This is a genomic window from Microvirga antarctica, assembly GCF_017921815.1.
In the GTDB taxonomy this organism is placed as follows: domain Bacteria; phylum Pseudomonadota; class Alphaproteobacteria; order Rhizobiales; family Beijerinckiaceae; genus Microvirga; species Microvirga antarctica.
This window is the reverse complement of the sequence record NZ_JAGEMM010000005.1, coordinates 224,500-280,422: the sequence shown is the minus strand read 5'-3', so window position 1 is coordinate 280,422 and position 55,923 is coordinate 224,500. Positions and strand designations below refer to the sequence as shown.

At 66.6% G+C, this 55,923-nt stretch carries 55 protein-coding genes and 1 tRNA gene (2 of these 56 cut by a window edge); 22 read left to right on the top strand and 34 right to left on the bottom strand.

What is annotated here, in order from left to right:
- On the bottom strand, positions 1–222 hold the start of the coding sequence (locus J4G32_RS16245; protein WP_343232667.1) for a lipid A biosynthesis lauroyl acyltransferase. Its footprint begins 732 nt before the window's first position; 222 of the gene's 954 nt are visible here — the first part of the coding sequence; the start codon lies at positions 220–222; the stop codon falls past the left edge of the window.
- 88 nt (positions 223–310) lie between these two features.
- The gene (locus tag J4G32_RS16240) at positions 311–1,480 is read right to left on the bottom strand and encodes a glycosyltransferase (protein ID WP_210496508.1); all 1,170 of its coding nucleotides are present in this window, start codon (positions 1,478–1,480) and stop codon (positions 311–313) included.
- A 90-nt stretch (positions 1,481–1,570) separates the two neighbouring features.
- On the opposite strand from J4G32_RS16240, the gene J4G32_RS16235 reads away from it, so the two are divergent.
- Positions 1,571–2,692 carry a glycosyltransferase family 4 protein gene (locus J4G32_RS16235; protein ID WP_210496507.1) on the top strand — a complete coding sequence of 374 codons (1,122 nt, stop codon included), beginning with the start codon at positions 1,571–1,573 and terminating at the stop codon, positions 2,690–2,692.
- A 9-nt stretch (positions 2,693–2,701) separates the two neighbouring features.
- Here J4G32_RS16235 and J4G32_RS16230 read toward each other — a convergent pair whose 3' ends face one another.
- The 7 genes from J4G32_RS16230 to J4G32_RS16200 all read right to left on the bottom strand — a co-directional run bounded on the left by J4G32_RS16230 (position 2,702) and on the right by J4G32_RS16200 (position 8,850).
- Positions 2,702–3,724, bottom strand: a complete 1,023-nt coding sequence (locus J4G32_RS16230; protein ID WP_210496506.1) for a zinc-binding dehydrogenase — start codon at positions 3,722–3,724, stop codon at positions 2,702–2,704.
- A gap of 187 nt (positions 3,725–3,911) precedes the next feature.
- On the bottom strand, positions 3,912–4,718 hold the full coding sequence (locus tag J4G32_RS16225; protein WP_210496505.1) for an MBL fold metallo-hydrolase: 807 nt from the start codon (positions 4,716–4,718) through the stop codon (positions 3,912–3,914).
- 33 nt (positions 4,719–4,751) lie between these two features.
- A complete protein-coding gene (locus J4G32_RS16220; RefSeq protein ID WP_210496504.1) occupies positions 4,752–5,498 on the bottom strand; it encodes an SDR family oxidoreductase in 747 nt (248 codons plus the stop codon).
- A gap of 52 nt (positions 5,499–5,550) precedes the next feature.
- Complete coding sequence (locus tag J4G32_RS16215) at positions 5,551–6,825, bottom strand: beta-ketoacyl-ACP synthase (protein ID WP_210496503.1); 1,275 nt, start codon at positions 6,823–6,825, stop codon at positions 5,551–5,553.
- A gap of 11 nt (positions 6,826–6,836) precedes the next feature.
- On the bottom strand, positions 6,837–7,961 hold the full coding sequence (locus J4G32_RS16210; protein WP_210496501.1) for a beta-ketoacyl-ACP synthase: 1,125 nt from the start codon (positions 7,959–7,961) through the stop codon (positions 6,837–6,839).
- A complete protein-coding gene (locus tag J4G32_RS16205; RefSeq protein WP_210496498.1) occupies positions 7,961–8,425 on the bottom strand; it encodes a 3-hydroxyacyl-ACP dehydratase FabZ family protein in 465 nt (154 codons plus the stop codon). The genes J4G32_RS16210 and J4G32_RS16205 overlap by 1 nt, the downstream gene beginning before the upstream one ends.
- A 143-nt stretch (positions 8,426–8,568) precedes the next feature.
- The gene (locus J4G32_RS16200; protein ID WP_210496496.1) at positions 8,569–8,850 is read right to left on the bottom strand and encodes an acyl carrier protein; all 282 of its coding nucleotides are present in this window, start codon (positions 8,848–8,850) and stop codon (positions 8,569–8,571) included.
- A gap of 262 nt (positions 8,851–9,112) precedes the next feature.
- On the opposite strand from J4G32_RS16200, the gene J4G32_RS16195 reads away from it, so the two are divergent.
- Positions 9,113–9,835 carry a fused DSP-PTPase phosphatase/NAD kinase-like protein gene (locus J4G32_RS16195; protein ID WP_210496494.1) on the top strand — a complete coding sequence of 241 codons (723 nt, stop codon included), beginning with the start codon at positions 9,113–9,115 and terminating at the stop codon, positions 9,833–9,835.
- Here J4G32_RS16195 and J4G32_RS16190 read toward each other — a convergent pair.
- The 5 genes from J4G32_RS16190 to J4G32_RS16170 all read right to left on the bottom strand — a co-directional run bounded on the left by J4G32_RS16190 (position 9,819) and on the right by J4G32_RS16170 (position 14,468).
- Positions 9,819–11,615, bottom strand: coding sequence for an ABC transporter ATP-binding protein (locus tag J4G32_RS16190; RefSeq protein ID WP_210496492.1), 1,797 nt, complete (start codon positions 11,613–11,615; stop codon positions 9,819–9,821). The genes J4G32_RS16195 and J4G32_RS16190 overlap by 17 nt on opposite strands.
- A 68-nt stretch (positions 11,616–11,683) precedes the next feature.
- A complete protein-coding gene (locus J4G32_RS16185) occupies positions 11,684–12,517 on the bottom strand; it encodes a DUF72 domain-containing protein (RefSeq protein ID WP_246505121.1) in 834 nt (277 codons plus the stop codon).
- A 70-nt stretch (positions 12,518–12,587) separates the two neighbouring features.
- Positions 12,588–13,085 carry an isoprenylcysteine carboxyl methyltransferase family protein gene (locus J4G32_RS16180; protein WP_210496490.1) on the bottom strand — a complete coding sequence of 166 codons (498 nt, stop codon included), beginning with the start codon at positions 13,083–13,085 and terminating at the stop codon, positions 12,588–12,590.
- Positions 13,082–14,149, bottom strand: coding sequence for a type III polyketide synthase (locus J4G32_RS16175; protein ID WP_210496487.1), 1,068 nt, complete (start codon positions 14,147–14,149; stop codon positions 13,082–13,084). The genes J4G32_RS16180 and J4G32_RS16175 overlap by 4 nt, the downstream gene beginning before the upstream one ends.
- 244 nt (positions 14,150–14,393) lie before the next feature.
- Positions 14,394–14,468, bottom strand: a tRNA-Gly gene (locus tag J4G32_RS16170).
- A 269-nt stretch (positions 14,469–14,737) separates the two neighbouring features.
- Here J4G32_RS16170 and J4G32_RS16165 point away from each other — a divergent pair.
- The 7 genes from J4G32_RS16165 (at position 14,738) to J4G32_RS22000 (ending at position 25,112) form a co-directional block, all read left to right on the top strand.
- Positions 14,738–15,286 carry a prolyl-tRNA synthetase associated domain-containing protein gene (locus J4G32_RS16165; RefSeq protein WP_210496485.1) on the top strand — a complete coding sequence of 183 codons (549 nt, stop codon included), beginning with the start codon at positions 14,738–14,740 and terminating at the stop codon, positions 15,284–15,286.
- A gap of 37 nt (positions 15,287–15,323) precedes the next feature.
- The gene (trxA, locus tag J4G32_RS16160; protein WP_210496482.1) at positions 15,324–16,229 is read left to right on the top strand and encodes a thioredoxin; all 906 of its coding nucleotides are present in this window, start codon (positions 15,324–15,326) and stop codon (positions 16,227–16,229) included.
- Between the two features lie 36 nt (positions 16,230–16,265).
- Complete coding sequence (locus J4G32_RS16155; protein ID WP_210496479.1) at positions 16,266–16,937, top strand: LON peptidase substrate-binding domain-containing protein; 672 nt, start codon at positions 16,266–16,268, stop codon at positions 16,935–16,937.
- Between the two features lie 26 nt (positions 16,938–16,963).
- Positions 16,964–17,176 carry a Trm112 family protein gene (locus J4G32_RS16150; protein WP_210496476.1) on the top strand — a complete coding sequence of 71 codons (213 nt, stop codon included), beginning with the start codon at positions 16,964–16,966 and terminating at the stop codon, positions 17,174–17,176.
- A gap of 51 nt (positions 17,177–17,227) precedes the next feature.
- Positions 17,228–18,166, top strand: coding sequence for a threonine/serine dehydratase (locus J4G32_RS16145; RefSeq protein ID WP_210496473.1), 939 nt, complete (start codon positions 17,228–17,230; stop codon positions 18,164–18,166).
- Positions 18,163–18,840, top strand: a complete 678-nt coding sequence (locus J4G32_RS16140) for a carbonic anhydrase (RefSeq protein WP_210496471.1) — start codon at positions 18,163–18,165, stop codon at positions 18,838–18,840. Before J4G32_RS16145 ends, J4G32_RS16140 begins: the two co-directional genes overlap by 4 nt.
- A gap of 182 nt (positions 18,841–19,022) precedes the next feature.
- Positions 19,023–25,112, top strand: coding sequence for a Calx-beta domain-containing protein (locus tag J4G32_RS22000; protein WP_210496469.1), 6,090 nt, complete (start codon positions 19,023–19,025; stop codon positions 25,110–25,112).
- A 74-nt stretch (positions 25,113–25,186) separates the two neighbouring features.
- On the opposite strand, the gene J4G32_RS16130 is transcribed toward J4G32_RS22000, so the two are convergent.
- Entirely contained in the window at positions 25,187–26,218 is a 1,032-nt protein-coding gene (locus J4G32_RS16130) for an aspartate-semialdehyde dehydrogenase (protein WP_210496462.1), read from the bottom strand.
- A gap of 396 nt (positions 26,219–26,614) precedes the next feature.
- On the opposite strand from J4G32_RS16130, the gene J4G32_RS16125 reads away from it, so the two are divergent.
- A complete protein-coding gene (locus J4G32_RS16125) occupies positions 26,615–27,415 on the top strand; it encodes a hypothetical protein (RefSeq protein ID WP_210496459.1) in 801 nt (266 codons plus the stop codon).
- Here J4G32_RS16125 and J4G32_RS16120 read toward each other — a convergent pair.
- Positions 27,393–28,517, bottom strand: a complete 1,125-nt coding sequence (locus J4G32_RS16120; RefSeq protein ID WP_210496458.1) for a sulfite oxidase — start codon at positions 28,515–28,517, stop codon at positions 27,393–27,395. The two genes, J4G32_RS16125 and J4G32_RS16120, sit on opposite strands and share 23 nt — an antisense overlap.
- Before the next feature lie 134 nt (positions 28,518–28,651).
- Between J4G32_RS16120 and J4G32_RS16115 the strand changes: the two genes are divergently transcribed.
- A complete protein-coding gene (locus tag J4G32_RS16115; protein WP_210496457.1) occupies positions 28,652–28,975 on the top strand; it encodes a hypothetical protein in 324 nt (107 codons plus the stop codon).
- A 5-nt stretch (positions 28,976–28,980) separates the two neighbouring features.
- Here J4G32_RS16115 and leuB read toward each other — a convergent pair whose 3' ends face one another.
- The 3 genes from leuB to leuD form a co-directional block, all read right to left on the bottom strand.
- Positions 28,981–30,087 (bottom strand): 3-isopropylmalate dehydrogenase, encoded by a 1,107-nt coding sequence (gene leuB, locus J4G32_RS16110; protein WP_210496456.1) that lies wholly within the window; start codon positions 30,085–30,087, stop codon positions 28,981–28,983.
- A 214-nt stretch (positions 30,088–30,301) separates the two neighbouring features.
- The gene (locus J4G32_RS16105; RefSeq protein WP_210496455.1) at positions 30,302–31,492 is read right to left on the bottom strand and encodes a lytic murein transglycosylase; all 1,191 of its coding nucleotides are present in this window, start codon (positions 31,490–31,492) and stop codon (positions 30,302–30,304) included.
- Positions 31,493–31,563: 71 nt separating this feature from the next.
- Positions 31,564–32,166, bottom strand: a complete 603-nt coding sequence (leuD, locus tag J4G32_RS16100; RefSeq protein ID WP_210496454.1) for a 3-isopropylmalate dehydratase small subunit — start codon at positions 32,164–32,166, stop codon at positions 31,564–31,566.
- A gap of 179 nt (positions 32,167–32,345) precedes the next feature.
- Here leuD and J4G32_RS16095 point away from each other — a divergent pair, with 179 nt between their 5' ends.
- The gene (locus tag J4G32_RS16095) at positions 32,346–32,504 is read left to right on the top strand and encodes a DUF5993 family protein (RefSeq protein WP_210496450.1); all 159 of its coding nucleotides are present in this window, start codon (positions 32,346–32,348) and stop codon (positions 32,502–32,504) included.
- Positions 32,505–32,514: 10 nt separating this feature from the next.
- Entirely contained in the window at positions 32,515–33,069 is a 555-nt protein-coding gene (locus J4G32_RS16090) for a disulfide bond formation protein B (protein ID WP_210496448.1), read from the top strand.
- Positions 33,070–33,102: 33 nt separating this feature from the next.
- On the opposite strand, the gene J4G32_RS16085 is transcribed toward J4G32_RS16090, so the two are convergent.
- On the bottom strand, positions 33,103–33,459 hold the full coding sequence (locus J4G32_RS16085) for a metallopeptidase family protein (RefSeq protein WP_210496623.1): 357 nt from the start codon (positions 33,457–33,459) through the stop codon (positions 33,103–33,105).
- A 66-nt stretch (positions 33,460–33,525) separates the two neighbouring features.
- Positions 33,526–33,783: a hypothetical protein gene (locus tag J4G32_RS16080; RefSeq protein ID WP_210496445.1), complete on the bottom strand. Its 258-nt coding sequence runs from the start codon at positions 33,781–33,783 to the stop codon at positions 33,526–33,528.
- Positions 33,784–33,899: 116 nt separating this feature from the next.
- Between J4G32_RS16080 and J4G32_RS16075 the strand changes: the two genes are divergently transcribed.
- Entirely contained in the window at positions 33,900–34,208 is a 309-nt protein-coding gene (locus tag J4G32_RS16075) for a hypothetical protein (protein WP_210496443.1), read from the top strand.
- Positions 34,209–34,266: 58 nt separating this feature from the next.
- Here the strand turns inward: J4G32_RS16075 and leuC are convergent, their stop codons facing one another.
- The 3 genes from leuC to J4G32_RS16060 form a co-directional block, all read right to left on the bottom strand.
- The gene (leuC, locus tag J4G32_RS16070; protein WP_210496442.1) at positions 34,267–35,673 is read right to left on the bottom strand and encodes a 3-isopropylmalate dehydratase large subunit; all 1,407 of its coding nucleotides are present in this window, start codon (positions 35,671–35,673) and stop codon (positions 34,267–34,269) included.
- A gap of 206 nt (positions 35,674–35,879) precedes the next feature.
- Positions 35,880–36,281 (bottom strand): 50S ribosomal protein L19, encoded by a 402-nt coding sequence (rplS, locus tag J4G32_RS16065; protein WP_210496439.1) that lies wholly within the window; start codon positions 36,279–36,281, stop codon positions 35,880–35,882.
- A gap of 117 nt (positions 36,282–36,398) precedes the next feature.
- Positions 36,399–36,860 (bottom strand): Lrp/AsnC family transcriptional regulator, encoded by a 462-nt coding sequence (locus J4G32_RS16060; protein WP_210496622.1) that lies wholly within the window; start codon positions 36,858–36,860, stop codon positions 36,399–36,401.
- A gap of 115 nt (positions 36,861–36,975) precedes the next feature.
- Between J4G32_RS16060 and J4G32_RS16055 the strand changes: the two genes are divergently transcribed.
- The gene (locus J4G32_RS16055; RefSeq protein ID WP_210496437.1) at positions 36,976–37,887 is read left to right on the top strand and encodes a DMT family transporter; all 912 of its coding nucleotides are present in this window, start codon (positions 36,976–36,978) and stop codon (positions 37,885–37,887) included.
- Positions 37,888–37,893: 6 nt separating this feature from the next.
- On the opposite strand, the gene trmD is transcribed toward J4G32_RS16055, so the two are convergent.
- The 5 genes from trmD to J4G32_RS16030 form a co-directional block, all read right to left on the bottom strand.
- The gene (trmD, locus tag J4G32_RS16050; RefSeq protein WP_210496436.1) at positions 37,894–38,583 is read right to left on the bottom strand and encodes a tRNA (guanosine(37)-N1)-methyltransferase TrmD; all 690 of its coding nucleotides are present in this window, start codon (positions 38,581–38,583) and stop codon (positions 37,894–37,896) included.
- Positions 38,580–39,284 carry a ribosome maturation factor RimM gene (gene rimM / locus J4G32_RS16045; RefSeq protein ID WP_210496432.1) on the bottom strand — a complete coding sequence of 235 codons (705 nt, stop codon included), beginning with the start codon at positions 39,282–39,284 and terminating at the stop codon, positions 38,580–38,582. Before rimM ends, trmD begins: the two co-directional genes overlap by 4 nt.
- A 5-nt stretch (positions 39,285–39,289) precedes the next feature.
- Positions 39,290–39,661, bottom strand: a complete 372-nt coding sequence (gene rpsP, locus J4G32_RS16040; protein ID WP_210496431.1) for a 30S ribosomal protein S16 — start codon at positions 39,659–39,661, stop codon at positions 39,290–39,292.
- Between the two features lie 82 nt (positions 39,662–39,743).
- On the bottom strand, positions 39,744–41,306 hold the full coding sequence (ffh, locus tag J4G32_RS16035; protein WP_210496428.1) for a signal recognition particle protein: 1,563 nt from the start codon (positions 41,304–41,306) through the stop codon (positions 39,744–39,746).
- A gap of 2 nt (positions 41,307–41,308) precedes the next feature.
- On the bottom strand, positions 41,309–41,524 hold the full coding sequence (locus J4G32_RS16030; RefSeq protein ID WP_210496426.1) for an eL24 family ribosomal protein: 216 nt from the start codon (positions 41,522–41,524) through the stop codon (positions 41,309–41,311).
- Positions 41,525–41,798: 274 nt separating this feature from the next.
- Between J4G32_RS16030 and J4G32_RS22110 the strand changes: the two genes are divergently transcribed.
- On the top strand, positions 41,799–43,862 hold the full coding sequence (locus J4G32_RS22110; RefSeq protein ID WP_210496424.1) for a M10 family metallopeptidase C-terminal domain-containing protein: 2,064 nt from the start codon (positions 41,799–41,801) through the stop codon (positions 43,860–43,862).
- A gap of 109 nt (positions 43,863–43,971) precedes the next feature.
- Here J4G32_RS22110 and acnA read toward each other — a convergent pair whose 3' ends face one another.
- Positions 43,972–46,677, bottom strand: coding sequence for an aconitate hydratase AcnA (gene acnA, locus J4G32_RS16020; RefSeq protein ID WP_210496423.1), 2,706 nt, complete (start codon positions 46,675–46,677; stop codon positions 43,972–43,974).
- A gap of 221 nt (positions 46,678–46,898) precedes the next feature.
- Between acnA and ccmA the strand changes: the two genes are divergently transcribed.
- Together ccmA and ccmB are read left to right on the top strand one after the other, a co-directional pair.
- On the top strand, positions 46,899–47,513 hold the full coding sequence (gene ccmA / locus J4G32_RS16015; protein WP_210496421.1) for a heme ABC exporter ATP-binding protein CcmA: 615 nt from the start codon (positions 46,899–46,901) through the stop codon (positions 47,511–47,513).
- On the top strand, positions 47,510–48,178 hold the full coding sequence (gene ccmB / locus J4G32_RS16010; protein ID WP_210496418.1) for a heme exporter protein CcmB: 669 nt from the start codon (positions 47,510–47,512) through the stop codon (positions 48,176–48,178). The genes ccmA and ccmB overlap by 4 nt, the downstream gene beginning before the upstream one ends.
- 9 nt (positions 48,179–48,187) lie before the next feature.
- Here ccmB and J4G32_RS16005 read toward each other — a convergent pair whose 3' ends face one another.
- Positions 48,188–49,192, bottom strand: coding sequence for a M23 family metallopeptidase (locus J4G32_RS16005; RefSeq protein ID WP_210496414.1), 1,005 nt, complete (start codon positions 49,190–49,192; stop codon positions 48,188–48,190).
- A 150-nt stretch (positions 49,193–49,342) separates the two neighbouring features.
- Between J4G32_RS16005 and J4G32_RS16000 the strand changes: the two genes are divergently transcribed.
- A complete protein-coding gene (locus J4G32_RS16000; RefSeq protein WP_210496412.1) occupies positions 49,343–50,614 on the top strand; it encodes a ubiquinone biosynthesis hydroxylase in 1,272 nt (423 codons plus the stop codon).
- A 40-nt stretch (positions 50,615–50,654) separates the two neighbouring features.
- On the opposite strand, the gene ppa is transcribed toward J4G32_RS16000, so the two are convergent.
- Positions 50,655–51,191, bottom strand: a complete 537-nt coding sequence (gene ppa / locus J4G32_RS15995; protein ID WP_210496410.1) for an inorganic diphosphatase — start codon at positions 51,189–51,191, stop codon at positions 50,655–50,657.
- Between the two features lie 84 nt (positions 51,192–51,275).
- Positions 51,276–51,782, bottom strand: coding sequence for a GNAT family N-acetyltransferase (locus J4G32_RS15990; RefSeq protein ID WP_210496408.1), 507 nt, complete (start codon positions 51,780–51,782; stop codon positions 51,276–51,278).
- Positions 51,783–52,038: 256 nt separating this feature from the next.
- Between J4G32_RS15990 and J4G32_RS15985 the strand changes: the two genes are divergently transcribed.
- Complete coding sequence (locus tag J4G32_RS15985; RefSeq protein WP_210496406.1) at positions 52,039–53,088, top strand: MBL fold metallo-hydrolase; 1,050 nt, start codon at positions 52,039–52,041, stop codon at positions 53,086–53,088.
- A 9-nt stretch (positions 53,089–53,097) separates the two neighbouring features.
- Here the strand turns inward: J4G32_RS15985 and J4G32_RS15980 are convergent, their stop codons facing one another.
- Positions 53,098–53,799, bottom strand: coding sequence for a GyrI-like domain-containing protein (locus J4G32_RS15980; RefSeq protein ID WP_210496403.1), 702 nt, complete (start codon positions 53,797–53,799; stop codon positions 53,098–53,100).
- Positions 53,800–53,999: 200 nt separating this feature from the next.
- Between J4G32_RS15980 and dapF the strand changes: the two genes are divergently transcribed.
- Together dapF and mtaB are read left to right on the top strand one after the other, a co-directional pair.
- Entirely contained in the window at positions 54,000–54,881 is an 882-nt protein-coding gene (gene dapF / locus J4G32_RS15975) for a diaminopimelate epimerase (protein WP_210496401.1), read from the top strand.
- Positions 54,881–55,923, top strand: the 5' portion of a protein-coding gene (gene mtaB / locus J4G32_RS15970; protein WP_210496398.1) for a tRNA (N(6)-L-threonylcarbamoyladenosine(37)-C(2))-methylthiotransferase MtaB. The gene runs 211 nt beyond the window's last position; 1,043 of the gene's 1,254 nt are visible here — the first part of the coding sequence; the start codon lies at positions 54,881–54,883; its stop codon lies beyond the right edge, outside the window. Before dapF ends, mtaB begins: the two co-directional genes overlap by 1 nt.

The following is a 55,923-nucleotide window of genomic DNA, read 5'->3' as shown; positions in this document are numbered from 1 at the left end:
CTCGGGCTCGGGCTTATCCGGATAGACGGCCTTCAGATTGGCGATCGCCGTCCGATGGGCGGGCAGAAGCGGGCCGATCCGCCTTGCGATGGCGGCGCCCAGGCCGCCTGATCGCTCGGGACCAAGCGCGCGCGCGAAGGCGAAGACGCTGCGCACGATGGCGACCATGACCTGCTCGGTCAGTCGCGAGACAAGGCCGCGTCGTTTGTGCTGGTGAACCACGAATCCGTCCTGGCGTTCTGGCGATGATGCGGAAGCGCGGCGCGTCGCCGGCACTGGTAGCGGTGTTCCCCCACAGAGGAGGGTTTCGTCAAGTGCGGGTCTGCCGCGACAGGCCGTCATAGAGAGAGACCAGCACTTCGCTCTCGGTCTCCCAGCTGAGATCGCGCGCGGCCTTCAGGGACTGGCGTTTCATCGCCTCGATGCGGGTGCGGTCGAGGCCGTTGATGACGCCAGCGATGGCGCTCGGATCGACCGGCGCGAACTGACCGCATGCGTAGCGGCGCACGATCTCGGCCATGTCGGGCAGGGGCGAAGTGATGACGGCCAGGCCCGCGGCCAGATATTCGAACAGCTTGTTGGGCAGCGCGAAGCGATTGTGACGGCTCGAATCAGGCAGGAGGCACAGCCCCACATCCGACCGGGCCGCCGCCAGCACCACATCGCGGGGCGGCACCGCCGGCTCGAACCGCACCCGCCCGCCGATGCCGAGGGCCTCGGTGCGGGCCTTCAGGCTGTCGAGGTAGCCGATGGCGGCCGAGCCGCGCAGGGTGAGGCGAAAGTCGTCGCGCCACAGGGGCACCGAATCGAGGATCGCCTCGAGGCCCCGATTGTCGCGCAGCAACCCGTGAAACAGCACCTCGACGGTCTCGCCCACCGGCCGGAACGCCATCGGGGCGGCATCCGGGACGTTGCGCAGGAGGAGCGGCCGGGGAAGACCCGGATAGGCCTCGACCAGGGCCTCGGCAATGCCGGGGCTGACCGCGATCACCGCATCGGCCTGCCGGATGCCCTTGCCCTCGATCGCCTTCACGTGGGCCAGTGCGGCCAGACGCCATTTGAGGCTGTGCTCGTATTCGGCGATGGCCATTTCGTGGGTGTCGTAGACGACCCGCGCGCCGCATTGCGCCTTGGCGTCCAGTGCGATGGGCAGCGTGTTCCAGTCGTTGGCATGAACCGCGTCCGGCCGGAAGGCCCGCAGGATGTCGCGGGCGCGGCGGCGGCCTTGATGAAGCCAGTAAAGCGCGTGCGCGCTTCCCGGCAGCAGATTGGCCGGCGCCTGGCGCAGGAGGATGCCGGCCCGGATGGCAAAGGGGGACGGCAGATCCGGCAGCAGGGTGACGTCGTAGGCGGCGCCGGCCGGAGCCGGTCCGTAACCCACGAGCAAAACCTCATGGCCCGCCCGCCGCAGGGTCTCGGCGGTGCGCAGGACACGGGAATCACTGGCCAGAAGGTGGAGATCGACGATCGCGACACGCATCAGACGCAACGCGATAGACTGCAAGGGATACATTGTCCAGCACGGCAAGGAAGTCCTCGACCCCGCGCGATGCCATCGCTAGAACGCCCCATGCCGCGCCCTCTCCGCAAAGGTCACAATCCCCTGTCATCGCCCCGCATCCTCTATGTCTGCTGCGAACGCATCATTCCCGGAAGTGCGGCGGCCACGCACGTGCTGGAGATCTGTCGCGGTCTCGAGCGGCGCGGCTACGTCATCGACCTGCAGGCCGAACAGGGGACGGCGCGCTCGGGTCTCGTCGGCCAGCTGAAACGCTATGCGGACATCATCGCCGGTTCCTTGTGGCGGATGCGGCGGGCCGATCTCGTGTATGTCCGCTCGCATTTCGCCGCGTTCCCGATCGCGCTCGCGGCGCGGCTGGCGGGAAAGCCGACCCTTCACGAGATCAACGGCCTCTATGCCGAGGCTTTCGTCACCCATCCGCGCTTTGCACGCCTGAAAGGCATTCTGTCATGGATGCAGAAGGCGCAATACCGCATGGCCTCGGGCCTCATCGCCGTGACGCCGCAACTCGTCGCCTGGGGGCGCGACCAGGCCGGCCACACGCAGGCCTTCCATGTGGGCAACGGCGCCAATACGGACCTGTTCAGGCCCGACGGTCCATCATCGGGACGCACGCAGCCCTATGTGGTGTTTTTCGGCGGCATGACGCGCTGGCACGGGGTCGAGATCATGCTGCGCGCCGCGCGCGATGAATCATGGCCAACGGATGTCGAGCTGGTGCTCGCGGGACCGGTGGTCGATGCCAGCCTCAAACCGCTCCTCAATGAGGCGCCGGCGCGCGTCACCATCCTCGACCGGGTGCCGCAGGCGGAGCTGCCGGGACTGATTCGCGGGGCGCTCGCAGCCCTCGTGCCGAGCCTCGATCCGTCCGGCATCGCCGCCCAGGGGCTGACGCCCCTCAAGCTCTTCGAGATGCTGGCCTGCGGCACGCCCGTGATCGTCAGCGACTTTCCCGGCATGGCCGATCTCGTGCGGGAGGGCGCGTGCGGCGTGGTGATTCCGTCAGGCGATGCGCCAGCGCTCGCCCGCGCGGTCGCAACGCTCGCGGCCGATCCGCAAGCCGCGCGGCAGATGGGTGCCTCCGGCGCCCGGCTCATCGCGGCCTCCCATTCGTGGGACGCCCGCGCGCAGGAGACCGCGCAGGTGATCGAGACGGTGCTGCGGGCCTGAGACCGGCGGCTAGAACGTGACGACCACCTTGCCGAAGGCCTTGCGGGTTTCCAGTCGCTCGAGGCCCTTCTCGAAATCGGACAGCGCGAACACCGAATCGATGACCGGGCTCATGCCGCCCGCCATCTTGTCGAGGGACTGGGCGATGTTCTCGATGCGGCAGCCGAACGACCCGAAGATCCGGTATTGCTGCTGGAAGAGCTGCATCAGGTTCATGGTGGTGGAGACGCCGGACGTGGACCCGCAGGTGACCAGCCGCCCGCCGCGCTTGAGGCAGAGCAGCGAGCCGTTCCAGGTCTCGGCGCCCACATGCTCGAACACCACGTCGACGCCCTTGCGCTTGGTCAGCCGGCGGACCTCGCCCTCGAACCGCTCGGTGCGGTAATTGACCACGAAATCAGCCCCGAGGGCCTTGGCCTTGGCGCCCTTCTCGTCGTCGCCGACGGTGGTGTAGACGGTGCAGCCGATGGCCTTGGCCATCTTGATGGCGGCCGTGCCGATGCCCGACCCGCCCGCATGGACGAGGATCGATTCGCCTGGCTCCAGCTTCGCATTGTCGAACAGCATGTGCTGCACGGTGCCGAAGCCGATGGGCGCGCAGGCCGCCTGCTCGAAGGACACGCCCTTCGGCACCGGAATCACCAGGCGCTCGGGCCGGTTGATGTATTCGCGGGCGAAACCGTCGATGTGGAAGCCCATGATTCCGGCGACGTTCTCGCAGAGGTTGTCGCGTCCCTCGCGGCAGGCCTTGCAATGACCGCAGGTCTCGGCCCCGTACATGGTGACCGGATCGCCCACCGAAAACCGCGCCACGCCCTCGCCCACGGCCGCGATCTCGCCCGAGGCCTCGACGCCCACCGCCTGCGGCATCTTCCGCTTGGCGAAGGCCATGCCGCGAAAACCCCAGACGTCGAGATAATTGAGCGCCAGCGCCCGCACCCGCACCCGCACCTCGCCGGCGGCGGGCGGCGGCGGGGCGTCCATCTCGGAAAGACGCAGGTCGCGGTCGCCGAAAAGCTGAAGAGCGCGCATGAGGTTCGATCCCATCCTGGGGTCATTCCCGAAAAGCCTCGGGAGCCCCGTCTGTCACGGCCCGACAACGCGGGTGGCCGGATTGAGCCGGCCATGACGGACACATAAACTGTGCGGCGGGATTAAAGCCCGCGCGGGAGAATGACAAGCGTCACGGTCCCGCAGGGCTGCCCCGCCGGTCACGGCCCTACGCCCGGATCGCCGCGAGATACCGCGCCACCGAGCGGGCCATGGCGGCCTTGCCGTTCTGGCTGACATTGCGATGCGCGAAGGCGCCGTAGATGCGCTCGAACGGATAATGCGCAAGCGCGTCCGCAATGGCCGACACGGCGGTGGCGTTGAGCGGGATGTAGTTGGGATAGCTGCGCATGAAACTGACATAGCGGCGGTCCTGGCAGACTTGCAGATTGTCGCCCGCATAGAGGACGCCGCGTCCCTCCGCCCCGTGCGCGTCGTGCAGCACGGTGCTGCCTTCGAAATGACCGCCGGTGCGGATCAGGGTGATCCCGGGGGCGATGGATTGCGTCTCGCCCGACCAGAAATGGATCGACTCGTCCGGATGCATCACCCATGGCCGGTCGTCGGCATGGAGATGGATCGGTACGCCCCCGAACGCTTCGCTCCAGGACACCATCGCGGTGTAGTAATGCGGATGCGAGATCGCGATCGCCCGCAGGCCGCCGGCCTGAGCGATCCGGGCCTTTGCCGCATCGTCGATCAGCGCGATGCAATCCCACAGGATCACGCCCGAATCCGTCTGCACCATCAGGGCCCGCTGGCCGATGGCGAAGGATGGCGCCATGCCGATGCCCGTGACGCCGTCCTCCTCGGTAAAATGGACCCGATGGGCCGATTGCAGGGCCGACAGGCTCGTCCAGTCCTGTCCCGACCAGCGCACATATTGCCGCTCGTCCTCGCAGATCGGGCAGGAGAGCGGCGGCGTCTCGGTCTCGGCGAATTGCGTGCCGCATTGAACGCAGATGAAACGGGTCACGACACAGCTCCCTCGGTTTCGACGTCGATCGGCCTAGCGGTGCACACCCATCATGGCCGTGAGGCCACCATCCATCGGCAGCACCGTGCCGGTCATGTAGGCGGCAGGCGGGCTCATGAGGAAGGCCGCGAGGCCTGCAATCTCGTCCGGATGGGCAAAGCGCCCGGCCGGGATCTGCTTTTCCATGCTGTCGCGATAGGCCGCATAGGGAGCCATCATGTCGGTGTCGATGAAGCCCGGCGCGATCACGTTGACGGTGAGCCCCCGCTTGGCGGTCTCGATGGCGAGCGTCCGGCAATAGGACAATAGCGCGCCCTTCGAGGCCGCATAGGCCGCATTGCCGGGATTGCCCTGCAAGGCCGCCACCGAGCCGATGGCGACGATCCGGCCCGCCCGCGCGCGGATCATGCCGCGCATCAGCGATTTGGCGATGCGCGTCAGGGACCAGAAATTGACCTGCATGACGGCCTCGGCCTTGTCCTGCTGCATCATGGCGGCCAGCGCATCGTAGGACTGGCCGGCATTGTGAATGAGACCGAAGAACGGCTCAGTCTCGATGCTGTCGCAAAAGGCTTCCAGTGCGCCCTTGTCGGCGAGATCGACCGCATGGGCCGTGACCGCGCGGTCGGGGTGGTTTTTCATGAGATCGGCCGCCAATGCGGCAGCCGAGTCGCCGGACGATCGGTAGGTGAAGTCCACATCGTGACCGTGCGCGACGAGCGCCCGGACGATCGCAGCGCCGACCCCCTTGCCGCCGCCGGTGACGAGAATGCGCGTCATGGCCTGTTCTCACTCTGGAGGAGGAAGCGGCGTTCGCCGGGTGATCCGACGGTCATTTCGGCTCCGCACCGAAGATCAGGCAGGTGTTCTGCCCGCCGAATCCGAACGAATTGGACAGCACGTAGCGGACATCCGCATCCCGCGCCACATTGGGCACCACGTCGAGCGGGATCGCCGGATCGGGAACCGTGTGGTTGATGGTCGGCGGGATACGGCCGGTGGCGATGGTGAGCAGCGACAGAACCGCCTCGACCGCGCCCGCCGCCGTGAGCGTATGGCCGATCATGGACTTGTTGGACGAGATCGGCACCTCGCGCATGCGCTCGCCGAACACCGCCATGCAGCTCATGGCCTCCATCTTGTCGTTCTCGGGCGTCGAGGTGCCATGGGCGTTCACGTAGTCGATATCGTCCGGCTGCAGGCCGGAATCGTCAAGGGCCGCCCGGATCGCCGCGATTCCCGGCGCGCCATCGGGGCTTGAGCGGGTGCGGTGGAAGCCGTCGCCTTTCTCGCCGCAGCCGAGGACATAGCCGAGGATCTTGGCGCCCCGCGCCATGGCCGCATCCGCGTTCTCGAGCACGAGAGCCGCCCCGCCCTCGCCCATCACGAAGCCGTCGCGGTTTTTCGAGAATGGCTTGGAGGCCGTCTCGGGATTCTCGTTCTGGGTCGACAGGGCCGACAGGAGGGAAAAGCGCACGAGCGATTCCGGATTGACCGATCCGTCCGTGCCGATGCAGAGCGCCGTCTGCGTCTCGCCGCGCTGGATCGCCTCGACGCCGAGCTGGATCGCCGTCGCGCCCGACGAGCAGGCGGTCGACAGCGAGATCGGCGAGCCCTTCGTGCCGAACCGATCCGCCACCCGGTCCGCCACCGTGCCGAAGATGAAGAGATCGTGCCAGGCCTTGAACTTGCCGGTGGAGGCGGCTTTCAGAAGGTCCCGGTAGGTCACGTCGCCGTCCTGCCCCGAGGCCTCCGCCAGCGCCTCGCGCTGCGGCCATTCCATTTCGACCGGCGGCACGGCGATGAACAAGGCGCCGGGAAAATCCGTCGCCGGAAGACCCGATTGACCGACCGCCTCCTCTGCCGCCAGCATCGCCAGCCGCTCGGAGAGCAGCGGCGCGCTCATGGGCGCCACATCGAGGGTGTCGATGGTGCCCGCGATGGTGGTGCGCAGGCCCTCGATGGGAAACCGCGAGATCCGCTTGATGCCGGACCGGCCGGACGTCACGGCGTTCCAGGTCTCGTCCTTGCCGAGCCCGATGGACGTCACCACGCCCATGCCGGTGACGGCCACGAGGGGTCGGCCCTGCTTGTCCCGAAGCGCCATGCCGTTGATCCTCACGATGCCTTCGTTACGCGCACGCAGCCCTCGCCGCGCCAATGGCCGACGGAGGTGACGAGCGCCTCGTTCGATTGTCCCCTGGCGATCAGCGCCGCCGCGATGGCAAGGCCTGCGGGCGCCTGCCCTTCCATCATGTGGCCGGTGGTATCGCCGGTTGCATGGATGGCCGCATTGGGCGCCAGCGCTGCGAGCGCCGCCTGCTCGTCCTCGGTGATGCCCTTGATGCCGGTCGCACCGGAGATCACCACGTCGGGCTTGGCCTCGAGCGCTTCGGCCTGGCGGACCAGACTGCGCGTGACGCTGCCCGGCTCCCGCCTTGTGCGGTCGGAGCTGACGCCCGCGACGGTGGCAAGCGCCGTCGCGCCGCGGGCCTGTGCATGCTCGCGCGATTCCAGCACCAGGAAAGCAGCGCCGCTGCCGAGAATCAGCCCGCCGCCATCGGCCGGCCGGTTCCAGACCGGGCGATGCGCGTCCTGCCAGAGGAAGCCGCCCATTTCGTAGATCAGAAGCACGTCCGGGCGCTCGGCATTATAGGCGCCGCCGATGAGGAAGATGTCGTTCTGACCCGACGCGATGCGGGACTGGGCGATGCGGATCGCATCGATGCCGCTCGATTCCTCGCCCATGAAGGTGCGCGACGCGCCCGTGACGCCATGCACGATGGAGATGTTGCCGGCGAGCAGGTTGGAGAGCTGCGCCAGGAACAGGGTCGGCCGCAGGTCGGCCATCAGATGTTCGTTGAGATAGACGCCCGGATTGTCCGCATGGCGGATGCCGCTGAGGATCTGGCCGTCGACCGCGTAGTCGCGTTCGCCGCCACCCGCCGAAACGATCAGGTGCATGCGGCTCTTGAGCTCCGCATCGTCCTTCACGCCTGCCGAATCGAGCGCCAGTCCGGCCGCATAGCAGCCGAGCTTCTGCCACGGCTCCATCTGGCGCAGGTCGGATTTCTTGGCGATCTGCTTCTCGAAATCGACGGCCGTCACCGGATGGACCGAAAAGGGCGCGAAGGTCTCGCGATCCAGGGGCGGCGAGGCGCGGGTCAGGGCCTCGAGATGCGCCTCCACGCCTTCGCCGGACGCCGACACGATTCCGATCCCCGTAATGACGACGTCGTGCATCAGGCGGCCTCCGAGGATAGCAATCCGATATGGCGCGCCTGGGCGCGCATCAATTCGTCCATGCCGGGCGGGAACGGCATGATGCGGAACCGCAGGTCGGCATCGCAGATCGCCTTGCCCTCGACCAGGATGCGGGCCTTGGTGACCGCGTAGCCCGAGCCCTCGTGTTCGAGATGCGCCGTGACGGTCATCACCGTGCCGGGCGCCACGAAGGTGCGAAAGCGCGCCTTGTCGATCATCATGAGGAACGGCATGTGGGCGAAATCGGTCAGGCCGAGCACCAGATAGCCCGACGCCTGGGCCATGGTCTCGGTCAGCAGCACGCCCGGCACCAGCGGGTGACCTGGAAAGTGGCCCTCAAAAACCGGGCTTTCCATGGGAACCGTGGACGTGACCTCGATGCGCTTGGCCTCGCGGTCGAGGAGCGTCACCCGGTCGATCATTTCAAAATATTCGAGGCGCATCCCGGATCGAACCCTTCTCCTGCCATTCCCGGAGGGATCGGCCTGGGAGAGGATCTGACCGGTGCCCTGTCGGGCCCGATCGCCTCCCCGGGCGGGCCCTCAAAGAGGGCCGGCCCTTCCGGGACTTGATGATCGCTGCCCGCTCAGGCCTTCTTGGCGGCCACGAGCGCGTCGATATGCGCCACGAGGTTCTTGAGCACGAAATATTCCTCGGCCGGCGCCTTGCCCTCGTTGACCTCCTGCGTCCACTGCTCGAGGGGCAGCTTGATGCCGAACGCCTTATCGATGGCGAACGCGATATCGAGGAAGGCCAGCGAATCGATGCCGAGATCGTCGATGGCATGGCTCTCCGGCGTGATCTGATCGCGCGGGATATCGGCGGTCTCGGAAATGATGCCGGCGACGGTCTCGAAGGTAGACGACATGACGTCGCTCTCCTGAATGCGTTGGCCTTGACGATGCGGTGCTGTCGGGCGGGCGGCCCGGTCCCCAGCGGCTCGTACGGCAAGGAGGGTTGTATCGAAACGCACCCCTTACACGACCGGCCGCAGGGCGGCAACCGATAGGATCACCGAAGACGCCGTTGCGGCACCGGGGGCTCGCATTGATTAATCCCGGCCCATGGCCGATAACCCGCCTCTGTGCCCGCAAGGGAGCTTTCCGGCCCACACGCACCGATGGACCCCTGTGATCAACCGCTACCTCAAGCCTGAAACGCGCTATGCGCGGCGCATGGCGCGGATTGCCCGCTGGGACAAGCCGCTTTCAGGCGGAGTCGACCGTGCGCGGGCCTGGCTGCATATGCTGCTGGCCGATCACGGCGTGTTCCGGGTGCTCTACCTCAACAAGCACCGGGTCTCGGAGAAGCTGTGGCGCTCGGCCCAGCCGGCCCCGCACCAGATTGCCCGCCTGAAGGCGCAGGGGATCCGCACCATCGTCAACCTGCGCGGCGGGCGCGAGCATGGCTCCTGGCAGCTCCAGAAGGACATCTGCGACCGCCTCGGCATCGACCTGCGGGAATTCATCGTGCGCTCGCGCGGCGCGCCGGACCGGGACACCATCCTGTCCGCCAAGACGTTCTTCGACGATCTTGCCTATCCGGCCATCATGCATTGCAAATCGGGGGCCGACCGGGCCGGCTTCGTGGCGGTGCTGTACCTGATCGTGCACGAAAACAGCAGCGTCGATGCGGCGCTTGGCCAGCTCTCCATGCGGTTCGGCCATTTCCGCTTCTCGAAGACCGGCATTCTCGACGCGTTCTTCGAGCTTTACCGCCGCGAGGGCGAGGCGAAGGGCATCCCGTTCCTGACCTGGGTCGAGACGATCTACGATCCGGCGGCGCTCGAGCGGGATTTCCGTCCGGGTTTCTGGTCGCATATGCTCGTCGACCGGCTCATGCGGCGGGAGTAGACGCCGACGGCTCCGGCTCGGCATCGTGCGACAGCTGCATCCGGTGCAGGCGCGCATAGGCGCCGGCCGCCCCGATCAGCGCCTCGTGCGAGCCCATTTCGACCACCCGACCGGCCTCCATCACGACGATGCGGTCCGCGTCGCGCACGGTCGACAGGCGATGGGCGATCACCAGCGTGGTGCGCCCCTTCATCAACCGCCGGATGGCCTGCTGGACGAGCCGCTCGGATTCGGAATCCAGCGCGCTCGTCGCTTCGTCGAGGAGCAGGATCGGCGCATCCTTCAGAAAAGCCCGTGCGAGCGACACGCGCTGGCGCTCGCCCCCTGACAGGCGGCCGCCGGCCGGACCCACCACGGTGTCGTAGCCCTGCGGCAGCCGCATGATGAAATCGTGCGCGGCCGCGGCCTTGCCGGCTTCCTCGATCGCCGCGTCGCTCGCATCGGCCCGGCCGAACGCGATGTTGGCCCGCACGGTATCGTCGAACAGGATGACGTCCTGGCTGACCATCGCGATGGCGGATCGCAGGGACGCCAACGTGACGTCGCGCACATCCCGGCCATCGATGAGAACGCCGCCCCCGGTCACGTCGTAGAGCCGCGGCACGAGGGACAGGAGGGTCGATTTGCCGGAGCCGGATCGGCCGACCAGCGCCGTGGTGCGTCCCGCCTCGGCGACGAAATCCACATGGTGGAGCGCGACCTGATCGGCGTTGTAGGAGAATTCCACGTCCTTGAACCGGACCTCGCCGCCCGTGACCGCAAGCGGCGTCGCGTCCGCCTTGTCGCGGATGCGCGGGGTGTCGTCCATCACCGCGAACGTGCGTTGCAGCGCGGAGGCCGCCTCCTGCACGATGGCGTTGAGGTTGCCCAGCGCCCGGATCGGCTGGGCGGCCAGAATGAGCGCGCTGACGAAGCCGGTAAAATCGCCCACGGTCGACCCGCCCGATACGATGCGCTGGCCGATCAGCACGAGAACCGCCGCCACCGCGAAGCCGCCGCCGGCTTCCAGCAGCGGATCGAGCCGTCCACGCGCATTGGCGGCCTTCATCTTGAGCTTGCGGACCTCGTCGAAGGTGTGGGCGGCCTTCGCCTTGAGATAGCCTTCCAGCCCGTAGGTCTTGGCGATGCGCGTCCCGGCGAGGCTCTCGGTGATGAGGCTCGCCATCTGGCCGGTCTGCTCCTGGGTCGAGATCGCCACCCGGCGCAGCTTCTTGCCGATCTTGCCGATCGGCTGGGCGATGAACGGCACCGTGATGCCGGCGACCAGCGTCAGGATGGGGTCGATCCAGATCATCGCGGCGATCAGCGCCAGGATGGTCGCGACCTCGCGCATGAACACGGTCGACAGCCGGGTCAGCGCTTCCTTGATGAAGAGGAAATCGGTGGTGAAGCGCTGCGTCAGGGCGGCCGGGCTCTCGCGCCCGATCTGCGCCAGATCGGCCTCGATCATGTGGCCATAGAGCGCCGTCTGCATGTCGGCCTCGATGCGCGTCACCACCCGGTTGGTCAACACCGTCAGGGCCAGAAGCGAGAAGCCCTTGACGCATGTCACGGCGATGACGAAGAGCGGCGCCAGCAGGATGGCGGTCTGGTCCTTGGCCGTAAACGCGTCGAACGCCGCCTTGATGAGCACCGGATAAAGCCCGGTCGCCCCCGCCACCAGGAGCACCAGCAGCATCACGAGCGCCAGGGTCCGCGCATGCGGCTTCATCCAGTCGCCCCAGAGGCGCCGGATCAGCGGAAGGGTATCGCCTCGCGCAAGGAGGCCTTTTCGCGCCATCGGCCGCTTTCCAAAATCCGTCGCCCCGGTATCACGACCGGGGCCTTGCGGCAAACCTGCGGCCCGGCTCAGGCGCCCTTCTTGGAAAGCCGCGCGATCAGCGCCATGGCGGCGGCCGGCGCCTTCGGCTTGAAGCCGTTGATCATGTAGACGAACACGTCGCGGGATTTCGGCGGCTTGGGCTGGGGGCCTCCCACCGGCGCGAGATCGCCTGGCACACCCCCGGCCGCCCAGGCCCTCGCCCGGTCCGCCCAGAGATCCAGATCCTTCGGCCCGTAGCCGGTCTTGAGCGTCTCCGAGGCGCGCTGCAGGCGGGCATAGACGAACGGCGCGGTCACGTCCGGAATTTCGGGGAAGTCGGGCTTGTCGGTCAGGACCGTCGCCACTCCGTATTGGCGCAGCAGGTCGATGAAGGCGGGCACCCGGAAACTCGCATGCCGGACCTCCACCACATGGCGCAGGTCCCGTCCCTCGACACGCTGCGGCAGCAGCTTCAGAAAGGCCTCGAAATCGGCCGGGTCGAACGCTTTGGTGGGCAGGAACTGCCAGTTGATCGGTCCCAGCTTGTCGCGCAGCTCCAGCACGCCCCCGGTGAGAAAACGCTCGATGGACGAGCCGCTCTCGGCCAGCATCCGGCGGTTGGTGGCAAAGCGTGGGCCTTTCACCGCAAACACGAAATCGTCCGGCGTCTCGTCGCGCCAATGGGCAAAGCTCTCGGGCTTCTGGCTGCCGTAATAGGTGCCGTTGATCTCGATGGAGGTGAGGTGCCGGCTCGCATAGTCCAGTTCGCGCTTCTGGGTCAGGCCCTCCGGATAGAAGGTCCCCCGCCAGGGCTCGAACGTCCAGCCGCCGATGCCGACACGGATGCGGGAGGAGTTTGCAGGCATGGGGGTTGCAGGCATGGGCGATCCTCATGGTGACGGGTCCGCACCGGAGCCGATGACGCACATTCTCGCAGCCCGTTTGTTGCTGTCAAAACGCCCGATCGGCCGAAAGCCCCGCCTGCTCGGCGCGGATGCGCACCAGCAGCACCGCCGCGTTGAGGAGAGAGAACACGAGGGCGAACCACGGCAAGCCGAAGGCCAGCGGCAGAACGGCGATCTCGCCCGCCACCACGACGTAGTTGGGGTGGGAGACAAACCGGTAGGGGCCGCTGCGAACAAGGGTTTCTCCCGGTTGCACGATGATCCGGGTGGTCCAGCGGCGGCCCAGTGTGGCGAGAACCCAGAGGCGGCCGGCCTGCAGCAGAATGAACAGGGCGAGCCAGCCGCCGGCGACGGGACGGTCCCAGGCCAGGACCCAGAGGCCTGCAAGCCAGGCGGTGTGGACGAGAATGATGAGCGGATAGTGCCCGGGGGAGACCTCCCGGGCGCCGTTTGCAAGAAGCGCGTGTGTGTTGCGCCGCGCGATCACAAGCTCGGCCGCCCGCTGCAGGGTGACGAATGTCAGGACGGCCAGCGCCAGCGTCACGAGGGGCTTTCCAGCACCACGAGGCTCGTCGAGAAGCCCGGCCCCATGGCGTTGACGACCGCACGGGAAGGCAAACCGTCGGCGATGACGCGCTCCAGCACGAACAGCACCGTGGGGGCCGACATGTTGCCGTGGGTTTCCAGCACCGCGCGCTCGTGGTCGAGCGTGCCCGGCGCGAGGTCGAGCGCGCTTTCCAGCGCGGTGATGACCTTGCTGCCGCCCGGATGGCAGACGAACCGGTCGATCTCCCCGATGGTGAGGCCGGACCGGCCGAGGATGGCCGCGACCGCAGGCCCCACATGCTCCCGCGCGAAGGGCGGAATGGCCTGCGCGAACACGACCCCGAAGCCCAGCGGATCGACGTTCCAGCCCATGATGTCGAGGGTATCGGGCCAGGTATGCTCGCCCGCGGCCGTCACCTGTGCCAGACCCACAGCCTGGGTGCGACCTGGCCCGGCGGTAAGGCAGCAGGCCGCTGCCCCATCGCCGAAGAGGGCGGACGCCACTACATTGGCCTTGCTCAGCGTATCCATCCGGAAGGCGAGCGTGCACAATTCGATCACCACCAGCAGCACGATCGTGCCCGGGCGCGCCTCGGCAAGCCGGGCGGCGATGGACAGGCCCGTAACCCCGCCGGCACAGCCCAGCCCGAAGACCGGCACCCGCGACACGTCCTGACGGAACCCCATCCGCCCCATCACCCGCGCGTCGATGCTGGGCGTCGCAATGCCGGTCGACGACACGGTCACGATCGTGTCCACCTGCTGCGGCATGAGATCGGCGCGGGCCAGCGCCTTGTTGGCGGCTTCGATGAACAGCGCCTCGGCGCCCTCGAGATAGACCGCCGTGCGCTCCGGCCAGCCCAGAGCAGTGGCATACCATTCCAGCGGCCGCACCGCATGCCGCGTCTTGATGCCGCTGGTCGTAAAGACCCGCGACAGCCGCTGGAAGTCGCCATAGCGGGCCGAAAAGATGTCGTGGGCCAAGGCCGCCGCGTCCTCCTGGCGGAGAAGATGGGGGGGCACGGCGGTGGCGATGGAGAGAAGACGCGCGGATCGGGTCAAGGTAAAGCCCTTCAGGCACCCCGAGCATCCATGAACGCGCCCGGGAGGCAGGGAAGTCAACGCGGCTTGCGCCCGACGGTTCAGTGGCAACGACGAGGGCTCACCGACGCTTCCGCAAAGGGGCGATCCCGGGTGCCGGCGCAGGCCCATGGCATGAGACCAGACAACAAAAAACCGCCCGAAGGCGGTTCATTGTGTCTTCCTCTACAGAGAGGAAGAATGCCCTCGAAGACCGAGGGAAAATTGGAGCGGGCGAAGGGATTCGAACCCTCGACCCCAACCTTGGCAAGGTTGTGCTCTACCCCTGAGCTACACCCGCGCTCCGCGGCGCTAGCGCCGTTGCGAGGCCGCTCATGTGCCCCAAATCGATTCACATTGCAAGCGGATTTCCGCACCCGATCTGACGATTCCGCCGAAATCGGCAGGCCCGTGTCCGACCCGAGGATGAAGGCCGACCCGGGCGAAACACAAGGTGGGCAGGACCGTCGCCGCGCCCAACCTTGACCGTGCCGCTTGAGCCCGGCGCGACAGACCTCTAGAACCGGCCAGGCCGAAGACGGCCGTCACGCCAGCAGGGCCCCTTCAATCGTGTCACATCTCTCACCCCAGGACCTCCTCGCCCATCTCGACGCCCTCGGCATCGTGTCCGAGACGGTCTCGCACCCGGCCGTGTTCACGGTGGCCGAATCGCGACCCGTGAAGGCCACGATCCCGGGCGCTCATTCCAAGAACCTGTTCGTGAAGGACAAGAAGGGCCGGCTTTATCTCGTGACCGCCAAGGACGAGACTGCCATCGACCTCAAACGCCTGCACACGGCGATCGGCGCGTCAGGCCGGCTCTCCTTCGGCTCGGCCGAGCAACTGCGCGCCCATCTGGGCGTCGAGCCGGGCTCGGTGACGCCGTTCGCCATCGCCAACGACAAGGCCGGGCGGGTGACGATGATTCTCGACGCGGCCCTGATGGATCACGCGCGGCTGAATTTCCACCCGCTCGTCAACACCATGACGACCGGCCTGTCCCGCGAGGACCTGCTGCTGTTCCTGCGCGATGCGGGGCACGACCCCCTGATCCTGCGGTTGCCCGCGCCGGAATCGGGACCCGCGGAATTGTCTGACGACCACCGCGCACCCATCTGACACCCACCGTTCCCGCAATGCCCCGTTCGAGGCCCCCATGCTCAACGACATCCCCGTTCCCGGACCCGCCGACAGCGACCTCATCAAAGAGACGACCACCAAGGATTTCCGACAGGACGTCATCACTGCGTCCATGGACCGGCCCGTGCTGGTGGATTTCTGGGCGCCGTGGTGCGGGCCCTGCAAGCAGTTAACCCCTGTCCTCGAGAAGGCCGTGCGCGAGGCCGGCGGCAAAGTGCGCCTCGTGAAGATGAACATCGACGAGCATCCGCAGATCGCAGGCCAGCTCGGCGTCCAGTCCATTCCGGCGGTCCTCGCGTTCCAGAAGGGCCAGCCGGTGGACGGCTTCATGGGAGCGCTTCCGGAAAGCCAGATCAAGGGCTTTATCGAGCGCCTCGTCGGCCCGCTCGGCCCAAGTGCGGCCGATGCACTCATGGCAGAGGCCGATGCGCTTGCGGAAGACGGCGATGCGGCCGGGGCGGCCGAACTTTACGCGGCCCTGCTCACGCAGGATCCGGAGCATGTGGGCGCACTCGCTGCCCTGTCCAAACTGCACACCGCGCTCGGCGATTTTGAGGGCGCGGCGCGCTTTCTCGCCATGGTGCCGGCCGCAAAGGCGCAGGATCCGGCGGTGGCCGGCGCCCGGGCGGCTTTGGAGCTTGCCGAGCAGGCGGGCTCCGTTGGTGACCTTGCGGAATTAGAGGGCCGGGTCGCGGCCGATCCCCTCGACCATCAGGCCCGATTCGATCTCGCCGTCGGTCTCAATGGGCGTGGCCGTCGCCAAGAAGCTGTCGACCACCTCCTTGACATCGTGCGGCGCGACCGCAGTTGGAACGAGGACGGCGCGCGCAAGCAGCTTGTGCAGTTCTTCGAGGCGTGGGGGCCGATGGACGACATGACGCTTGCCGGGCGGCGAAAGCTCTCGTCGGTGCTGTTTTCATAAAGCGTTTGAGCCCACGTGCGGCGAATGGAGATCGGAATGGGGATGAACACGGCTTACCGGGGGCCAGAGGATTGCCCCTCGGTGATCCCGGTCTTTCCGCTTCCAGGCGCTTTGCTCCTGCCGCGCGGCCAGATGCCTCTGAACATCTTCGAGCCGCGCTATCTCGCGATGGTCGACGATGCCCTCAAGGGCGACCGGATGATCGGGATGGTGCAGCCGGACCTGGAGAGTGGCGGCAGCACGACGGTGCCCCGGCTGTTTCGGGTCGGCTGCGCCGGGCGCATTACGCAGTTCGCCGAGACCGGTGATGGCCGCTACCTCATCACCTTGGTGGGGGTGGCGCGCTTCCGGGTCGAGGAGGAGCTCAGCACCACGACGCCTTACCGCCAGTGTCGTGTCAGCTTTGCCGATTATGTCAGCGACTTCACGGCCCGCGCCGGGGAAGACGAGGTCGACCGGGCGGGCGTGGTGAAGGCGCTGCGGGACTTCGTGCAGGCCGCCGACGTTCGCGTCGACTGGCAGGGAATCGAGGATGCGCCCAATGAGGCGTTGGTGAATGCCTTGTGCATGATGAGCCCGTTCGGGGTGCGCGAGAAGCAGGCGCTGCTGGAGGCCGAAGATCTCAGGATCCGTGCCGAAGTCCTGATCGCGCTCACCGAAATCGAGCTGGCGCGGGGCGGCGGCGGCTCCGACAACACCCTGCAATAGGCGGCCATAAAGCCCGGAGCCCTGCCATGACCGAACCCACATCCCACCTTGAGCCGGTCGCCGCGACCCGGATCGATCCCAAGCTGCTCGAGATGCTGGTCTGCCCGCTGACCAAGGAATCCCTCGACTACGACGCGGCCCGCCAGGAGCTGATCAGCCGGGGCGCGAAACTCGCCTATCCGATCCGCGACGGCATCCCCATCATGCTGCCCGAAGAGGCCCGCCCGCTGACGGATTGAGGCGGAGGGCGAGGGTTGGCCGGCGCGTGCGGGAGCGCTACAGGTAGCCCCATGCTCATCACCCGCGCCGATATCGAACTCGCCCATGCCCGCATCGCTCCGCATATCCGGCGCACCCCGGTCTGGACCCTGCCGCAGGCTTTCGGCCATGCGGGCCCGGTGAGCCTCAAATGCGAATTTCTCCAGCATGCCGGCTCGTTCAAGGCCCGGGGCGCCTTCAACACGCTCCTGTCTCAACCTGTGCCCAAAGCGGGCGTGGCCGCGGCCTCCGGTGGCAACCACGGGGCGGCCGTCGCCTACGCGGCAAGCCAGCTCGGGGTGAAGGCGCGCATTTTCGTGCCTGAGATCTCCAGCCCCGCCAAGGTCGCGGTCATCAGGCACTATGGGGCCGAAATCGTCATCGGGGGGGCCCGCTATGCGGACGCGCAGGCCGCCTGCGATCGCCATGTGGCCGAGAGCGGCGCCCTGCGCATTCACCCCTTCGACGCCGGAACGACGATTGCGGGCCAAGGCACTGTCGCGCTCGAATGGGAGGCGGACGCACCGGCCCTCGACACGGTGCTGGTTGCCGCAGGCGGCGGCGGCCTGATCAGCGGCATCGCGAGCTGGTGGGGCGGACAGGTCAAGGTCGTGGGCGTGGAGCCGGAAGGGTCCTGCGCGCTCCATGCCGCTCTGGCGGCGGGGGAGCCCGTCGACGTGGAGATCGATTCCGTCGCGGCGGATTCGCTCGGCGCCCGCAACGTGGGCGATCTGGTCTATTCCATCTGCTGCGACACCGTCGACCACGTGGCGCTGGTGCCGGACGCCGCCATCCTGCAGGCCCAGCGGACCCTCTGGCGCGACTATCGCATGGCCAGCGAGCCGGGGGGCGCTGCAGCCCTGGCGGCTCTCCTGTCGGGGGCCTACCGGCCAGAACCGGGCGAGCGGATCGGCGTGCTGCTCTGTGGCGCGAATGTGGAATTGTCCAAACTCAGCGAGGTCGCATCATGAACGAAGTGCCGTCGTCCTTTCCCAAGCGCCTGTCGGAAGGCTACAGCGCCTTCCTGGCGGATCGCTTTCCGAACGAGAAACGCCGCTTCGAATCCTTGGCCGAGAAGGGCCAGTCGCCCGAGATCATGGTCATCGGCTGCTGTGACAGCCGGGTTTCGCCGGAGGTCATCTTCGATGCGAGCCCGGGCGAGATCTTTGTCGTGCGTAACGTCGCCAACCTCGTGCCGCCCTACGAGACCAACGGCGATTATCACGGGACCAGCGCCGCGCTGGAATTCGCCGTCCAGGCCTTGCGTGTGAAACATATCGTGGTGCTGGGGCATGCGCGCTGCGGCGGCATCCGGGCCTTCGCGGAGAACGCCGCGCCTCTGTCGTCGGGCGATTTCATCGGGCGCTGGATGAACCTCGTGGCGCCTGCCGCCGAGCGGATCGGCCCGCCGACGGACGACATGCCGGCCTATCAGACAAGGCTCGAACTGGCGGCTATCGACAACAGCCTGCAGAACCTCATGACGTTTCCCTGCGTGCGCATTCTCGTGGAGCGCGGCAAGCTCGCGTTGCACGGCGCCTATTTCGGCGTCGCCACCGGCGTGTTGCTCGTGCGCGATCCCGTAACAGGTGCGTTCGCACCGGCGGCGCCGGATATACCGGCACCGGGTTTCCGCTGCGACTGACGGGATTTTCGGCGTCGTTTTCTTGTCAGAATGCCGACGTTGTTTGCGTTGCTGCAGACGAGGCGGTTTTTGTGAGCCGCCAAGGCAAAAATTGCCACAAATGAGGCCGCAGAAGACGGTTTAGATATTGACCATTTGATGAAACATAATAACCTTTCGGCAACAAACCGCCGGAGGGGCACATGACCGTTTTCTACATCGTCGATCTTCAGCAGGACACCCAGTTCGTTCTCGACGGCGACACGCTCACCGTCACGGCGGGCGGTTCGATCATGATCCCAGACCCGTTCGCCTTCCCGATCGCGGAGGGCATCCGCAATGTCGAGTTCAACGACGGCGTCCATGCGGCGATCTACGGCACGGTCTCGGCCCAGATCACCGGCGTCATGTTTGGCAGCACGAACGACAGCGTGCTGGTGGGCGAGAGCGGATTGGTGCAGGGCGGCGTCACAGGGGTCTTGCTGGGCCGCTCCGGTGTGTTGGAAAACCACGGCCAGGTCATCGGCGGCGACCGCGGCGTCTATCTCGACTTGACCCGCAACAGCGTCTGGAATGAGGGCTCCATCTCAGGCGCAGTCGGTATCCTGAGCGGCAATTCGGCCGGCGAGACCTTTTTGTCCAATGCCGGCACGATCACCGGAATCAGCCACGGCATCCAGTTCAAGAACGACAGCCAGGTCACCAATAGCGGAATCATCCGGGCCATCGGCGACCGCACCTCCGATCCCAACGACGCGAGCCTCCCCATCGTGGTGGTGGGCATCGGCGTCGCGCTGGAAACCAAGGCGGCGATCGGCAACAAGCCGGTGAGCGTGGCCACCCTGACCAATACCGGAACGATCGCGGGCGAGACGGCCGTTCTGGGCGGCGCGGGAATCGAGCGGATCACCAATTATGGTATCCTCGAGGGCAAGGTCGATCTGCTGGGCGGCAACGACCTGTTCGACAGCCGCGGCGGTATCGTCACGGGCGCGGTGGATCTGGGTGCCGGCAATGACAGCGCCTATGGCAGCGCCGGCAACGATACGATCCAGGGCAATGACGGCGACGACCACGTGCATGGCGAGGCCGGCAACGACATCCTGTCCGGCGGCGCCGGCAACGACACCCTCGATGGCGGCGCGGGCGCCGACGCCATGGCGGGCGGTCTCGACGACGACACCTATACGGTCGACGACGCGGGCGACATCGTCACGGAAGTGGCCGCCGCGGGAGCCGACACGGTGCGGTCGTCGATCTCCTATGCGCTGACGGCGGAGGTCGAGAACCTGATCCTCACCGGAACGGCCGATCTGGCGGCCACCGGCAACGGGCTCGCCAACAGCCTCACGGGCAATGCCGGCAACAATCGTCTCGATGGCGGCGCGGGCGCCGACGTGATGGCGGGCGGGGCCGGCAACGACACCTATGTGGTCGACGATGCCGGCGATGTCGTCATCGAGGCAGCCGATGCGGGCAGCGACACGGTCAGGTCGGGCATCAGCCTCGTGCTGGCCGACAATGTGGAGGCGCTGGTTCTCACCGGCAGCGGCAATCTCGACGGCACCGGCAATGCGCTGGCCAACACGCTCACCGGCAATAGCGGCGACAACCGGCTCGACGGCGGCGCGGGCGCCGACACCATGGCGGGGGGCGCCGGCAACGACACCTATGTGGTCGACCATGCGGGCGACGTGGTGATCGAGCAGCCGGGCGACGGCATCGACACGGTCGAGGCGGCCGTGAGCATCGTGCTCGGCGCGAATGTCGAAAAGCTGGTCCTCACCGGCACCGAGGCGCTTGCCGGCACCGGCAACGCCCTCGAGAACACCCTTACGGGCAATGAAGGCGATAACTGGCTGAATGGCGGCGCGGGCGCCGACACCATGGCGGGCGACGTGGTGATCGAGTTGCCGGGCGACGGCATCGACACGGTCGAAGCAGCGATCAGCGTGGCGCTTGGCGCGAATGTCGAGAATCTGATCCTGACCGGCACGGAGTCTCTGTCCGGCACCGGCAACGACCTCGCCAACGCGCTCACCGGCAATGCCGGCAACAACCGGCTCGATGGCGGCGCGGGCGCCGACACGATGGCGGGCGGCGCAGGCAACGACATCTACCTCGTCGACAATGCCGGCGACGTCGTGCTCGAAGCGCTTGGCGAGGGGACCGATACCGTGCGCGCTGCGGTGAGCTTCGCGCTCGGCGACAATGTCGAACAGCTCGTCCTGACCGGAACCGGCGATATCGACGGGACCGGCAACGCGCTCGGCAACGTGCTTCTCGGCAACAGCGGCAATAACGTGCTCGACGGGGGCTCAGGGGCCGACATCCTGACCGGCGGGGCGGGCGACGACACCTATGTGGTGGACAGCACCGGCGACATCGTCAGCGAGGTTGCGGGCGAGGGCGTCGATACGGTGCGGGCGTCGCTCTCGTGGACGCTCGGTGCCCATGTGGAGAATCTCACCCTCACCGGAACGGCCGACATCGACGCCACGGGCAATGGGCTTGCCAATGTCCTGACAGGCAACGCGGGCAGCAACGTGATCGATGGGGGCCTTGGCGCCGACATGATGCGCGGCGGCGGCGGCGACGACACCTACATCGTCGACGATGCGGGCGATGTGGTCAGCGAAGCGCCGGGCGGCGGAAACGATGTCATCCGCGCCTCCATCAGCCTGACTCTGGCCGATGAGGTCGAGAGCCTCGTGCTGACCGGCAACGGCGATCTTTCCGGCACCGGCAACGGGCTTGCCAACACGCTCACGGGCAATAGCGGCAACAATGTCCTGACCGGCGGCGGCGGCAACGACACGCTCGATGGCGGCGCGGGCAATGACACGGCGGTGTTTGCGGGAGCCCGGGGAAATTATACCCTCGTGGCCAATGCCGATGGCAGCGTCACGGTGACCGACACCGTTGGCCAGGATGGCCAGGACATCGTCCGCAACGTGGAATCGCTGCAATTCAGCGACGGCACGATCTCGCTCACCAACAAGGCGCCGACCCCTCCCTCGGTCCAGGGCAGCATCACGCCCATCGCCGAGAACGCGGCGGTCTTCACGGTGGTGGCGACCGTCAAATCGACTGATGGCGATGGCGATCCCCTCACCTACAGCCTGGCGTCGAACCCGGGCGGCAAGTTCGCCATCGACGCCGATACCGGCATCATCACGCTTGTGGGCGCGGTCAATTACGAAGCGTCGGCTACGGAGGATCCGGACCTGCAGGTCGAACATGCGGGCACGGCCCTGGAGCGGAAATTCTATCTGCTCAAGGTGCACGCCAGCGAGTCGGGCGGCGCCGGGCTCGCCTCCGCCGATCTCACGATGAAGGTCTACGTCACCAACCTCAATGAGGCCCCGACCGACCTTGCTTTCGCGGATGGCTCGCACGTCGCCACCATCAGCGAAAACGCGACGGACGGCACGGTGATCGGCGCGCTGAACGCGTCCGATCCCGACGGGGCGACCGGGCTGATCTACTCCTTCGATTCCACCGGCAGCGGCGGCTCGAGCGGCGCCGGCAACGCCGGTGGCCGCTTCAAGATCGAGAACGGCCAGTTGAAGGTCGCGGCCCTCGGCGACATCACCCATACCGAGACCTATACGGTGACCGTCAAGGTGACGGACAATAACGGGGCGGCGGGTTCGGCCTCGGTCTACAAGGACTTCCTGATCACCGTGAATCCGGTCGCCGGCGGGACACTGGACGCGCCGGTTCTGTCCATCGGCACCGCGACCTCTTCCGTCACCGAGGGCGATACGGGCTTCACCGACTACACCTTCACGGTCACCCGCGACAACGCGGCCGGCGACAACAACGTCACCTGGACCATCGCTACCGGCAACGGCATCACGGCCGACGACTTCGACGCGCTCACCGGGACCGTCAGCTTTACCGGCACCGAGACGTCCAAGACCGTCACCATCAAGGTCAAGGGCGACACGGCGGTCGAAGGGCACGAAGCCTTCACGGTCGCTTTGTCCAACGCCACCGGCGGGGCCACGATCAGCGCGGCCCATGGCAGTGCGACCGGCACCATCATCAACGACGATCAGGCCGTCGTCGTGACCCCGCCGGTCCTCTCCATCGCCACGGCGACCTCCTCCGTGACCGAGGGCGATACGGGCTTCACCGACTACACCTTCACGGTCACCCGCGACAACGCGGCCGGAGACAACAGCGTCACCTGGACCATCTTTACCGGCAACGGCATCACGGCGGACGATTTCGACGCGCTCACCGGCACCGTCAGCTTCACCGGCAACGAGACCTCCAAGACCCTCACCATCAAGGTCAAGGGCGACACTTTGGTGGAAGGACACGAAGCCTTCGAGATCGGACTTTCGAGCGCCACCGGCGGGGCCACCATCAGCGCCACGCACGGCCACGCCAACGGCACCATTCTCAACGACGATCCGTCGGGAGGCGGCACGACACCGCCGGTCCTCTCCATCGGCACGACGACCGCCTCCGTGACCGAGGGCGATGCGGGCTTCACCGATTACACCTTCACGGTCACCCGCGAAAACGCGGCCGGCGCCACCGACGTCACCTGGACCATCGCCACAGGCAGCGGCATCACGGCGGATGATTTCGACGCGCTCACCGGCACCGTCAGTTTCGCCGGGAACGAGACCACCAAGACCGTCACCATCAAGGTCAAGGGCGACACGGCGGTCGAAAGCCACGAGGCCTTCACCGTCGCCTTGTCCAATGCCACCGGCGGGGCGACCATCAGCGCCACCCATGGCAGTGCGACCGGCACCATCCTCAACGACGATCAGCCTGTTGTCGTCACGCCGCCCCTGCTCTCCATCGGCACGACAACCGCCTCCGTGACCGAGGGCGATGCGGGCTTCACCGACTACACCTTCACGGTCACCCGCGAGAACCCCGCCGGCGCCACCGACGTCACCTGGACCATCGCCACAGGCAGCGGCATCACGGCGGATGATTTCGACGCGCTCAACGGCACCGTCAGTTTCGCCGGGAACGAGACCACCAAGGCCGTCACCGTCAAGGTCAAGGGCGACACGGCGGTCGAAAGCCACGAGGCCTTCACCGTCGCCTTGTCCAATGCCACCGGCGGGGCGACCATCAGCGCCACCCATGGCAGTGCGACCGGCACCATCCTCAACGATGACGAGATCGTCGTCGTCACGCCGCCGCTGCTCTCGATCGCCACAGCGACCGCCGCGGTCACGGAGGGCGATACGGGCCTGACCGACTACACCTTCACGGTCTCCCGTGATAACCCCGCCGGCGCCACTGACGTGACCTGGACCATCGCCACCGGCAACGGTATCACGGCGGATGATGTGGACGCGCTCACCGGCACCGTCAGCTTCACCGGCACCGAGACCACCAAGACCATCACCATCAAGGTCAAGGGCGATACGATCGTGGAGGGCAACGAGGCCTTCACGGTCGCTCTCTCGAACGCCACCGGCGGGGCGACCATCAGCGCAGCCCATGGCTCGGCCTCAGGCACCATCACCAACGACGACGTTGCGGCGGTCAATCACGCGCCGACTGACATCGTTCTCGCCGGAGCCGGGACGGCTGCCGAATATGCGGCCGAAGGCACGGTGATTGGCGATCTCTCGGCGCTCGATCCGGATGGCAGCACCGGCACCATGACGTTCGGTCTGAGCGGCGGCGACGACCGCTTCGCCGTTATCGGCCACCAACTCGTGGTGAAGAACGGCTTCAAGCTGGATTTCGAACAGGCGGCCTCGCATCAGGTCACGGTCTGGGCGAAAGATGCCGGCGGGCTCAGCGTCACCAAGACCCTGACGGTGGCGGTAAGCGACATGAACCCGGAATTTACCGCCGGCAGCGGTTTCAACGACATCTTCAAGGGTGGCGCGGGCAATGATACGCTGGGCGGCGGAGCCGGCGACGACATTCTGTGGGGTGCTGCCGGCAAGGATGTCCTGACCGGTGGCGCCGGCCGCGACACCTTCGTGTTCAGCACCAGGCTGAACAAGAAATCGAACCTCGACAAGATCGCCGATTTCAACGTCAAGGACGACACGATCTGGCTGGACAACGCGATCTTCAAGAAGCTCGGCAAAGGCGCGGAGGCCAAGCCCGGCAAGTTGAACGCCAAGTTCTTCACCATCGGCGACAAGGCCAAGGATGCGGACGATTATCTCGTCTACAACAAGCAGAAGGGCGTGCTGTCCTACGACCTGGACGGGTCGGGCGGAAAGGCTGCTGTCGAGATCGCCCAGATCAAGAAGGGCCTGAAGATGACCGCCAAGGACTTCTTCATCATCTGACCGGGCTTCTCCCCCACATGGAAAAACCCCCGCTGTCGCCAGCGGGGGTTTTTTCAATTGTTCTGCGACGGGTGTCAGGCGGCGCGCTTGCGGGTCGGCAGAAGGCCGCGATTGATCAGCGCCTCGGCGATCTGCACGGCATTGAGGGCAGCACCTTTCCGCAGGTTGTCGGACACGCACCAGAACGACAGGCCGTTCTCGACCGTGATGTCCTCGCGGATGCGCGACACATAGGTGGCGTCCTCGCCGGCCGCTTCGTGGGGGGTCATGTAGCCGCCGGCCTCGCGCTTGTCGATGACGACGACGCCGGGCGCGGAGCGCAGGATCGTGCGGGCCTCCTCGGCCGAAATGGGCTTCTCGAATTCCACATTCACGGCCTCGGAATGGCCGATGAAGACCGGCACACGCACGCAGGTGGCCGTGAGCTTGATCTTGGGGTCGAGGATCTTCTTCGTCTCCGCCATCATCTTCCACTCTTCCTTCGTGTAGCCGTCCTCCATGAAAACATCGATATGGGGGATGACGTTGAAGGCGATGCGCTTGGGGAACTTCTCCTGCTTGAGATCCTGCAGCGAATAGAGCGCCTTGGTCTGGCGGTCGAGTTCGTCCATGCCATCCTTGCCGGCGCCGGACACGGACTGGTAGGTGTCGACCACCACGCGCTTGATGGTGGCAAAATCATGCAGCGGCTTGAGGGCCACCACCAGCTGCGCGGTGGAGCAATTGGGGTTGGCGATGATGCCCTTCTTCATGCCGCGCACCGCGTCGGCATTGACCTCGGGCACCACCAGCGGCACGTCCGAATCGTAGCGCCAGGCGGACGAGTTATCGATGACGACGGCGCCCTGGGCTGCGATCTTGGGCGCCCATTCCTTGGCGATCTCGCCGCCGGCCGACATGAGCACGAGATCCACGTCCGAGAAATCGTACATGTCGAGCGTCTTGGTCTTCAGCGTCTTGTCGCCGAAGGAAATCTCGGTGCCCTGACTGCGGCGGGAGGCCAGCGCCACCACCTCGTCGACCGGGAAGGCGCGCTCGGCGAGAATGTTCAGAATCTCGCGGCCCACATTGCCCGTCGCGCCGACTACGGCGACCTTGTAACCCATTGTGACGTCTCCTGTTTTTACGCTCTCCCCGGGCAGCATGGATACCCTTGTCGGGTATCGCCTCTCGCCCCGTGGGGAGAGAGGACCGGGGACGACGAGGCTAGGCGGCCGTTTTCACAGCCGTCGTGACGGTTTTCGTTTTGCTCGTCGTGCGCGTGAGCAGCGTCATTGCCATCGTCCATCCGGAGCCGTTCGGGCTCGGTCGAGCAGAAACACATCAAAGACGGGGTTTCGTCAAGACATCTCTTTTCGTCGAGACTTCTCGCGCGACGGCCGCCTTCCCGGCCGGCGGGTTCGGTAAGGTCTGATTCACGCTGCCGGGCAAAACCCGTCGAACTGCCCCGGACGATACGGTAGAACAGGGCTGACGCGACGGGCGCGTCGCGCAGGGACCGCATGCCAAGGCCGCTGGACCGGGACGAGGACGACGACGACACGTTCGACCTTGAGGACGAGCGCCCTCTCGTGCGGTCGCGCCGGCGCTTGCCCTGGCTGCGCATGATGCTGTTTTCGGGCCTGTGCATCGCCGCATTGGCGTTTCTGGCCCAGCAGGAGCGCCCTGCGACCTCGCCCGCCGCAGACAGTCCCCGGCCCGTTCCCGTCACCGTCCTGAGCGCGCCCCCGGCGACCTGGACGCCGCTCGCGACGGCGACCCCGCTCTACGCCCTGGACCGGACCCCGAGTCCCGTCGCCATCGAGGCCCGGCGTCATGTGAGCGGCGGGCGCGAGGACACGATGGTGATCGGCGCGCCCAGCGAGACACGCTACGGCCGGATCAGCGTGAGTGCAGGGATTCCGCCCATGACCCGCAGCTTCTACGTGGATGTGGTCCGGCGCGCGGCGGAGGCCGGCCTGTCGGTCGAGCGGAATGCCCAGACCGGCTTGCTCACGACGAAATTCGGCCCGGTGGAAGTTGCGGCCGTGACCCTTGCGGGACCGGCCGAACTCGGCTGCCAGGCGTTCCGGTTCCGGGACGATGACGCGGCGTTCGGCTTTCAGGGCTGGCTATGCGGGTCGGACGCCCAGGTGGCCGATTCACGTCAGCTTGCCTGTTTCATCGACAGCCTGATGCTGGTCGGCGCCGCCGATCCGGCGCTCAAGACGCTGTTCGGCCGCTCGGAAAAAATCCGCGCCGAGGCCTGCCCGCCGCCGGCCCGGACGGCGTCGGCGGGCGTCAAGGGGCCGAGCCGACCCTGATCGGCACCCCGTGCATGACGTTGCAGCCATAGCCGTTGGGATTCCAGTTGGAAGGGACAAAGGGCTGTGCCCGCCCTTGGGAATCGGTTGCCCGGGCATGGACGGTGTAGGCCCCGTCCGCCGGCACCGCCAAGTCGGCGCGCCACCGGGTCCAGTCGTAGCGGTTGAGCGGCGTGGTGAGAACGGCCGGGGTCCAGGTGACGCCGCCATCCAGGGTGACGTCGACGGCGTTCACCTCATCGTCGCCCGCCCATGCGGCGCCACGGACACTGAGATTCCGGGTCCCGGCGGGATGGGATGTTTCGGGTCCGGGCGATGAAATGATGCTGCGCACCGGCATGGATTCCAGGATCCGCAACGGGATTCCGCCAATATCCTGGCCCGGCGCCAAGGGCTGGGTCGGGACGCGGTAGGACAGGCCCGTCATGCCCGGTCCGTCATGCTCACGGTCGCGGATCCAGATCCGCGTCAACCATTTCTGGCTGAGCGAGCCGGGCCAGCCCGGAACCACCAGCCGCAGCGGCCCCCCATGCAGGAACGGCAAGGGCTCGCCGTTCATGGCAAAGGCCAGCAGCGTATGCGCCTCAAGGGCTTTTTCCACCGGCATGCCGCGGGACAGGGAGGGGATGGTGCTGTCCCCTGTCTTATCGGGATCCGCACCGTAATGGGCTGTGTGGGCGGCGGCGGGTGTAAGGCCTGCCGCCTGCAACACATCGCGCAGGGACACGCCTGTCCATTCGGCGCAGCCGACGCCCCCATGGGTCCAGGGATTGCCTTCGGCCCGGGGGCTGAGGAAGGACCGCCCGTTACCGCCGCATTCCAGCACCATGCGGAAGGTCCTGACGGGAAAGCGCTGCCTAAGATCGGCCAGGGAAAGCCGCAAGACAGTCTCGACCTCGCCGTCGACGGTCAGCGTCCATGCCTCGGGATCGAGGGCTGGGTCAGGCAGCAAGCCGTTGTTGCGGATGAAAAAGCGCGAGACCGGGGTTGTCTCGTCGTCCAGCAGCTCCTCCGGGGTCTCGGCCACCAGGGGCGTCTCGCCCAGGACCGCCAAGCGATCCTTGTCGCAGGCGGCGAGAACAGGATGCAAAGGCTCCGTCATCGATCAGCATCTCCTTTGGTGTGCGAGGGCCCGTCCCCGGCGGAACAAATCAAGCGGAGCCGTTTTGTCTTGATGCTCCGCTGCCCTTCGAGAGCCCCCGCCCTCATGCGACAGCCATGGATGGAGTTTGGACCATGAGACGCTTTGCTGTCTTCACTCTTGCTTCCCTAACGGCGTTGTCGGCATTGAGCGCCGCCGCCGAGGCTCAGGACCGGCCGCTGGTCTTGCGCGTCAAGCCGCGCAGCTTTCTCGATCCCGGCAACATGGCGCCGGTAGGCTCGATGAATCGCTACGCGACGTCGGGCCAGATGTCGATCCTGGTGATGCCGCCGTGGAACAACAACGAGCGGTTCGGGGGTGCGGTGCTGCCGGATCCCATCGGCGGGCCGTTCGTCGGAGCCACCAACCCGATCCCGCCCATCCCCTTCGAGGTGGGATCGACGGGATCGACCCGCTAGGCGCTTTAAGCCGCGCGGTCGAGTTCCTTGACGATGGCATCGCCCACATCCCGGGTGCCAACCGCATTGGCGCCGGGGGATGCGATGTCCTTCGTGCGGGTGCCGGAGGCGAGCACGGCCGCGATGGCTTGATCGAGACGATCCGCCTCCTCGGTGAGGCCGAACGAATAGCGCAGCGCCATGCCGAACGAGCCGATCATGGCGATCGGGTTGGCAAGGCCCTGGCCCGCGATATCGGGCGCAGACCCATGGACGGGTTCGTAGAGAGCCTTGCGCGTGCCGGTACGCGGATCCTCGGCGCCCAGCGAGGCGGAGGGGAGCATCCCGAGCGAGCCTGTGAGCATGGCGGCGATGTCCGACAGGATGTCGCCGAACAGGTTGTCGGTGACGATCACGTCGAATTGCTTCGGGTTGCGCACCAGCTGCATGGCGGCGTTGTCGGCCAGCACATGCTCGAGATTCGCATCCGAGAACTCGGCCTTGTGCAGCCGGCTGACGATCTGGCGCCACAGGACGCCTGTCTTCATGACGTTGCTTTTCTCGGCCGACGACACCTTGTTGCGGCGCTTGCGCGCCATGTCGAACGCCACCCGCGTGATGCGCTCGATTTCTCCAGTGGTATAGACCTGCGTGTCCACACCGCGCTGGGAGCCATCCTCAAGGGTGACGATTTCCTTCGGCTCGCCGAAATAGACGCCACCTGTCAGTTCGCGCACGATGACGATATCGAGCCCCTCGACAATCTCGCGCTTGAGCGAGGACGCGTCGGCGAGCGCCGGATAGCAGATGGCCGGGCGGATATTGGCGAATAGCCCGAGATCCTTGCGCAGGCGCAGCAGGCCGGCCTCGGGACGCACCGCATAAGGAACCGCATCCCATTTCGGCCCGCCGACCGCACCGAACAACACAGCGTCGGCTTCCTGCGCCCGGGCCATGGCGGCGTCCGTGATGGCGACCTTGTGGGCATCGAAGGCCGATCCGCCGACGAGGTCGGTTTCCGTCTCGAAGCCGGTGCCGCGCTTGCGGAACCAGCCCACAATCTTCTCGACCTCCCGCATGACCTCGGGACCGATCCCGTCGCCGGGCAGAAGAAGAAGCTTGTGCGTCGCCATGATGGAGAACCTCGTGCGTGCGTGAGCGGTGGTGTCCGACATCACGCCGGAATCTGGGCCTGTCCGCGCCCGAGCGGACGCGCATGGCCGGATCAACTCCGGCCACAGGACGAGGGTTTAGGCGGGAGAGACGGGGTTTGGCAAGACGCACGATGCCGTCCTGGCAAGGGTTTGGGGAGAGACTTGCCTTCCACCGGCAGGCGCGAGCCTTATCTCAGCCCCGCACCGCCTCCAGCACCTTGCCGCCGGGCCTCCCGCGCTGTTCGAGGCCGATGCGGCGCTCGATGTCCTTGATGGCGTCGCGGGTCTTCTGGCCGACCTTGCCGTCGGGCTCGCCCACATCGTAGCCGCGGGCGGTCAGGAGCTGCTGGAGCTCGCGGCGCTGGGCGCGCGACAGGGGCGGATCATCGGTCGGCCAGGCGGTGCGGATGCCCGGCAGGCCTTTGAGCCGGTCGCCGAGAAGCGCGATGGCAAGGCCGTAGGATTCGGCGGCGTTGTACGAATAGACCGCGTCGAAATTTTTCGTGACGATGAAAGCCGGGCCGTTGATGCCGGCCGGGATCAGCACGGCTGCCGGATAGCCGCCGGACAGCGGGCGCCCGTCGACGCGGGTCACGCCCATGGCGGCCCAGGCAGAGAGGTCACGCTTTTTCTTGCGGCCGGCAAGACCGGCGTTGAAGCCCGCCGGCAGCCGCACTTCATAGCCCCAAGGCAGGTTGTTCACCCAGCCGGCTTTTTTGAGGAAATTTGCCGTCGAGGCGGTGGCATCGGCCACCGAATTGACCACGTCGCGGCGGCCGTCGCCGTCGCCGTCGACGGCCAGGCGCTGGAACGTGGAGGGCATGAACTGGGTGTGGCCGAAGGCGCCGGCCCAGGAGCCCTTGAGGGAAGCGGGGTCGATGTCGCCATCCTGGACGATCTTGAGCGTCGCCATCAGCTCGCCGGTGAAATAGGCCTGGCGGCGCGGCGCGTAGCACGACAGTGTCACCAGCGACTGGACGAGCGGGCGATCGCCGAAATTCTTGCCGAAATCGGATTCGACCCCCCACACGCCGGCGATCACGTAGCGATCGACGCCGAAGCGCGCTTCCGCATTGGCGAGCGCCTTGCCCCATTGACGCATGGCGGCCGTGCCGTCCTGCACGCGCTGATCGTCCACGAGGGCCGAGAGGTAATCCCAGATTTCGGTCTTGAACTCGGGCTGGCTGTTCATCAGCTCGAGGATCTTCATGTCCGGCGCAATCCCGCTGGTGGCGAGATCGAAGGCCTGTCCGGAAATGCCCTTGGCCGCGGCCTGGCTGCGCAGGCCGGACAGGCAGGAGCGGAAATCGGCCTGAGCGGATACCGGCGTCGCGGCAGCCAACCCAGCGGTCGCGACAAGCGCGAGAGCAAGATGACGAATCATGCTCCGGAATGTGCGACCAATTTGGTTAATATTGGGCAAAGGCTCCGGCGGTAGCCAAAACAGGCGGCCGATCAGACCCAGGCGCGCTCGTTGAGCTTGGCCTCGTAGGTGTCGATGGCGGCGCCCTTCTGCATCGTCAGACCAATGCCGTCGAGGCCGTTCAGCAGGCAATGCTTGCGGAACGGATCGATATCGAAATGCACGCTGCCGCCATCCGGGCCGCGAATCTCCTGCTTCTCCAGGTCGACCGTCAGCGTGGCGTTGGCGCCGCGCTCGGCATCGTCGAAGAGCTTTTCCAGATTCTCCGGGCTGACGACGATGGGCAGAATGCCGTTCTGGAAGCAGTTGTTGTAGAAGATGTCGGCAAAGCCCGTGGAAATCACGCAGCGGATGCCGAAATCGAGCAGGGCCCAGGGCGCATGCTCACGCGACGATCCGCAGCCGAAATTGTCGCCCGCCACCAGGATCTCGGCCTTGCGGTAGGCCGGCTGATTGAGCACGAAATCCGGGTTCTCGGACCCGTCGTCGCGGTAGCGCATCTCGGAGAACAGGCCGACACCGAGGCCCGTGCGCTTGATGGTCTTCAGGTACTGCTTGGGAATGATCATGTCGGTGTCGACATTGATGATCCGCATCGGCGCCGCGACGCTTTCCAGCACGGTGAACTTGTCCATCGTCTTCACATTCCTTGCAAACCGCACGCGGCCGGGCCTTTTGGCCCGCCCCCTCGCGGACAGCCTCTTACCAAAGCCTTCCGGCCAGCACTAGGCCCATGATGGTCGCGCGCGCAGATCACCTTACGGAGCCGCGGGGAAGCGTGCTACACGAGACATCATTCCGGGGGGAAACGATTATGGATCAGCTCGTCCTTTTTCTACTGTTTGCCGCGACGCTGTTCGTGGCCTGGAACGGACGACGGAGGGTGGCCATCGGCCTGTTCTTCCTCACGATCGCGCTGTTCATCGCGGACTATCTGCATCACGCGACCGACCCGCTCACGCTCTCCTTCTGAAGGCCGCCCCATGCTGACGCCCCGCCATGCCGTGACGCTGAACGCGCTCGGCCTCTACGCCATCGCGGCGATCCTGTTCGCCGCCTTCGTGTTTCAGATCGTCCTGTCCGAACTTCCCTGTCCGCTCTGCCTTCTGCAGCGGGTCGCCTTTGCGGCACTGGCCGTTGGGCCGGCGCTGAACGTGCGATTCGGTCCGCGTCCCAGCCACTATGCCGTGTCGCTGGTTGCCGCGCTGGCCGGCGCAGGCGTTTCTGGACGGCAGATCCTGCTGCACGTGCTGCCCGGCGATGCCGGCTACGGCAGCGCGATCCTCGGCTATCACTATTACACCTGGGCGTTCGTCATCTTCGTGATCGCCATTGTTCTGATCGCCCTTGTGCTGCTGTTCGACCGACAGTTCGAACAGGCGTTCGACACCCGGCAATTGCCGGTGCTCGGGCGTTTCGAGAAAACCGCCTTCTGGCTCGTTTTCGCGCTCGTGGCGGGCAACATCCTCAACGTGTTCGTGGAGTGCGGCCCTGATGTGTGCCCGGACAATCCGACCGCCTACCTGATGCTGCCATAGCGAAGCGCGCCACCAGCCGCGGCGTGCTTCCGCCTAGCGCGCAGCTGTCTCGATGCCTTCCATGTCGTCGTCGGACAGGCCGAAATGGTGGCCGATCTCGTGCACCAGCACATGGGTGATGAGGTGGCCCAGCGTTTCCTCGTGCTCGGCCCAGTAATCGAGCAGAGGGCGCCGGTAGAGCCAGACCATGTTGGGAAACTGGCCCGTGTGCATCGTGCCGCCGCCCTGCGCGAGGCCGACCCCGCGAAACAGCCCGAGCAGATCGAACGGCGATTCGCATTCCATCTCGGTGAGCGTCTCGTCGTCGGGAAAATCCTCCACTCGGATCACCACGCCCTCGCACAGCAGGCGAAAGGCTTCCGGCAGGCCCGCGAAGGCCTCATGGGCCATCGCGTCGAAATCCGCCAGGGTAGGCGCTTGCAGACTTGCAAATTCGGTCACGGCAGCTCGCTCCGGTCAGACAAGGTGAAGCTGGGCGGCAAGCCAGTAGACCAGCACGATGAACCCGACGATCGAGAGGCTGCGCCCGATGCGGCGGCCCCATAGCTCGATCGGATCGGTGCCCCCGTCCTCGCCCGCCCCGACCGCATCCTGGCCGGTGAAATGATCAGTCATGCGCCGGCTCATGCGGTTCAGCGAGGATGAGCCGAGAGTCTCGGAATCCCGCTTCACCCGTTCGAGCGTTTCGCGGGATTCCCGCTCTGCATCACTCATGGTGACCTCCTGCCGATTCTGGTCTCATCCGTGCATTCCTGCAAACCCGGAGGGAACACTTTGTGCCCATTGCCGTTAGCTGCCCCACATTCCTTCGATCACACGATGAGGTTCTGATGCGCAAATTTCTCTCGATCCTGGCCGTGGCCGGGCTGATGACTGTCGGTGCCGGTGCAGCCTCCGCCCAAGGTGTCGATGTCCGGATCGGCGTTGGCGAGCGCGCGCCCCAGCACCGCATGGTGCAGGAGCGCCATCCCGGACCGCAGCATATGCGAAACCGCGGCCGCGTCGATCATCGTGTCCACCGCGGACCGCGCATGCGCCAGGAATGCCGCACCGTGATGCGCCGCCAGGTGCGGCCGAACGGCATGGTCGTGCGCCGGCCTGTCCAGGTGTGTCGCCAGGTTCCGGTCGGCCGCCGCTAGATCGGCGCATTCTTCCCTGTGGCAGCGCGGGAGATGCCGCGCTGCCGCTCCGGCAGCCTCAGCCCCAGGTGCGGATATCGACGAACCGGCCGGCAATCGCCGCCGCCGCCGCCATGGCGGGCGAGACGAGATGAGTCCGGCCCTTGAAGCCCTGACGGCCCTCGAAATTGCGGTTCGACGTCGAGGCGCAGCGCTCGCCCGGGGCCAGCCTGTCGGCGTTCATGGCAAGGCACATGGAGCAGCCCGGCTCACGCCAGTCGAAGCCCGCCGCCCGGAAGATCTTGTCGAGCCCTTCGGCTTCGGCCTGCAGCTTCACGATGCCGGAGCCGGGCACGATCATGGCGCTGACCGCATCATGAACGCGTTTGCCCTCGACCATCTTGGCCACGACCCGCAGGTCCTCGATGCGGCCATTGGTGCAGGAGCCGATGAAGACCCGGTCGAGGGTGATGTCGGTGATCTTCGTGCCGGGCTTGAGGCCCATATAGTCGAGCGCGCGCCATTTCGAGATGCGCTTGTTCTCGGCCGGAATCCTGTCGGGATCAGGGACCGCACCGGCCACCGAAATCACGTCCTCGGGGCTCGTGCCCCAGGTGACGATCGGCGGCAGGCTCGCCGCATCGAGCCGCAGCTCGGTATCGAAATGCGCGCCCTCGTCGGAAGCCAGCGTTTCCCAGTAGCGCACAGCCGCGTCCCAGGCCTCGCCCTTCGGGGCTTTGGGCCGGTCCTTGAGATACGCGTAGGTCTTCTCGTCGGGCGCGATGAGGCCCGCGCGGGCACCGCCTTCGATGGCCATGTTGCAGACCGTCATGCGGCCTTCCATCGACAGGGCGCGGATCGCCTCGCCGGCATATTCCATCACGTGGCCGGTACCGCCCGCGGTGCCGGTCTCGCCGATGATGGACAGGATGATGTCCTTGGCGGTCACGCCCTCCGGCAATACGCCGTCGACGGTGACGCGGTAGTTCTTGGCCTTGTTCTGGATCAGCGTCTGGGTCGCGAGCACATGCTCGACCTCGGATGTGCCGATGCCGTGCGCCAGCGCTCCGAATGCCCCGTGCGTCGAGGTGTGGCTGTCGCCGCACACGATGGTCATGCCGGGCAGCGTGAAGCCCTGTTCGGGCCCGACCACGTGGACGATGCCCTGGCGGGTATCGAGTTCGTTGAAATATTCGACGCCGAAATCGCGCGCGTTCTGGGCCAGCGTCTCGACCTGGATGGCCGATTCCGGATCCTCGATGCCGTGGGTGCGGTCGGTGGTCGGCACGTTGTGATCGACGACCGCGAGCGTCTTGCCGGGCTGGCGGACCTGCCGGCCGGTCAGGCGCAGCCCCTCGAAGGCCTGCGGGGACGTGACCTCGTGGACAAGGTGGCGGTCAATATAGAGAAGGCACGTCCCGTCATCCTGCCGGTCGACGACGTGAGCGTCGAAGATCTTGTCGTACATGGTGCGGGGCTTGGCCATTGTTCTCATTCCAACGCGCGTTCAGGTCAGTCCGATGGGGTCTTTAGCCGGTCTCCGGCATCGCGAAAAGATGTCGTGAGGGCGCAGCAAGACACGTGTGCATAGCCGACCTGCCCTGCCGCGCAATTAAATTCTGTGGGGCCATGGCCGGAAAACGAAAAAAGCGCGACCGAAGCCGCGCTTGTCTCACGTCCTGCTGCGCAGGATTACTCGGCGGCAGCCGGAGCCTTGCCCTTGGCGCCCTTGACGGGCTGCCGGTCGACACGCTCGGCGATACGGGCCGACTTTCCGCGGCGATCGCGCAGGTAATAAAGCTTGGCGCGGCGCACGAGACCGCGGCGCACGACCTTGATGGAATCGATGTTGGGCGAATAGACCGGGAACACGCGCTCCACGCCTTCGCCGTAGGAAATCTTGCGGACCGTGAAGCTTTCCTGGAAGCCGGCACCAGCGCGGGAGATGCAGACGCCTTCATAGGCCTGCACGCGGCTGCGCTCGCCTTCCTTGACCTTCACGTTGACGATCACGGTGTCGCCGGGCTGAAAATCCGGAATGGTCTTGCCGAGCTTCTCGATATGCTCTTGGTCGAGCTGTTGAATGATGTTCATGGTCGATACTCCAGCCGTCGCGCAGCTTTCGGGAAGATCCCGATGCCCGCAGGATTTCGGCGTCCTGTTGTGAATTGTGGCGGGCTATACAGGAGTTCCGGGGCCTTGTCGAGACGCTCAGGCGCCCGGCAGGGAGGGCATCCGCCGCCTGACCGGCGAGGCCTTCACGATGGCCGTGCTGGTCTGCGCCCGCTGGGCGATACGGTCCAGCATGGGATCGAGCTCGTCGATACTGCGCAGGGCGTAGCGCGCAATGAAGCAATCATCGCCCGTCACCTTGTCGCATTCGATCACCTCGGGCGTTTCAACCAGAATCCGCTCGACCATGTGAAGCTGACCCGGCAGGGGCTTGATCCGCACGATGGCGATCAGCGGATAGCCCCAGGCCTTCAGATCCGCGTCGATCGTATAGGTGCCGATGAGCCCGGCCTCCTCGAGCTTGCGCAGGCGATCGGCCACCGCAGGCGCCGACATGTCCACGCTGCGCGCGAGGTCCGCGACAGAGAGCCGGGCGTCCTTGATCAGGGCGGCGATCAGCGTGCGGTTGACCTCGTCGTCGGCGGGAGTTTCGTTTCGGATTTTCCTGACAGCTTGCGCCATGATTTTGAAACCGATTGCCGCGTGACGCCTTCGAACGCCACGGTACGGTGGCGGATCGGCGCCGTAAAGTCCCTCCAACACGAGGAGAGAGACAATGCGTGAATCAACGGGACGGTGGGGCGCCACGGAGATGGTGCTCGCCATGGTGCTGTCGGGCACCATCGGGTATTTCGTGGTCGAGTCCGGCCAGAATGTGTGGAATGTGGTGTTCTTCCGGTGCCTGTTCGGCACCATCAGCCTGTCGGTTTATTGCGGCCTGCGCGGCCTGCTGTTTCCGTGGCGGCTGAAGGGCAAGACCCTCGCGCTCGCCCTCCTCGGCGGCGTCGCCATCGTGATGAACTGGGTGCTTCTGTTCTCGTCCTACCGGCTCGCCTCCATTTCCATCGCGACCGCCGTCTACAACACCCAGCCGTTCTTCCTGATCCTGCTCGGTCGGCTCCTGTTCGGCGAGAAGCCCACGCGGGATGCGCTGGGGTTCATCGCCATCGCGTTTGCGGGCCTGCTCCTGGTCATCAGGATCGACACAACCGGCATGTCCCTGACGGACGGCTATTTGGGCGGCCTGTGTCTCGCGCTTGGAGCCGCGTTCCTCTATGCGGTCGCGTCGGTCGTCGCCAAGCGTCTCAAGGGCATCCCGCCGCACCTGATCGCGCTGGTCCAAGTCGCGCTGGGAACGCTCCTTTTGGCCCCGATGGCGGATGTCTCGGCTCTGCCGGCGCAGAACAGCCAATGGGCCGACCTGGTGATCCTGGGGGTGGTGCACACCTGCGTCATGTACATCCTGCTCTACTCGGCCCTGCAGAAGCTGCCGACGGCCCGCGTGGCGGTGCTGTCGTTCATCTATCCGGCGGTCGCGATCATGATCGACTTCCTGGTCTACGGTCGCGAGCTGTCCGTCGCGCAATGGGGCGGGATTGCGCTGATCCTCATCGGCAGCGCCGGCGTCAATCTCAAATGGCGGCTTGGCCGCGCGGGCCGCGCGGTCGCCGAAACCCCGGCCACGTGACGCCTCTCAGCGACGGTCGGAGAGCAGATCCGGCCGCCGCTCGCGGGTGATCCTCTCGGCCTCCTCGCGCCGCCACCGGGCCATGGCCGCGTGATTGCCGTTGAGCAGGACCTCGGGGATCGCCCGTCCCTCCCATTCCCGCGGCCGGGTGTAATGGGGATATTCGAGCAGGTTGCCCTCGAAGCTCTCTTCGGTGCCGGAGGCTTCCTTGCCCATGACGCCGGGCATCAGGCGGATGCAGGCATCGAGCAGCACCATGGCGGCCATCTCGCCGCCCGACAGCACATAATCGCCGATGGAGATTTCCTCGAGGTCACGGCCCGCGATGACGCGCTCGTCGACCCCTTCGAACCGTCCGCACACGATGGTGACGCCGGGCCCTGCCGCAAGGTCGCGCACGCGCGCCTGGGTCAGCGGCCGGCCGCGGGGGCTCATGAGCAGGCGGGGGCGGCTCTCACCCGGCTCCTCGGCGGCATCGAGGGCCGCGGCCAGCACGTCGCAGCGGATCACCATGCCGGGACCGCCGCCGGCCGGCGTGTCGTCCACATTGCGATGCCGGCCGATGCCGTGGTCGCGGATATTGCGGGCGTCCAGCGACCAGATCCCGCGCGCCAGCGCGTCGCCGGACAGGGAGACGCCAAGGGGGCCGGGAAACATCTCCGGATATAGGGTGAGGATGGTGGCCCGGAAGCTCACACGTCGTCCTCGGGTCCATCCGGCTCGGCCGCCGCGAACAGGTCCTCGGGCGGGGCCGCCACCACATGGCCCTCCGCAAGGGACACGGTGGGCACGAAGGCCCGGGTAAAGGGCAGGAAGGCCGAGCTCCCGCCGGCCGCCGGGGCGATTTCCAAAAGATCGCCGCCGCCGAAATTTGGCACATCCACGATGGTGCCGATCACGATCCCGTCGACGTCGCGCACGGCCAAGCCGATCAGGTCGGCCAGCAAAAATTCGTCGTCGTCCTCGGCCTTGGGCAGCTTGTCGCGGTGCAGGTAGAGGGCGATGCGGTTCAACGCTTCGGCGGCTTCCCGCGTCGCCACGCCGGACACCCGCACCACCAGCATCTCGGGCGCGCCGCCCGGTGCCTGGCGGGGCTGCGTGATGGTGTAGGGACGTCCATCCTGCCCGGTCAGCGGGCCGTAGGACCCGACGGCGAGGGGATCGCCCGTATGGGATTTCAGCCGCACTTCGCCCTTGAGGCCGTGGGCGCGACCGAATTCGCCGAGCAGCACGAGATCGGGACCCGGCGGTGCGGTCGTGGCCTCCGGACGGCGCGGCGAAGAGGGTGGGGCTGCAAGCGCGCCCTTTGCGGGTCTCACGCTTGCAGCCGCACCCCTGCCTCTCCCCGCTGGGGGGAGAGGCGAGGTGGAGCGCGAAGGGGGGCGCTCCCGCGTCATCGGCGTTACGCCGCGTCGCCTTCGGCGGGGGCTGCTGCGGCAGCGGCAGCGGCCGCGCGCGCATCCGAACGCTCCTGGGCCTTCTTGCCGGGGACCGCCTTCTGCGGGTTGTTGCGCGCATTGCGCTTCACGAGGCCTGCCGCATCGAGGAAGCGCAGGACGCGGTCGGTCGGCTGGGCGCCCTTGGCAAGCCAGGCGGTGATCTTGTCGGTCTCGAGGGTGACGCGCGAGGCATCGTCCTTGGGCTTCATCGGGTCATAGGTGCCGACCTTGTCGATGAAACGGCCGTCGCGGGGCGAACGGGCATCGGCCACAACGATACGGTAATAGGGACGCTTCTTCGCGCCACCACGGGTCAGACGGATCTTGAGGGACATTATGTGCTCCTTTTAGCGTTGTCCTGATCGACTTCTCGGCTGCCGTCCCGGCCCGCTGAACGCAGGCCGAGCCGGCAGAAACTCACTTCTTCTTGCCTCCGAACGGAAACCCGCCGAGGCCCGGCAGGCCGGGGATCTTCGGGCCGAGGCCGGGAAGGCCCGGCGGGCCCTTGCCGCCGCCGGCAAGACCGGGGGGCATCGGCCCGAGGCCGCCCCCGCCGCCCATCTGCTTCTGCATCGCCTCGATCTGCTCGGGCGTGGGTTGCGGCATGCCGCCCATCCCGCCCATGCCGCCCTTGCCGATGCCGAACATGTTGCCCAGGGCGCCGGCCATGCCGCGTCCCTTGCCGCCGCCCATCATCTTCATGACGTCGGCCATCTGGCGGTGCATCTTGAGGAGCTTGTTGACCTCCTCGACCTTCGCGCCCGAGCCCGCGGCGATCCGCTTCTTGCGCGACGCCTTGAGGAGATCCGGGTTGCGGCGCTCCTTCGGGGTCATCGAATCGATGATGGCGCGCTGGCGCTTGATGACCTTGTCGTCGAGATTGGCGTTCTCGAGCTGCGCCTTCATCTTGCCGATGCCGGGCATCATGCCCAGCATGCCGCCGATGCCGCCGATCTTTTCCATCTGGGCGAGCTGGTCGCGCAGATCCTCGAGATCGAACTTGCCCTTGCGCATCTTGTCGGCCATGCGCTGGGCCTGCGCCTGGTCGAAATTCTCCGCCGCCTTCTCGACCAGGGAGACGATGTCGCCCATGCCGAGGATGCGGTTGGCGACGCGCGAGGGGTGGAATTCCTCCAGCGCATCGACTTTTTCGCCGGTGCCCACAAGCTTGATCGGCTTGCCGGTGACGGCGCGCATGGAAAGCGCCGCGCCGCCGCGGGCATCGCCGTCCATGCGGGTCAGCACGATGCCAGTGACGCCGAGGCGTTCGTCGAAGGCCCGCGCGGTGTTGACCGCGTCCTGACCCGTCAGCGCGTCGGCAACGAGCAGCACCTCGTGCGGGTTGGTGGCGGCCCTGACTTCGGCGGCCTCCAGCATCAGACTCTCGTCGACCGTCACGCGGCCGGCGGTGTCGAGCATCACCACGTCGTAGCCGCCAAGGCGGGCGGCCTCCATGGCGCGGCGGGCGATCTGCACGGCGGTCTGGCCGGCAACGATCGGCAGCGTGTCGACGCCGACCTGCTGGCCCAGGACCGCGAGCTGTTCCATAGCGGCCGGGCGGCGGGTATCGAGGGAGGCCAGCAGCACCCGGCGCTTGTCGCGCGCGGTCAGCCGCTTGGCGATCTTGGCCGTGGTCGTCGTCTTGCCCGAGCCCTGGAGGCCGACCATCAGGATGGCGACGGGGGCCGGTGCGTTGAGATCGATGACCGCCGCATCCGCGCCCAGCATCTCGACGAGCTGGTCATGGACGATCTTGACGACCTGCTGGCCCGGCGAGACCGACTTGACGACCTCCGCGCCGACCGCCCGCGCCCGCACCTTGTCGGTGAAGGAGCGCACGACCTCGAGCGCGACGTCGGCCTCGAGCAATGCCCGGCGGACTTCGCGCAGGGCCGCGTTCACGTCCTCCTCGGTCAGCGCGCCGCGGCGCGTCAGGCCGTTGAGAATGGTGGAGAGTTTGTCGGACAGGCCCTCGAACATGGCTATTCAATTCCCTTCGCGAGGAGCGGCACGTCGCGGGCTTCCAGCGCCTTGTCGAAATGCGCGGTGGCAGCCTCGAACTTGTCGCGGCAGCCGGGATTGCAGAAGCCCACCACGGCATCGCGATAGCGGGTCAGCGAATCCGCCGCGATCGGTTTTCCCGACCACGGGCAGGTCTCGTTGACCGCGTCCTCGATGCGCAATGTGTCTCCCGCCATGCCGTCTCCCATCCGGTCCAAACCCGACCCCATACCCAAACAGGAGCGCGCCCGAGGGCGCATCGCGCTGTCGGACGTGGACCTCCAGCCTCGCGGGCTGGGCGGCGGCTCAATTGGGCACGCTCACATGATTTGCGGGCAGGAGGTATGGGCAAAAGCTCCGGGAGTCAAGAACCGGCCGGTTCCCTCCATCGGGGGGTGCGCCTCAGCACCGCATGGAACTCATCCCGTTTCTATATGTTATATTGTACCGAACCGAACTCTGGAGAGTCCCGTGTCGCCGACCATCACGCTTGCGTCTTTCGCGCGTCCAACCGAAAAAGACATCCTGGTCCAGGCCACCGCTGCCAACGGCCAGAGCTTCAGGCCGCAACTCACCCCGGACGGGCGCTATACCGTGTTCTACAGCGACGCCGCACTCGTGGGGGGCGATACCAACAACCAGCCGGATATTTTCCGCAAGGACCTCCAAACCGGCGAGATCGTTCGGGTCACCACCAATCCCGGCGGCGCGCCCACCGAGGCCTACGACCTGGCGATCAGCCCCGACGGCCGCTATGTGCTGTTCTCGTCCACGGCCAACGACCTCGTCGCCGGAGACACCAATGACGTCGAGGACGTCTTTCTGACCGACCTGCAGACCCACACGACGACGCTTATCTCGAGGACATCGGGCGGCGCGCTCGCCAACGGCGCCAGCATGTCGCCGCGCTTCAGCCCGGATGGCACCCGCGTGGTGTTCGCCAGCGAGGCCGGCAATCTGGTGACCGGGGACACCAATGGCAGCAAGGACATCTTCGTCAAGACGCTCGCTGGCGGCGCGGTCACGCGGGTGTCGATCGGCGTGCAGGGCCAGCAGGGGCACGACGGCAACAGCTGGGACGGCAAGTTCACCGGAGACGGCAGGTTCGTCCTCTTTTCCAGCATCGCCACCGACCTCATTCCATCGAGCGGCACCGCTCAGGTGCTGATGAAGAACCTGGAGACCCAGGAGCTCTTCCTGATCTCCTGCGACAAGGACAGCAACCAGGGCACGAACCACAGCAAGGAGGCGCAGATCAGCGATTCCGGGCTCTACGTCGTGTTCTCCAGCCTCGCCCGCGCCCTCGTGCCCGGCGACACCAACGGCAAATACGACATCTTCCGCAAGAACCTCATGACGGGCGAAATTCTGCGCGTCTCCACAAGCGCCACCGGCGCGCAATCCGACGGCGACAGCCTGGCGCCGCAGATCAGTGCCGACGGACGCTATGTGGTGTTCACCAGCCTCGGCTCGAAACTGGTGCCCGGCGACACCAACGGCGCGCAGGACATCTTTCGCAAGGATCTGACGACCGGCGAGATCATCCGGCTCTCGACCACGCTGACCGGTGAGACCGCACAGGGCTCCGACCACAACAGCTACAATCCGCAGATGACGCCCGATGCCCGCCATGTGGTGTTCGACAGCTTCGGCGGGTTCGTGCCGGGCGACGTCAACAACGAGCGCGACATCTACGCGACGGACCTGCTCTTTCGGGCCCACACGACCGCCGTCACCGGCAAGCAGTTCGTCGAGGTCAGCTTCGATGTCGGCCAGGCGACGTCCGCCACCATCGCGTGGGGCGACGGCCTGACCAGCACGGTGCAGCCGTCCGCCGGCAAGGCGTCCTTCACGCACGCCTATGCGGCGGGCGGAACCAAGACGGCTGCCGTATCAGTGACGGAGAACGGCCAGACCGCCACGGCCACCTATGCGATCGACCTCGCGACGGGCCGGATGACGCTCAACAGCGATGGCGGGACGGGAACCGGAACCGGAACCGGCACCGGCACCGGAACTGGCACGGGCACGGGCGCGGGCACGGGAGTTCCGAAAGTCGGAAGCGCCGGCAACGACACGCTGATCGGGGTGAGCGGCAACGACGTCCTGTTCGGCCTCGGCGGCAACGACACCTTGAACGGGAACGCCGGAAACGACAGGCTCGTCGGCGGCGCCGGCAAGGACATGCTCACCGGCGGCACGGGCCAGGACATCTTCGTGTTCGACACCCGGCTGAACAAGAAGACCAATCTCGACACGATTACCGATTTCAACGTCAGGGACGATTCCATTCACCTCGGCAACGCGGTCTTCAAGACGCTGGGCAAGGGCACGTCAGCGCACCCGGGCAAGCTCAACAAGGCGTTCTTCACCATCGGCACCGCGGCCAAGGACAAAGACGACCACGTTGTCTACAACGCCAAGACGGGCGGCCTCTTCTACGACATCGACGGTTCGGGCGGAAAACCCGCCATCGAATTCGCCGTCCTGAAGAAGGGCCTCAAGCTCACCGCGGCGGATTTCTTTGTGATCTGACGAAACCCGTCCGTCGCAGAGCACGATCGACACAGAAACGCCCGCCCCTCGTGTGCCGAGAGGCGGGCGATTTTTTTGGAGCAGGTGTGCGGCGGGGAAGCCGGACTGCTTAGGCTGCGAGCTGGCGCAGGACGTATTGCAGGATGCCGCCGTGGCGGAAATATTCCAGCTCGTCGAGCGTATCGATGCGGCAGACGAGCGGGACCTTCTGGACCGATCCATCCGCGGAGGTGATTTCCATCTCCATGCGCTGGCGCGGCTTGAGGCCTTCGGCGAGGCCGTGGATGGTGATCGTCTCGTCGCCCTTGAGACCGAGCGATGTCCACGACGTCTCGCCCTCGAACACGAACGGCGCCACGCCCATGCCGACGAGGTTCGAGCGGTGGATGCGCTCGAAGCTCTCGGCCACCACGGCGCGCACGCCGAGGAGGTTGGTGCCCTTGGCGGCCCAGTCGCGGGACGATCCGGTGCCGTATTCCTTGCCGGCCAGGACGATGAGCGGCACGCCCTCTTCCTGGTAGCGCATGGCGGCGTCGTAGATGAACATCCGCTCACCCGACGGATGGTGGATGGTGTAGCCGCCTTCCACCACGTTGCCGGCCTCGTCGCGCACCATCTGGTTCTTGATGCGGATATTGGCGAAGGTGCCGCGCATCATGATTTCGTGGTTGCCGCGGCGGGTGCCGTACTGGTTGAAATCCGCCACCGCGACCTGATGCTCGAGCAGATATTTGCCCGCCGGTGAATTGGCACGGATGTTGCCCGCCGGCGAGATGTGGTCGGTCGTGATCGAATCGAGGAAGAGGCCCAGGATGCGCGCATTGGCGATGTCCGTGATGGGCTTGGGCTGCTTGGTCATGCCCTCGAAATACGGCGGGTTCTGCACATAGGTCGAGCCCATGTCCCACTTGAAGTTGAGGCCTTCCTCGACCGTGACGCCCTTCCAGTTGTCGTCGCCCGTGAACACGTCCGCGTAGCGGCTGCCGAACAGCTCGCTGGTGATCGTGCGGTCGATGAATTCCTGGATCTCCGTCGACGACGGCCAGATGTCCTTGAGATAGACGGGCTGGCCGTCGGACCCGATGCCGAGCGGGTCCTTGGAGATGTCGATGAACATCGAGCCGGCAAGCGCGTAGGCCACCACCAGCGGCGGCGAGGCGAGGTAGTTCGCCCGGACGTCGGGGTTCACGCGGCCCTCGAAGTTGCGGTTGCCGGACAGCACCGACACCGCCACGAGGTCATTGTCGTTGATGGCCTTCGAGACGTTTTCCGGCAGCGGGCCGGAATTGCCGATGCAGGTGGTGCAGCCGAAGCCCACGAGGTTGAAGCCGAGCGCATCGAGATCGCCCTGCAGGCCCGCCTTGCGGAAATATTCTTCGACGATCTGCGAGCCGGGGGCCAGCGAGGTCTTCACCCACGGCTTCGACTTCAGGCCCTTGGCGACCGCGTTTCGGGCGAGCAGGCCGGCGCCGATCATCACGCTCGGATTGGACGTGTTGGTGCAGGAGGTGATGGCCGCGATCACCACGTCGCCATGGCCGAGATCGAAGTTGGCGCTCTCCACCTTGACCCGCTTGTGAAGTTCGCCGGCCTTGCGGAATTCCTTGTCCATCGCGGACTCGAACGCGGTCTTGGCGGTGTCGAGGGTGACCCGGTCCTGCGGACGCTTGGGACCGGCAAGCGAGGGCTGCACGTCGTCGAGATCGAGTTCGAGCGTATCGGTGAAGACCGGGTCGGCGGTCTCGGCGGTGCGCCACATGCCCTGCGCCTTGGCGTAGGCCTCGACGAGCGCGATACGCTCATCGGTGCGGCTGGTGGTGGTGAGATATTCGATGGCGCGCTTGTCGATCGGGAAGAAGCCGCAGGTGGCGCCGTATTCGGGCGCCATGTTGCCGATGGTCGCGCGGTCGGCCACCGTCATGTCGTTGAGGCCGGGGCCGAAGAACTCGACGAACTTGCCGACGACGCCCTTCTTGCGCAGCATCTGGGTGACGGTGAGCACCAGATCGGTCGCCGTCATGCCTTCGCGCAGCTTGCCGGTGAGCTTGAAGCCGATGACTTCCGGGATCAGCATGGAGACCGGCTGGCCGAGCATGGCGGCCTCAGCCTCGATGCCGCCGACGCCCCAGCCGAGGACGGCCAGACCGTTGACCATCGTGGTGTGCGAATCGGTGCCCACCAGCGTGTCGGGATAGGCCATCTCGGTGCCGGTCGCCGGATCCTTGCGGGTCCAGACGGTCTGCGAGAGGAATTCGAGGTTGACCTGGTGGCAGATGCCGGTGCCGGGGGGCACGACGGAGAAATTCTCGAAGGCCGACTTGCCCCATTTGAGGAAGCGGTAACGCTCGCCGTTGCGCTGGTATTCCAGCTCCACGTTGCGGTCGAAGGCCTTGGGGGTGCCGAATTCGTCGACGATGACCGAATGGTCGATGACGAGATCGACGGGCACCAGCGGGTTGATCTTGCGGGGATCGCCGCCCAGGCCCTTCATGGCGTCGCGCATGGCGGCCAGATCCACGACGGCGGGCACGCCGGTGAAATCCTGCATCAGCACGCGGGCGGGCCGGTAGGCGATTTCCTTCTCGGCCTTGCCGCGATTGTCGACCCAGGCGGCGACCGCCTCGATATCGGCTTTCGTGACGGTGCGTCCGTCCTCGAACCGCAGCAGGTTCTCGAGCAGCACCTTCATCGAGAAGGGGAGCTTGGAAATGCCCTTCAGGCCGTTCTTCTCGGCCTCGGGGAGCGAATAATAGGAGTAGGTCTTGTCGCCGACCTTGAGAGTCTGGAGGGCTTTAAAGCTGTTGGAGAGCGTCACGGCGAATCCTCGCGTGCATTGGGTTACGAACTGGGTGTTCGGCCGAAAGCGCGATAAGCGCGCGCCGCTCCGGGGGTGCCCGGATGGGGAGAGAAGGCGCGCTTAAGCGGGTTGGACGCTTGGCGCGCGGCGCAGCCAACGGTGATATAGATCATTTCGAACGACCCCGCTACACGGTTTAGAACCATTCTGGGGTGGAATCACGGCGGGGGTCCGGCAGTTTGCGTATCAGGGTCGAGAATCTTGCCTGCGAGCGGGGCGAGCGCCGGATCTTCTCCGGCCTGTCCTTCACGCTCAGCCCCGGCGAGGCCCTGATGGTGCTGGGCCGCAACGGCGCCGGCAAATCCTCCCTGCTCGACATCCTCGCCGGTCGCCTGGCGCCGGCTCAAGGCGCCATTCACCTGAGCGAGGCCGGCGAGCGGCTCCTGCCAGAATGTCTGCATGTGGTGGGCCATCGGGAGGCTCTGAAGGGCGCGCTGACGGCCGGCGAGAACCTCGCCTTCGCGCGCGACTTCCTGGGCGAACCGCGCGCCATGCCGGAAGACGCGCTGGCGGTTTTGGGCCTGGCCCACGCGCTCCATCTGCCTGTCGCCTATCTGTCGGCCGGACAGCGCCGCCGGGTGGCGCTCGCCCGTCTGCTCGTCGCCCATCGGCCGCTCTGGCTGCTCGACGAGCCGAGTGCCGCCCTCGATACCGCCTCGCAGGCCCTGCTGCTGCGGCTCATGGAGGCGCACCGCGCCGAGGGCGGGATGATCGTCGTGGCGACCCACCAGAATCTGGGCCTCGCGGACGCCAGGGAGCTGACCATCGGACGCAACCCGGCGGGGATCGCATGATGGGATCGTTTCGCGCCCTGCTGGTCCGCGATCTGAAACTTGCCGCCCGGGTCGGCGGATCGGGGACGATGAGCCTCGTGTTTTTCCTCGCCATCGTCACGCTCATCCCCTTCGCGCTCGGGCCCGATCTCAATCTCCTGTCGCGAATCGGCCCGGCCATCCTATGGATCGCAGCGCTCCTCTCGACCTTGATCGGCCTCGACCGGCTGTTTCAGGCCGATGAGGAAGACGGTTCGCTGGCCCTGCTGCGCCTGTCGCCGGTGCCGCTCGAGATCGTGGTGCTGGCCAAGGTGCTGGCCCATTGGCTGGTGACGGGCCTGCCGCTGGCGCTGGCCGTCCCCCTGTTCGGCCTGCTGGTGGCGCTGAGCCCCGAAGGCATGCTGGCGACAGCCGCGACCCTGCTGGTGGGCACCCCGGCGCTGACCTTCCTCGGGGCGGTCGGGGCCGCGCTGACGGCCTCCTTGCGACGGGGCGGGTTGATCCTGTCGATCATCGTCCTGCCCTTCATGATTCCGACGCTGATCTTCGGCGTCGCCGCCGCCAATGCGGCCCTGGGCGGTACCGTGCCGTTTGCGACCCCGTTCCTGATTCTCTGCGCCCTCACCCTCATCGCCGCGGTGGTGGGCACCTTTGGCGCGGCCGCAGCGCTCCGCTCCGACGTCTGAAAGCGCCGGTTACGGTTTGAGGGCGATGCCGAAGGCCTGCTCGATGGCGGGCTTGCCGTCCCGCACGACCTTGTAGACCGAGCGGTAGAGACCCGGGCGAAACCCGCCGGGCGGGCTCTTGAGACCCGAGAACATCATCCATTGGGCCTTGTCGCGGTCGAGCGGCGGGGCGGTGTTGGCGGCCAGCGCCTTCCCGTCCGGATCGAACAGGGTCAGGGTCTGGACGTCGCCGCCTTTCAGGCCGATGGCCCGCACATAGGCCACAAGCGCGGGCGAGCGGGTGGTCGGCACGTCCCGTTCCGTCTCGCCCGATTCGATCCCCGCCATGGTGACAGGAGCGGTCGCGTAACCCTTGTTCAGCACGGAGCCTGCCCGATAGGCGAGATGGCCCTGGACCGCGGCCTCCCACAACGCCTGTCCGCCGCCGCAGGAGGCGGGCGCTGCGCCGAACGCGAAGGGATCGACCAGCGTGCCGCTCTTGCGGACCGTGAAATGCAGATGCGGGAATTCGGTCATGCCCGACAGGCCGACACGGCCGATCGGGTCCCCCGCCTTGACCGGGTCGCCCGGCTTCACCGCCAGGCTGCCCTTTGCCATGTGACAATACTGGGTTTCCCACCCCTGCCCGTGATCGATCACCGCGCCGTTGCCGCATTCGAGCGTGTCGACGCTCTCACGGCCCCGCCCGGCAATCGACACGTCGGCAACGCCATCGCGGACCCGCAGCACCGTGCCGGCGGCGGCCGCCACCACGGGGACGCCGGCCTGCTCGGCCGCCATGGTGGGCAAGCGGATGTCGGTGCCGTCATGGCCGTCATAGGTCATGGTCCCGCACTGGTAATCCTGGACCTTGGCGGAAGGATCGCGGTCCACATAATGCTGGATGAAGCAGGTGCGGCCGATCTCGCAGGCGACCGGCAGGCGCAGCGACAGGACGGGCGGGGCTTCCTGGGCGAATGCGGGTGCCGCCATCACCAGGAGGACGGCCATGAGAGGGGCTGACAGGGAACGCATGGACACTCCGCAACAATGATGCGGATACCATACCGGGGCGCCTGTGGCGATTTGAAGGAGCGTGACCGGAAGAGCCCCCCACAAAGGGGCTCGACAGGGTCGGGCCACGGGACTATCGGCCATAGGGAGGAAGTCGCCCGGGAGGACTTGATGAGCCAGACGGCTGAGCGCGCGACACAAAGCCCGCGCATCGTGATTGCCGGCGGGGGCCTCGGAGGCCTATCGCTGGCGCTCGCCCTCAAACAGAGCCTTGGCGACGATCTGTCGGTCGACATGTGCGACCCCGGGCTGAACCGCGATCCCCATGGCGACACCCGGGCCTTCGCGATCGCCCCCGCGGCGCGCCGGATGCTCGAAGCCCTGGGCGTCTGGCAGGTGGTGGCGGGACGGGCGCAGCCCATTCTCGACATGATCATCACCGACAGCCGCCTGAACGACCCCGTCAGGCCCGTCTTCCTGACCTTCGACGAGTCGGTCGGCGACGGCGAAGCGCTCGCCCACATGGTGACGGCCGGCGACCTCACGGCCGCTCTCGTTACGGCCTGCGAGGAAGCGGGCGTCGGGCTGAAGGCTGTCGGCGTGGACGGGTTTTCGGTCACATCCGCTCATGTGGACGTGCAGATCGCGGGAGGCGATGTGCTGCCGGCCTCGCTTCTGGTGGCGGCCGATGGCGGCCGGTCGCGTTTGCGCGAACAGGCGGGAATCGGCTGGATTTCCTGGCCCTACCGGCAATCGGGGATCGTCGCGACGATCGTCCACGAGCGCGATCACGAGGGACGTGCGATCGAGCATTTCCTGCCCTCCGGTCCCTTCGCGATCCTTCCGTTAAAGCCTGAGATCGGCGAGGACGGCGCGGCGATTCATCGCTCGTCGATCGTCTGGAGCGAGCGCACCGAGAACGTGGCGGGGCTGCTGGCCTCCGATTCGGCGGATCTCCTGGCCGAACTCGAACGCCGCTTCGGCCTCCAGCTCGGCCGCATCGCGTTTGAGACCGCGCCCCATGCCTATCCGCTGTCGTTCGGGATCGCCCGCTCGTTCGTGAGCGACCGCCTGGCGCTGCTGGGGGACGCGGCCCATGTCATCCACCCGATTGCCGGACAGGGCCTCAATCTTGGCCTGCACGACGCGGCAGCCCTCGCGGAAGCCGTGGTCGACGGCATGCGGCTCGGCCTCGATCCCGGCAGCGCGGAGATTCTCGACGCCTACGAATCGGCCAGGCGGACCGACACCACCACGATGGGGTTCGTGACGGACGGGCTCAACCGGTTGTTTTCAAACGATATCCTGCCGGTCCGGCTCGCCCGCGATCTCGGCCTTGGCCTCGTCGACCGGCTGCCGGCGCTCAAGCGCTTCTTCATCCGCGAGGCGGCGGGCCTCACTGGACGGGAGCCGCCGCGCCTGCTGAAAGGCGAGGCTCTTTGAGGCCGCGCGCCGGGAACGCCTGACGCGCGGACGTCCGGTCTCAGGCCTTGCTCTTCTTGGCCCGCTCGATGCCCTCGACGATCAGTCGCTGCGCATCGGCCGCATCGCCCCAGCGCAGGATCTTCACCCACTTGCCGGGCTCCAGATCCTTGTAGTGCTGGAAGAAATGCTCGATCTGCTTCAGCGTGATGTCGGGCAGGTCGGTGTAGGTGAGCACGCGATCATAGCGCTGGGTGAGGTGGGCTGACGGCACGGCGATGATCTTCTCGTCCTCGCCCGCATTGTCCTCCATCACCAGCACGCCGACAGGACGCACGTTCATGACGCCGCCGGGGATGATCGCCCGGGTATTGGCCACCAGAACGTCGCAGGGGTCGCCGTCGCCCGAAAGGGTGTGGGGAATGAACCCGTAATTCCCCGGATAGCGCATGGCGGTATACAGGAACCGATCGACGAACAGGGCACCCGATTCCTTGTCCATCTCGTATTTGATGGGCTCGCCGCCGAGCGGCACCTCGATGATGACGTTCACGTCGTGGGGCGGGTTCTTTCCGATCGAGATCGCGTCAAGGCGCATACGGGCTCCTCCGAAGGCAAAAGGCCACAAGCTTTCCGCTTCACTAGCGGCAGCCGCGTCAGGCAACAAGAAGCGATGAGGCAATTAGGTAAAGAGATAGGCGATCTTGGCTAACGGAACGCCGCCGATGCGCTCCTCCACGTGGGCGATGCTGCGCCCGCCGAGGCTCTCGTAAAAACCGCGTGCGCGCGGATTGTCGGCCAAGGCCCAGACCGCGACGCGGGGCATCTCGCGATCGCGCAGATCGTTGCGGACTGCCTTGAACAGGCGTTTGCCGTACCCGACGCCCTGATATTCCGGCGTGAGGTAGAGCTCGTCGATTTCCCCGTCCGCGTGCAGCCCGCGGTTGCGGCAGCGCCCGTATGACACGTAGCCCACCACCCCCTCGCCCACATCCAGCACCACGAGGGGCCGGCCACGCCCGATGGCCGAGCGCCACCATTCGGCGCTGCGGCGGGCGATCAGCTTCTCGAGGGCGAGACCCGGGATGACGCCCTGATAGGCTTCGCGCCAGGAGGCGTCGAACACACGGGAGAGACCGACCGAATCCTCGGTCTTGGCGCGGCGAATGCTGACGAGAAGATCACTCATGGGACATGAACTTCAGAAAAAAGTCGGTGCAACGGGAAGAGGCACGGTCATTCAGTCGGCAACGCAGCATCTGGCCGGGAGCGTTAATGCGGCGTTAACGGACATCCGATCACAACCTGAGCCGCCTGACAATCGCATGCCGGCAAAGGTTGCAGCCCTCCCGTTCCGACGGCGCGGGCCATATCGCCGCAACGCCGGGCTGCCCTTGCGGGCCGGTGCGACAATCGCCACTTTGGGCCCCGCACAGGGACCGCCCATGACACGCCGCACGATCAGCCGGATTCTCGCCCTTCCGGGCCGCACTGCCAGAGGGCTGATCGGGGGAGGCCGGGCGCCCAATCCCTATTATGCCGGCCCGCCGAGCGACCACTTCGACGGCGTGCGCTTTCACCTCCCGGCCCAGCCGACCGACAAGGGCCTGGGCGACATGCTCCGGTGGCAGCTGAAGCGCGAGCGCACCCCCTGGCCCAAACATTTTCCGAGTCCGTTTCGCGACGTGCCGCCCGCCGCCGTGGCAGGTCTGCGAATCGTGCTGATCGGCCACGCGTCATTCCTCATCCAGGTCGCGGGACTCAACATTCTGATCGACCCGGTTTTTTCCGACCGGGCGAGCCCGTTCACTTTCGCGGGACCGCGGCGGGTCAATGCCCCGGGGATCGCGTTTGACGATCTGCCGCCGATCCATGCGGTGCTGCTGACCCACAATCACTACGACCATCTCGACCTTGCGACTCTGGGCCGGTTGTGGCGGCGGGACCGGCCGCGGCTGATCGCCCCGCTCGGCAACGACACCATCATCCAGGCAGCCTTTCCCGACATCGCGGTCGAGACCCACGACTGGGACGGGACAGCGGATCTCGGGTCCGGCGTGATCGCGCATCTGCGGCCAGCCTGTCACTGGTCGGCGCGGGGCGTGCGGGACCGGCGCATGGCCCTGTGGTGCGCCTATGTGCTCACCACACCCTCAGGCACGATCTATCACGTGGGCGATACCGGATTCGGCGACGGCGCGATCTTCCGCGATCTCAGCGACCGATTTGGCCCGCCGCGGGTGGCCAACCTGCCGATCGGCGCCTATGAGCCGCGCTGGTTCATGCAGCCGATGCACATGAACCCGCAGGATGCGGTCGAGGCCCTCCAGATTCTCGGCGCCGCGCAGGCCCTGGGGCATCATTGGGGAACGTTCAGGCTGACCGACGAGGGAATCGAGGCGCCGGTCGCGGCGCTCGCCACCGCCCTGCAGACAGCCGACATCCCGCCCGGGCGGTTCCGTGCCCTGCGTCCGGGCGAAGCCTGGGAGGCGTGAGGCGAGGCCTCACTCCTTGGGCTGGACGTAGATGTTCACCTCGAGATCGGGATCGTTGGCGTCCTTCATCTCGCTCACATATTCCTCGATGAACGCGTCGCGGGCGACGATGTCCTTAGCGTCGAGATAGGCCGTGATCGTCTCGTAGGTGCCGTCGATCTCCTCGTAGGCATCCTTGTGCACGAACCGGTAGGCCTTGCCCTCCGGCGTCTTGCCGAGCCTCACGTCGGGCGAGAGTTCGGTCTTGCCCTCAGGCGCGGCCGCGATGGGAATCATGGCGTCGAAGCGAAAACCCTGATCGTCCGTGTGCACGAAGACCGTGACGGGCTTGCCAGTGGGTTCGATGCCGGCGCGCTTGAGCTCCGCCTCGATCTTGGCAAAGGTCCCTTTGAGGGTCTCGAAAGCCTCGTCCCAGGTGGTCGTTCCGGTGGCGATCGCGGCGGGCTTGCCCGGCAGCATGACCTCTTCGACGTTGGTGGGATCGCCCGGCGTCGGAATGAGGGTGGTCCGGGCCCCGGTGATGGCCGGCGCGGGCGGGACGGGGGCAGCGGGCGGCGGCGACGGGGCAGGAGCCGGCACGACCGGAGCCGCTGGCGGCGGCGGCAAGGGCGCGGTCTCGACCGGCGGCACGACCGCCGGGGGGGTCTGCGCGAGGGAGAGACCTGGGCAAAGAGCAACGGCCAGGCACACAGAAATCAGACGGAGCCGCATCGGGGGTCTCTCACGAATCAACGAGGACGATTGCAACGCAGCATAGAGGCGTTTGTGTGTGTTCGCGAGGCCAGCACTGTGGCGGGATCCGGCCCCGGCCGGATCAGCCCAACGCCGTCATCACCGATCGTTCTCGGGCGCATTCCACCCTTGCGCACCGCCCCCTCGCGATGGCGCGCGTTTTGAGCCATATACGACTGATGAGCGCGCTCGCGAACACCCGTTTCCTGAAAATGAACGGTCTCGGCAACGAGATCACCGTGCTGGATCTGCGCGGCACCGCCACGCGCGTCTCGGCCGGAGAGGCCCGGGCGATCGCCGCCGACCCGCGCTCGCATTTCGACCAGCTTATGGTTCTGCACGATCCGGTCACGCCCGGCACCGACGCCTATCTGCGCATCTACAATACCGACGGCTCGGAATCCGGCGCCTGCGGCAACGGCACGCGCTGCGTTGCCTGGGCGATGCTGAGCGATCCCGCCATGAGCCGGCCTGCGGGCGCCAGTCTCCTGCTTCAAACCAAGGCGGGTCTCCTCCCGGTCGAACGGTTGGCCGAGGATGTGTTTGCTGTGGATATGGGTCCACCCCTTTTCGCCTGGCAGGAGATTCCGTTGGGGATCCCCTTTCCCGATACCCGCACCATCGCGGTGGCGCCGCTTCCCGGCCTGCCCGAGCTTCAGGGGCCGTCGGCGGTGAGCATGGGCAATCCGCATGCGGTGTTTTTCGTCGCCGATGCCACCGCCTACGACCTCTCCCGCATCGGACCGGTTCTCGAACACGATCCCGTCTTTCCGGAACGGGCCAACATCTCGCTGGCGCAGATTCTCGCGCCCGACCACATCCTGCTGCATGTGTGGGAGCGTGGTGCCGGCCAGACGCGGGCCTGCGGGTCGGCGGCCTGCGCGACGCTTGTCGCCGCAGCCCGCAAGGGGCTGACCGGCCGCACGGCCACCGTCACCCTGCCGGGCGGCGATCTCTTGATCGCCTGGCGGGACGCCGACGACCATGTTGTGATGACCGGGCCGATCGCCCTGGAGCACGAGGGCCGGTTCTCCCCTGCCCTGTTCGCGGCCGTGGCCTGATGACGGTCGAGGTCGTCACCTTCGGCTGCCGGCTCAACATCGCCGAATCCGAGGCGATGCAACGCCATGCGGAAGAGGCAGGCCTTGCGGATCTGGTCATCGTCAACACCTGCGCGGTGACGCAGGAAGCCTCCCGGCAGGCGCGCCAGGCGATCCGCCGCATCGCCCGCGAGAAACCGCAATCCCGCATCGTCGTCACCGGCTGTGGCGCGCAGGTCGAACCCGACAGCTTTGCGGCGATGGCAGAGGTGGCCCAGGTCATCGGCAACGACGAGAAGATGAAGGCCGGGACGTTTCATGCCCTGCGCGATCTCCATGTGGGAACGGGCGACAAGATCCACGTCACCGACATAATGGCCGTGAAGGAGACCGCCCTTCACCTCGTCGATGGGCTGCGCGGACACACCCGCGCGTTCGTTCAGGTGCAGAACGGCTGCGACCATCGCTGCACCTTCTGCATCATCCCCTATGGGCGCGGCAATTCGCGCTCGGTCCCCATGGGCGCCGTGGTCGACCAGGTGCGCATGCTCGTTGAAAACGGGTCGCGCGAAGTGGTGCTGACCGGCGTCGACATCACCAGCTACGGCCGCGACCTGCCGGGCGAGCCGGCTTTGGGCAAACTCGTCAAGGCCCTGCTGCGCCACGTGCCCGACCTCGAGCGGCTGCGCCTCTCATCGATCGATTCCGTCGAGGCGGATGACGATCTGCTCGACGTGATCGCCACCGAAACCCGCCTGATGCCGCATCTGCACCTCTCGCTCCAGGCCGGCGACGACATGGTGCTGAAGCGCATGAAGCGCCGGCACAGCCGCGCCGATGCGATCGCCTTCTGCGACACGGTGCGGGCGTTGCGCCCCGACATGGTGTTCGGGGCCGATCTGATTGCGGGTTTTCCGACCGAGAGCGAGGCCATGTTCGCCCGATCCCTCGACATCGTGGACGAATGCGGCCTGACCCATCTCCACGTCTTTCCCTTCTCGCCCCGGCCGGGCACGCCGGCCGCCCGCATGCCCGCGGTTCCGCGCGCGGTGGTGAAGGAGCG

Excerpts from the sequence above, each read along its gene's own strand:
- J4G32_RS16240 (WP_210496508.1), bottom strand. The coding sequence starts at position 1,480 with ATGCGTGTCGCGATCGTCGATCTCCACCTTCTGGCCAGTGATTCCCGT.
- J4G32_RS16235 (WP_210496507.1), top strand. The coding sequence starts at position 1,571 with ATGCCGCGCCCTCTCCGCAAAGGTCACAATCCCCTGTCATCGCCCCGC.
- J4G32_RS16230 (WP_210496506.1), bottom strand. The coding sequence starts at position 3,724 with ATGCGCGCTCTTCAGCTTTTCGGCGACCGCGACCTGCGTCTTTCCGAG.
- J4G32_RS16220 (WP_210496504.1), bottom strand. The coding sequence starts at position 5,498 with ATGACGCGCATTCTCGTCACCGGCGGCGGCAAGGGGGTCGGCGCTGCG.
- J4G32_RS16215 (WP_210496503.1), bottom strand. The coding sequence starts at position 6,825 with ATGGCGCTTCGGGACAAGCAGGGCCGACCCCTCGTGGCCGTCACCGGC.
- J4G32_RS16210 (WP_210496501.1), bottom strand. The coding sequence starts at position 7,961 with ATGCACGACGTCGTCATTACGGGGATCGGAATCGTGTCGGCGTCCGGC.
- J4G32_RS16205 (WP_210496498.1), bottom strand. The coding sequence starts at position 8,425 with ATGCGCCTCGAATATTTTGAAATGATCGACCGGGTGACGCTCCTCGAC.
- J4G32_RS16200 (WP_210496496.1), bottom strand. The coding sequence starts at position 8,850 with ATGTCGTCTACCTTCGAGACCGTCGCCGGCATCATTTCCGAGACCGCC.
- J4G32_RS16190 (WP_210496492.1), bottom strand. The coding sequence starts at position 11,615 with ATGGCGCGAAAAGGCCTCCTTGCGCGAGGCGATACCCTTCCGCTGATC.
- J4G32_RS16185 (WP_246505121.1), bottom strand. The coding sequence starts at position 12,517 with ATGCCTGCAACCCCCATGCCTGCAAACTCCTCCCGCATCCGTGTCGGC.
- trxA (WP_210496482.1), top strand. The coding sequence starts at position 15,324 with ATGCTCAACGACATCCCCGTTCCCGGACCCGCCGACAGCGACCTCATC.
- J4G32_RS16155 (WP_210496479.1), top strand. The coding sequence starts at position 16,266 with ATGGGGATGAACACGGCTTACCGGGGGCCAGAGGATTGCCCCTCGGTG.
- J4G32_RS16150 (WP_210496476.1), top strand. The coding sequence starts at position 16,964 with ATGACCGAACCCACATCCCACCTTGAGCCGGTCGCCGCGACCCGGATC.
- J4G32_RS16145 (WP_210496473.1), top strand. The coding sequence starts at position 17,228 with ATGCTCATCACCCGCGCCGATATCGAACTCGCCCATGCCCGCATCGCT.
- J4G32_RS16140 (WP_210496471.1), top strand. The coding sequence starts at position 18,163 with ATGAACGAAGTGCCGTCGTCCTTTCCCAAGCGCCTGTCGGAAGGCTAC.
- J4G32_RS22000 (WP_210496469.1), top strand. The coding sequence starts at position 19,023 with ATGACCGTTTTCTACATCGTCGATCTTCAGCAGGACACCCAGTTCGTT.
- J4G32_RS16130 (WP_210496462.1), bottom strand. The coding sequence starts at position 26,218 with ATGGGTTACAAGGTCGCCGTAGTCGGCGCGACGGGCAATGTGGGCCGC.
- J4G32_RS16125 (WP_210496459.1), top strand. The coding sequence starts at position 26,615 with ATGCCAAGGCCGCTGGACCGGGACGAGGACGACGACGACACGTTCGAC.
- J4G32_RS16120 (WP_210496458.1), bottom strand. The coding sequence starts at position 28,517 with ATGACGGAGCCTTTGCATCCTGTTCTCGCCGCCTGCGACAAGGATCGC.
- J4G32_RS16115 (WP_210496457.1), top strand. The coding sequence starts at position 28,652 with ATGAGACGCTTTGCTGTCTTCACTCTTGCTTCCCTAACGGCGTTGTCG.
- leuB (WP_210496456.1), bottom strand. The coding sequence starts at position 30,087 with ATGGCGACGCACAAGCTTCTTCTTCTGCCCGGCGACGGGATCGGTCCC.
- J4G32_RS16105 (WP_210496455.1), bottom strand. The coding sequence starts at position 31,492 with ATGATTCGTCATCTTGCTCTCGCGCTTGTCGCGACCGCTGGGTTGGCT.
- leuD (WP_210496454.1), bottom strand. The coding sequence starts at position 32,166 with ATGGACAAGTTCACCGTGCTGGAAAGCGTCGCGGCGCCGATGCGGATC.
- J4G32_RS16095 (WP_210496450.1), top strand. The coding sequence starts at position 32,346 with ATGGATCAGCTCGTCCTTTTTCTACTGTTTGCCGCGACGCTGTTCGTG.
- J4G32_RS16090 (WP_210496448.1), top strand. The coding sequence starts at position 32,515 with ATGCTGACGCCCCGCCATGCCGTGACGCTGAACGCGCTCGGCCTCTAC.
- J4G32_RS16085 (WP_210496623.1), bottom strand. The coding sequence starts at position 33,459 with ATGGCCCATGAGGCCTTCGCGGGCCTGCCGGAAGCCTTTCGCCTGCTG.
- J4G32_RS16080 (WP_210496445.1), bottom strand. The coding sequence starts at position 33,783 with ATGAGTGATGCAGAGCGGGAATCCCGCGAAACGCTCGAACGGGTGAAG.
- J4G32_RS16075 (WP_210496443.1), top strand. The coding sequence starts at position 33,900 with ATGCGCAAATTTCTCTCGATCCTGGCCGTGGCCGGGCTGATGACTGTC.
- leuC (WP_210496442.1), bottom strand. The coding sequence starts at position 35,673 with ATGGCCAAGCCCCGCACCATGTACGACAAGATCTTCGACGCTCACGTC.
- rplS (WP_210496439.1), bottom strand. The coding sequence starts at position 36,281 with ATGAACATCATTCAACAGCTCGACCAAGAGCATATCGAGAAGCTCGGC.
- J4G32_RS16055 (WP_210496437.1), top strand. The coding sequence starts at position 36,976 with ATGCGTGAATCAACGGGACGGTGGGGCGCCACGGAGATGGTGCTCGCC.
- rimM (WP_210496432.1), bottom strand. The coding sequence starts at position 39,284 with ATGACGCGGGAGCGCCCCCCTTCGCGCTCCACCTCGCCTCTCCCCCCA.
- rpsP (WP_210496431.1), bottom strand. The coding sequence starts at position 39,661 with ATGTCCCTCAAGATCCGTCTGACCCGTGGTGGCGCGAAGAAGCGTCCC.
- ffh (WP_210496428.1), bottom strand. The coding sequence starts at position 41,306 with ATGTTCGAGGGCCTGTCCGACAAACTCTCCACCATTCTCAACGGCCTG.
- J4G32_RS16030 (WP_210496426.1), bottom strand. The coding sequence starts at position 41,524 with ATGGCGGGAGACACATTGCGCATCGAGGACGCGGTCAACGAGACCTGC.
- ccmB (WP_210496418.1), top strand. The coding sequence starts at position 47,510 with ATGATGGGATCGTTTCGCGCCCTGCTGGTCCGCGATCTGAAACTTGCC.
- J4G32_RS16005 (WP_210496414.1), bottom strand. The coding sequence starts at position 49,192 with ATGCGTTCCCTGTCAGCCCCTCTCATGGCCGTCCTCCTGGTGATGGCG.
- J4G32_RS16000 (WP_210496412.1), top strand. The coding sequence starts at position 49,343 with ATGAGCCAGACGGCTGAGCGCGCGACACAAAGCCCGCGCATCGTGATT.
- ppa (WP_210496410.1), bottom strand. The coding sequence starts at position 51,191 with ATGCGCCTTGACGCGATCTCGATCGGAAAGAACCCGCCCCACGACGTG.
- J4G32_RS15990 (WP_210496408.1), bottom strand. The coding sequence starts at position 51,782 with ATGAGTGATCTTCTCGTCAGCATTCGCCGCGCCAAGACCGAGGATTCG.
- J4G32_RS15985 (WP_210496406.1), top strand. The coding sequence starts at position 52,039 with ATGACACGCCGCACGATCAGCCGGATTCTCGCCCTTCCGGGCCGCACT.
- J4G32_RS15980 (WP_210496403.1), bottom strand. The coding sequence starts at position 53,799 with ATGCGGCTCCGTCTGATTTCTGTGTGCCTGGCCGTTGCTCTTTGCCCA.
- dapF (WP_210496401.1), top strand. The coding sequence starts at position 54,000 with ATGAGCGCGCTCGCGAACACCCGTTTCCTGAAAATGAACGGTCTCGGC.